55 protein-coding genes and 3 pseudogenes (1 of these 58 only partly in view) are annotated in these 55,866 nt (G+C 68.7%); 29 read left to right on the forward strand and 29 right to left on the reverse strand.

Annotated features, from left to right (window positions below):
* The 5 genes from AB0L45_RS29850 to ectA form a co-directional block, all read right to left on the reverse strand.
* Positions 1-208: aminotransferase class III-fold pyridoxal phosphate-dependent enzyme (locus AB0L45_RS29850; RefSeq protein ID WP_365845368.1), on the reverse strand; the 208-nt coding region annotated here is incomplete at its 3' end.
* Between the two features lie 19 nt (positions 209-227).
* Positions 228-1,181, reverse strand: a complete 954-nt coding sequence (locus tag AB0L45_RS29855) for a hypothetical protein (protein WP_365845370.1) — start codon at positions 1,179-1,181, stop codon at positions 228-230.
* Positions 1,178-1,612 carry an ectoine synthase gene (locus AB0L45_RS29860; protein WP_365845372.1) on the reverse strand — a complete coding sequence of 145 codons (435 nt, stop codon included), beginning with the start codon at positions 1,610-1,612 and terminating at the stop codon, positions 1,178-1,180. The genes AB0L45_RS29855 and AB0L45_RS29860 overlap by 4 nt, the downstream gene beginning before the upstream one ends.
* A gap of 137 nt (positions 1,613-1,749) precedes the next feature.
* A complete protein-coding gene (locus tag AB0L45_RS29865) occupies positions 1,750-1,992 on the reverse strand; it encodes an acyl carrier protein (protein WP_365845374.1) in 243 nt (80 codons plus the stop codon).
* Positions 1,993-2,060: 68 nt separating this feature from the next.
* Positions 2,061-2,588: a diaminobutyrate acetyltransferase gene (gene ectA / locus AB0L45_RS29870; RefSeq protein WP_365845376.1), complete on the reverse strand. Its 528-nt coding sequence runs from the start codon at positions 2,586-2,588 to the stop codon at positions 2,061-2,063.
* A 1,560-nt stretch (positions 2,589-4,148) separates the two neighbouring features.
* Here ectA and AB0L45_RS29875 point away from each other — a divergent pair.
* A complete protein-coding gene (locus AB0L45_RS29875) occupies positions 4,149-4,679 on the forward strand; it encodes a VOC family protein (protein ID WP_365845379.1) in 531 nt (176 codons plus the stop codon).
* Positions 4,680-4,719: 40 nt separating this feature from the next.
* Positions 4,720-5,652, forward strand: coding sequence for an NmrA family NAD(P)-binding protein (locus tag AB0L45_RS29880; protein ID WP_365845381.1), 933 nt, complete (start codon positions 4,720-4,722; stop codon positions 5,650-5,652).
* A gap of 307 nt (positions 5,653-5,959) precedes the next feature.
* On the opposite strand, the gene AB0L45_RS29885 is transcribed toward AB0L45_RS29880, so the two are convergent.
* On the reverse strand, positions 5,960-6,337 hold the full coding sequence (locus tag AB0L45_RS29885; RefSeq protein ID WP_365845383.1) for a hypothetical protein: 378 nt from the start codon (positions 6,335-6,337) through the stop codon (positions 5,960-5,962).
* Between the two features lie 590 nt (positions 6,338-6,927).
* Here AB0L45_RS29885 and AB0L45_RS29890 point away from each other — a divergent pair.
* Both AB0L45_RS29890 and AB0L45_RS29895 read left to right on the forward strand, forming a co-directional pair.
* A pseudogene (locus AB0L45_RS29890) lies at positions 6,928-7,173 on the forward strand (hypothetical protein); the annotation flags it as partial.
* Positions 7,174-7,521: 348 nt separating this feature from the next.
* Positions 7,522-8,343: a DUF1963 domain-containing protein gene (locus AB0L45_RS29895; RefSeq protein ID WP_365845385.1), complete on the forward strand. Its 822-nt coding sequence runs from the start codon at positions 7,522-7,524 to the stop codon at positions 8,341-8,343.
* Positions 8,344-8,658: 315 nt separating this feature from the next.
* On the opposite strand, the pseudogene AB0L45_RS29900 reads toward AB0L45_RS29895, so the two are convergent.
* The 4 genes and pseudogenes from AB0L45_RS29900 to AB0L45_RS29915 all read right to left on the reverse strand — a co-directional run.
* Positions 8,659-8,980, reverse strand: a pseudogene (locus AB0L45_RS29900) (alpha/beta hydrolase); the annotation flags it as partial.
* 342 nt (positions 8,981-9,322) lie between these two features.
* Positions 9,323-10,498 (reverse strand): cytochrome P450, encoded by a 1,176-nt coding sequence (locus AB0L45_RS29905; RefSeq protein WP_365845387.1) that lies wholly within the window; start codon positions 10,496-10,498, stop codon positions 9,323-9,325.
* A 29-nt stretch (positions 10,499-10,527) separates the two neighbouring features.
* Positions 10,528-11,094, reverse strand: coding sequence for a cupin domain-containing protein (locus tag AB0L45_RS29910; protein ID WP_365845389.1), 567 nt, complete (start codon positions 11,092-11,094; stop codon positions 10,528-10,530).
* Between the two features lie 20 nt (positions 11,095-11,114).
* A complete protein-coding gene (locus tag AB0L45_RS29915; protein ID WP_365845391.1) occupies positions 11,115-12,167 on the reverse strand; it encodes a type III polyketide synthase in 1,053 nt (350 codons plus the stop codon).
* A gap of 749 nt (positions 12,168-12,916) precedes the next feature.
* Here AB0L45_RS29915 and AB0L45_RS29920 point away from each other — a divergent pair.
* The 3 genes from AB0L45_RS29920 (at position 12,917) to AB0L45_RS29930 (ending at position 14,422) form a co-directional block, all read left to right on the forward strand.
* Entirely contained in the window at positions 12,917-13,273 is a 357-nt protein-coding gene (locus tag AB0L45_RS29920) for a hypothetical protein (protein WP_365845393.1), read from the forward strand.
* 331 nt (positions 13,274-13,604) lie between these two features.
* Positions 13,605-14,045, forward strand: coding sequence for a hypothetical protein (locus tag AB0L45_RS29925; protein ID WP_365845395.1), 441 nt, complete (start codon positions 13,605-13,607; stop codon positions 14,043-14,045).
* Positions 14,046-14,227: 182 nt separating this feature from the next.
* Positions 14,228-14,422, forward strand: coding sequence for a hypothetical protein (locus AB0L45_RS29930; protein ID WP_365845397.1), 195 nt, complete (start codon positions 14,228-14,230; stop codon positions 14,420-14,422).
* Here the strand turns inward: AB0L45_RS29930 and AB0L45_RS29935 are convergent.
* From AB0L45_RS29935 to AB0L45_RS29945, 3 genes are all read right to left on the reverse strand, one after another.
* Positions 14,415-14,615, reverse strand: a complete 201-nt coding sequence (locus AB0L45_RS29935; protein WP_365845399.1) for a hypothetical protein — start codon at positions 14,613-14,615, stop codon at positions 14,415-14,417. The genes AB0L45_RS29930 and AB0L45_RS29935 overlap by 8 nt on opposite strands.
* A 5-nt stretch (positions 14,616-14,620) precedes the next feature.
* The gene (locus AB0L45_RS29940; RefSeq protein ID WP_365845636.1) at positions 14,621-14,926 is read right to left on the reverse strand and encodes an NAD(P)H-binding protein; all 306 of its coding nucleotides are present in this window, start codon (positions 14,924-14,926) and stop codon (positions 14,621-14,623) included.
* A 440-nt stretch (positions 14,927-15,366) separates the two neighbouring features.
* Positions 15,367-16,269: a helix-turn-helix domain-containing protein gene (locus AB0L45_RS29945; RefSeq protein ID WP_365845401.1), complete on the reverse strand. Its 903-nt coding sequence runs from the start codon at positions 16,267-16,269 to the stop codon at positions 15,367-15,369.
* Between the two features lie 162 nt (positions 16,270-16,431).
* Between AB0L45_RS29945 and AB0L45_RS29950 the strand changes: the two genes are divergently transcribed.
* Positions 16,432-17,214: an alpha/beta hydrolase gene (locus tag AB0L45_RS29950; RefSeq protein WP_365845403.1), complete on the forward strand. Its 783-nt coding sequence runs from the start codon at positions 16,432-16,434 to the stop codon at positions 17,212-17,214.
* A 505-nt stretch (positions 17,215-17,719) separates the two neighbouring features.
* Here AB0L45_RS29950 and AB0L45_RS29955 read toward each other — a convergent pair.
* Positions 17,720-17,971 carry a hypothetical protein gene (locus tag AB0L45_RS29955; RefSeq protein WP_365845405.1) on the reverse strand — a complete coding sequence of 84 codons (252 nt, stop codon included), beginning with the start codon at positions 17,969-17,971 and terminating at the stop codon, positions 17,720-17,722.
* A 137-nt stretch (positions 17,972-18,108) separates the two neighbouring features.
* Positions 18,109-18,693, reverse strand: a complete 585-nt coding sequence (locus AB0L45_RS29960; protein ID WP_365845407.1) for a TetR/AcrR family transcriptional regulator — start codon at positions 18,691-18,693, stop codon at positions 18,109-18,111.
* Positions 18,694-18,944: 251 nt separating this feature from the next.
* Between AB0L45_RS29960 and AB0L45_RS29965 the strand changes: the two genes are divergently transcribed.
* A complete protein-coding gene (locus AB0L45_RS29965) occupies positions 18,945-19,883 on the forward strand; it encodes an alpha/beta hydrolase (protein WP_365845409.1) in 939 nt (312 codons plus the stop codon).
* Between the two features lie 832 nt (positions 19,884-20,715).
* Here AB0L45_RS29965 and AB0L45_RS29970 read toward each other — a convergent pair.
* On the reverse strand, positions 20,716-20,895 hold the full coding sequence (locus AB0L45_RS29970; protein ID WP_365845411.1) for a hypothetical protein: 180 nt from the start codon (positions 20,893-20,895) through the stop codon (positions 20,716-20,718).
* 31 nt (positions 20,896-20,926) lie between these two features.
* Here AB0L45_RS29970 and AB0L45_RS29975 point away from each other — a divergent pair, with 31 nt between their 5' ends.
* Positions 20,927-21,262, forward strand: coding sequence for a hypothetical protein (locus AB0L45_RS29975; RefSeq protein WP_365845413.1), 336 nt, complete (start codon positions 20,927-20,929; stop codon positions 21,260-21,262).
* Complete coding sequence (locus tag AB0L45_RS29980; RefSeq protein ID WP_365845415.1) at positions 21,259-21,840, forward strand: hypothetical protein; 582 nt, start codon at positions 21,259-21,261, stop codon at positions 21,838-21,840. The genes AB0L45_RS29975 and AB0L45_RS29980 overlap by 4 nt, the downstream gene beginning before the upstream one ends.
* Before the next feature lie 961 nt (positions 21,841-22,801).
* Here AB0L45_RS29980 and AB0L45_RS29985 read toward each other — a convergent pair.
* Complete coding sequence (locus AB0L45_RS29985; protein ID WP_365845417.1) at positions 22,802-22,975, reverse strand: CsbD family protein; 174 nt, start codon at positions 22,973-22,975, stop codon at positions 22,802-22,804.
* A gap of 146 nt (positions 22,976-23,121) precedes the next feature.
* On the opposite strand from AB0L45_RS29985, the gene AB0L45_RS29990 reads away from it, so the two are divergent.
* The 6 genes from AB0L45_RS29990 to AB0L45_RS30015 all read left to right on the forward strand — a co-directional run bounded on the left by AB0L45_RS29990 (position 23,122) and on the right by AB0L45_RS30015 (position 32,259).
* Positions 23,122-23,292 (forward strand): hydrophobic protein, encoded by a 171-nt coding sequence (locus AB0L45_RS29990; RefSeq protein ID WP_365845419.1) that lies wholly within the window; start codon positions 23,122-23,124, stop codon positions 23,290-23,292.
* Between the two features lie 1,043 nt (positions 23,293-24,335).
* Positions 24,336-25,046 carry an FCD domain-containing protein gene (locus AB0L45_RS29995; protein WP_365845421.1) on the forward strand — a complete coding sequence of 237 codons (711 nt, stop codon included), beginning with the start codon at positions 24,336-24,338 and terminating at the stop codon, positions 25,044-25,046.
* 1,187 nt (positions 25,047-26,233) lie between these two features.
* Complete coding sequence (car, locus tag AB0L45_RS30000; protein WP_365845423.1) at positions 26,234-29,917, forward strand: carboxylic acid reductase; 3,684 nt, start codon at positions 26,234-26,236, stop codon at positions 29,915-29,917.
* Between the two features lie 246 nt (positions 29,918-30,163).
* Entirely contained in the window at positions 30,164-30,334 is a 171-nt protein-coding gene (locus AB0L45_RS30005; RefSeq protein ID WP_365845425.1) for a hypothetical protein, read from the forward strand.
* Between the two features lie 344 nt (positions 30,335-30,678).
* On the forward strand, positions 30,679-31,404 hold the full coding sequence (locus AB0L45_RS30010; protein WP_365845427.1) for a DJ-1/PfpI family protein: 726 nt from the start codon (positions 30,679-30,681) through the stop codon (positions 31,402-31,404).
* A gap of 153 nt (positions 31,405-31,557) precedes the next feature.
* Positions 31,558-32,259 carry a DUF3159 domain-containing protein gene (locus AB0L45_RS30015; protein WP_365845429.1) on the forward strand — a complete coding sequence of 234 codons (702 nt, stop codon included), beginning with the start codon at positions 31,558-31,560 and terminating at the stop codon, positions 32,257-32,259.
* A gap of 123 nt (positions 32,260-32,382) precedes the next feature.
* Here AB0L45_RS30015 and AB0L45_RS30020 read toward each other — a convergent pair whose 3' ends face one another.
* On the reverse strand, positions 32,383-32,697 hold the full coding sequence (locus tag AB0L45_RS30020) for a DUF6355 family natural product biosynthesis protein (RefSeq protein WP_365845638.1): 315 nt from the start codon (positions 32,695-32,697) through the stop codon (positions 32,383-32,385).
* A 20-nt stretch (positions 32,698-32,717) separates the two neighbouring features.
* Here AB0L45_RS30020 and AB0L45_RS30025 point away from each other — a divergent pair, with 20 nt between their 5' ends.
* The 3 genes and pseudogenes from AB0L45_RS30025 to AB0L45_RS30035 form a co-directional block, all read left to right on the forward strand.
* A complete protein-coding gene (locus AB0L45_RS30025) occupies positions 32,718-32,855 on the forward strand; it encodes a hypothetical protein (RefSeq protein ID WP_365845648.1) in 138 nt (45 codons plus the stop codon).
* Between the two features lie 5 nt (positions 32,856-32,860).
* Positions 32,861-33,085 carry a hypothetical protein gene (locus AB0L45_RS30030; RefSeq protein WP_365845431.1) on the forward strand — a complete coding sequence of 75 codons (225 nt, stop codon included), beginning with the start codon at positions 32,861-32,863 and terminating at the stop codon, positions 33,083-33,085.
* Positions 33,086-33,693: 608 nt separating this feature from the next.
* Positions 33,694-34,133, forward strand: a pseudogene (locus AB0L45_RS30035) (transposase); the annotation flags it as partial.
* A gap of 27 nt (positions 34,134-34,160) precedes the next feature.
* On the opposite strand, the gene AB0L45_RS30040 reads toward AB0L45_RS30035, so the two are convergent.
* The 3 genes from AB0L45_RS30040 to AB0L45_RS30050 all read right to left on the reverse strand — a co-directional run bounded on the left by AB0L45_RS30040 (position 34,161) and on the right by AB0L45_RS30050 (position 36,798).
* The gene (locus tag AB0L45_RS30040) at positions 34,161-35,246 is read right to left on the reverse strand and encodes an NAD(P)/FAD-dependent oxidoreductase (protein WP_365845433.1); all 1,086 of its coding nucleotides are present in this window, start codon (positions 35,244-35,246) and stop codon (positions 34,161-34,163) included.
* 83 nt (positions 35,247-35,329) lie between these two features.
* Positions 35,330-35,770 (reverse strand): MarR family transcriptional regulator, encoded by a 441-nt coding sequence (locus tag AB0L45_RS30045; RefSeq protein ID WP_365845435.1) that lies wholly within the window; start codon positions 35,768-35,770, stop codon positions 35,330-35,332.
* 503 nt (positions 35,771-36,273) lie between these two features.
* Positions 36,274-36,798, reverse strand: coding sequence for a DUF6790 family protein (locus AB0L45_RS30050; protein WP_365845437.1), 525 nt, complete (start codon positions 36,796-36,798; stop codon positions 36,274-36,276).
* A gap of 56 nt (positions 36,799-36,854) precedes the next feature.
* On the opposite strand from AB0L45_RS30050, the gene AB0L45_RS30055 reads away from it, so the two are divergent.
* Together AB0L45_RS30055 and AB0L45_RS30060 are read left to right on the forward strand one after the other, a co-directional pair.
* A complete protein-coding gene (locus AB0L45_RS30055; RefSeq protein ID WP_365845439.1) occupies positions 36,855-37,274 on the forward strand; it encodes a MarR family transcriptional regulator in 420 nt (139 codons plus the stop codon).
* Between the two features lie 397 nt (positions 37,275-37,671).
* Positions 37,672-38,718 (forward strand): hypothetical protein, encoded by a 1,047-nt coding sequence (locus AB0L45_RS30060; protein WP_365845441.1) that lies wholly within the window; start codon positions 37,672-37,674, stop codon positions 38,716-38,718.
* 118 nt (positions 38,719-38,836) lie between these two features.
* On the opposite strand, the gene AB0L45_RS30065 is transcribed toward AB0L45_RS30060, so the two are convergent.
* Positions 38,837-39,034: a DUF1918 domain-containing protein gene (locus tag AB0L45_RS30065; RefSeq protein WP_365845444.1), complete on the reverse strand. Its 198-nt coding sequence runs from the start codon at positions 39,032-39,034 to the stop codon at positions 38,837-38,839.
* Positions 39,035-39,399: 365 nt separating this feature from the next.
* Here AB0L45_RS30065 and AB0L45_RS30070 point away from each other — a divergent pair, with 365 nt between their 5' ends.
* Entirely contained in the window at positions 39,400-39,840 is a 441-nt protein-coding gene (locus AB0L45_RS30070; RefSeq protein WP_365845446.1) for a VOC family protein, read from the forward strand.
* 139 nt (positions 39,841-39,979) lie between these two features.
* Here AB0L45_RS30070 and AB0L45_RS30075 read toward each other — a convergent pair whose 3' ends face one another.
* The gene (locus tag AB0L45_RS30075; protein WP_365845448.1) at positions 39,980-41,209 is read right to left on the reverse strand and encodes an MFS transporter; all 1,230 of its coding nucleotides are present in this window, start codon (positions 41,207-41,209) and stop codon (positions 39,980-39,982) included.
* Positions 41,210-41,245: 36 nt separating this feature from the next.
* Entirely contained in the window at positions 41,246-41,668 is a 423-nt protein-coding gene (locus AB0L45_RS30080; RefSeq protein ID WP_365845450.1) for a MerR family transcriptional regulator, read from the reverse strand.
* 175 nt (positions 41,669-41,843) lie between these two features.
* Between AB0L45_RS30080 and AB0L45_RS30085 the strand changes: the two genes are divergently transcribed.
* The 3 genes from AB0L45_RS30085 to AB0L45_RS30095 all read left to right on the forward strand — a co-directional run bounded on the left by AB0L45_RS30085 (position 41,844) and on the right by AB0L45_RS30095 (position 45,598).
* Complete coding sequence (locus AB0L45_RS30085) at positions 41,844-42,623, forward strand: methyltransferase domain-containing protein (protein WP_365845452.1); 780 nt, start codon at positions 41,844-41,846, stop codon at positions 42,621-42,623.
* A gap of 1,097 nt (positions 42,624-43,720) precedes the next feature.
* Positions 43,721-44,245, forward strand: coding sequence for a hypothetical protein (locus tag AB0L45_RS30090; protein ID WP_365845454.1), 525 nt, complete (start codon positions 43,721-43,723; stop codon positions 44,243-44,245).
* 786 nt (positions 44,246-45,031) lie between these two features.
* Complete coding sequence (locus tag AB0L45_RS30095; RefSeq protein ID WP_365845456.1) at positions 45,032-45,598, forward strand: SUKH-4 family immunity protein; 567 nt, start codon at positions 45,032-45,034, stop codon at positions 45,596-45,598.
* A 1,224-nt stretch (positions 45,599-46,822) separates the two neighbouring features.
* Here the strand turns inward: AB0L45_RS30095 and AB0L45_RS30100 are convergent.
* The 3 genes from AB0L45_RS30100 to AB0L45_RS30110 all read right to left on the reverse strand — a co-directional run bounded on the left by AB0L45_RS30100 (position 46,823) and on the right by AB0L45_RS30110 (position 48,711).
* Positions 46,823-47,584: a MerR family transcriptional regulator gene (locus AB0L45_RS30100; RefSeq protein WP_365845458.1), complete on the reverse strand. Its 762-nt coding sequence runs from the start codon at positions 47,582-47,584 to the stop codon at positions 46,823-46,825.
* A 294-nt stretch (positions 47,585-47,878) separates the two neighbouring features.
* Entirely contained in the window at positions 47,879-48,151 is a 273-nt protein-coding gene (locus tag AB0L45_RS30105; protein WP_365845460.1) for a hypothetical protein, read from the reverse strand.
* A 44-nt stretch (positions 48,152-48,195) separates the two neighbouring features.
* Positions 48,196-48,711, reverse strand: coding sequence for a hypothetical protein (locus AB0L45_RS30110; protein WP_365845462.1), 516 nt, complete (start codon positions 48,709-48,711; stop codon positions 48,196-48,198).
* Positions 48,712-49,838: 1,127 nt separating this feature from the next.
* Between AB0L45_RS30110 and AB0L45_RS30115 the strand changes: the two genes are divergently transcribed.
* Positions 49,839-51,569: a hypothetical protein gene (locus AB0L45_RS30115; protein ID WP_365845464.1), complete on the forward strand. Its 1,731-nt coding sequence runs from the start codon at positions 49,839-49,841 to the stop codon at positions 51,567-51,569.
* A 639-nt stretch (positions 51,570-52,208) separates the two neighbouring features.
* On the opposite strand, the gene AB0L45_RS30120 is transcribed toward AB0L45_RS30115, so the two are convergent.
* Positions 52,209-52,667 (reverse strand): hypothetical protein, encoded by a 459-nt coding sequence (locus AB0L45_RS30120; protein WP_365845466.1) that lies wholly within the window; start codon positions 52,665-52,667, stop codon positions 52,209-52,211.
* 469 nt (positions 52,668-53,136) lie between these two features.
* Here AB0L45_RS30120 and AB0L45_RS30125 point away from each other — a divergent pair, with 469 nt between their 5' ends.
* A complete protein-coding gene (locus AB0L45_RS30125; protein WP_365845468.1) occupies positions 53,137-54,228 on the forward strand; it encodes a hypothetical protein in 1,092 nt (363 codons plus the stop codon).
* Between the two features lie 175 nt (positions 54,229-54,403).
* Here AB0L45_RS30125 and AB0L45_RS30130 read toward each other — a convergent pair whose 3' ends face one another.
* Positions 54,404-55,129 (reverse strand): TetR/AcrR family transcriptional regulator, encoded by a 726-nt coding sequence (locus tag AB0L45_RS30130; protein ID WP_365845470.1) that lies wholly within the window; start codon positions 55,127-55,129, stop codon positions 54,404-54,406.
* A 152-nt stretch (positions 55,130-55,281) separates the two neighbouring features.
* Between AB0L45_RS30130 and AB0L45_RS30135 the strand changes: the two genes are divergently transcribed.
* On the forward strand, positions 55,282-55,866 hold the start of the coding sequence (locus tag AB0L45_RS30135; protein ID WP_365845472.1) for a serine hydrolase domain-containing protein. It continues 870 nt past the right edge of the window; 585 of the gene's 1,455 nt are visible here — the first part of the coding sequence; its start codon is at positions 55,282-55,284; its stop codon lies off the right edge, out of view.

A 55,866-nucleotide genomic window follows, 5' to 3' on the forward strand; every position in this document is an offset into this window, starting at 1 on the left:
CGATCAGGGCGCGTTTGAGTACGGGGTTGTTGTGCCCGTAGTTCAGCGACCCGGCACCGGCGAAGAAGTCGAGGTAGGTGTGCCCGTCCTCGTCGGTGAGGCGGGCCCCGTGCGCGCGGTCGAACACCGCCGGCCAGTCGCGGCAGTAGCTGCGTACCTCGGATTCCAGGGTCTCGAAGACGCTCAAGGCGGGTGGCATGGCAGTCATGCGTACTCCCGGAAAGTCGTCAAGCAGCGGTGGTTGACGCGGAAGGTGCCTCGGCCAGGCGTTCTGCCTGGCGGATGTCCTCGTGCAGGAGAGCCGACAACTGCTCGTGAACGCCGTCGGGGGGTGTGCTGCCGCGCCGCAGACGCCGTGCGGCCATATAGCAGTGGCCGGCAAAAGCGGACCAGGCGTCGGCGTGGCGGCTGAACGGTGCGCACACCTCGGCAGGCAGGGAGTGCGACAGCCATCGAGCGTGCATGCGGCGGGAGCGCGCCAGGAGCCAGCTTTCCAGCAGCAGCGCCTCGGCGGCAGTCGCTGGATCGGCGTGATCCCGATACGCCTGCGCGTAGGCACGGATGTCGTGTTCCGCTGTGCTCAGGGCGGAGGCATTGCGCTGGAGCGTGTGCGCGAGGCTGTGCCGTTGTGGGGTCGCCGTCCCGACCTCCGCGACACGAAGGGGCTGTTCCGCCAGTCGCTCCTGGAGTTCTTCCCGGCCGATCGCCCTGATGTCCGGTCTCGCGGGCCCGTAGGGGGTGTCGTTGTGGTACGCGTCGAGCACGTCCACATGCGCCTCGTCCCGGCGCAGGAGCAGGAAACTGTGGTCCATGTGGACGTGGCCGACGTACGGGCACCACGGCAAGGTGTAGGCGTCCGCCACGACGTACAGCACGTGCGGTAGCGAGGAATTCACCGAATCGAGCAGTCGGCAGGCGCGGTCGACGGAGATGGGCTCATTCATGCCTCGGAGCCGTATTCCCGTCAGTATTTCCGCGTCCGAGACATGGTGATCGAGTGAGGGCTCGACCGTGGGCAGCGATGTGGCTGTCGACGTGTTGGGGCGGAAGCGCAGGGGGGCGCCGAGCCGGAGGTGGGTTCCGCCGCCGTGCACGCGGTCGGCGAGCACGGCGATGTTCGCCTGCACGCAGTCCAGGGCAGTGGTGTCGACGTTTTCCGTGACCGACCACCACGACGTCATGAGGGCACGTTCTCCGCACCGGTGAGCGTGGCGCGCGGTTCGTCCTGTGTGACCGGCGGCGGGTAAGCGCCGTTTTCGTCGTGCACTTCCGCGCCGGTGACGGCCGGGGTGAACACGCACAGGAACCGCATTTCGGTGAACGCCCTCAGCGTGTGCCGGTCGTGCTCGTCGAGGACGTAGAGGGAGCCGTCGCGGAGCGGGTGGACCCGGCCGGTGGCATGGTCCTCGATCTCTCCGGTCCCGGCGATGCAGTACACGGATTCCAGATGGTGCAGGTACTGGAGGGTGTATTCGGCCCCGGCGTAGGCAATGGTGTCGTGCAGGGAGTAGTTCAGACCGTCGGCGGCCAGCAGCAGCCGTCGGCTGCGCCACTGCGTGGAACGAATGTCTTGTTCGCTCCCGATGATGTCGTCGAGGTTTTTCACTATCACGTACGTTCTCCTTACGACGTTGCAGCCTTCTCGCCCGAGATGTCGTCATGCCTGATCTCGTTGCGCGTGCTTCCAGCTCGCCTGTTTGCGTCACGCCTGATCTCGGCACACCTGGTCTCGATGCCCCTGGTCTCGCCTTACGCCTGTGCCGCTGCCGCGTTCTTCTCGATCGATGAATACAGGTCGCGCACCGTACGAAGATGCGCGAGTTCCTCGTCCGCGATCGAGAAACCGAAGTGTTCCTCGACTTCCTCAAGCAGCTCGATGATCTTCATCGAGTCCATACCGAGGTCCTGCTCCAGATGCGCCTGCAACAGCCGGTGCGACGACATGTCGGGCACCGGTCGCCGGCGGACGATCGTCAGGAGTTCGACTTCCAAGGGATTCGGACCACTCAGGGGGTTCTTGCCACTCAACCGAAGGACCTCTCTCACGGGACCGTCTACCGTCAGCCCGGAAAGCGGATCGGCCCGACACTGTAAAGAATCTCGTCGGGATGTCCGTCCGGAAAATGGGACGCCTCGAAGAGCGTGGAGCGTTTCACCGAGGCTCCCGCGTCACTCGCGAACTTCTCCAGCAGCATGATGACGGGGCGGTTGCCCGGATTCACCGTGGTCTCCAGACGGGTCACACCACGGGCTGCCACCCGCCGCAGCAGGTGTTCCAGCATCGCCCCCGGCAGGCCGGGCCGGCGGTCCCGCCGGTCGGTGGCCGTCTGCCAGGCGAAGAGCACGTCCGGCATTTCCGGCCTGCTGTAGCCCGTGATGAAGCCGATCACTTCACCGTCCTGGCGCTCCGCGACGACAGAGCTGCCGGAGAAGTCGCGGCACCACATCAAATAACTGTAGAGACTGTTCTTGTCGAGGTTTTCACTGCGATTGACAAGATGCCACATGCGCGGAGCGTCACCCACTACAGGCGGGCGAAGAGAATAAGAGCCACTCACCAGGAAGCATTCCTTCCTTGCCTCGGCCATCGAGCCGGCAAGCCGCTGCCGACCAACAACATGATGTGCGCACGCATTTGGCACTGTCAAGCATTCACCGGGGCCCCCGAAAAAGGCTGCACCGAGTCCCCCTATTTCTTCATCCCATGCTTTTGCATCCGGCAATCGGCTGGAAAACCCGCATCCGGGTTCCGATACCGGGCAGTGCGCGAGCAACCTTCCACTTGTCGGTTTTGCCACACCTTCGAGCCACGTAACGCCAGCATCACGGGGCACAGCAGCCACACATGTGACGTGCGTCACGCTAAAACACTGACCGGATTCGGCCACGCTACAGCGGTCAACCCTTCAGGAAAAACGCCATGATTAAAGATTCAACATGCTTACCGGCAGCCGGTTCCGGTAGTCGGATGCACGGATTTCCCACCGCGGGTTACGCAGAAGCAGGAGGGAGGAGATGACATTCGCGGGCAAGCGCAGCAGCGGAAAGGGCGGCGGCTCAAAGAGCGGCGCGGGCCGGCGCTTGAGCCCGGCCGCGGCCTCGCGGTTGCAGTCCGCCGGCGCAAAGACCCGGGCAGTCGTACGGCCGAGAGCGGCTTCGCGCCCCGTGCACAGTCGGCCGCAGCCAAGAACGGCGGAGCCCGTCAACAAGGTGGCCGTTGAGGCGCTGGACCACTTCGGCCGGGGGAACCTTCACCGCGGCCGCCCGGCCTGTCAGTGCTCACTCGCATCACGAAAGGCCTCCAGTGAGCAGATCGAGCCACCGGCAATGCGGGTCAGCCGGACCGTACCGTCGGCAACTGGGCCCGGGCACAGACGATCGGGCCGTCCATGGCAGCGTCACGCAGCAGTGCGAACAGACCGCGCGGCGCTGCGGGGTCATCCGGGTGCGCTGCGGGGGCGGAGATGCCTCCGAGGAACTGCCGGCTCCATCGTCGGTGCGAGAGCCGGTACGGTCCGACGCTGATCGTGCCGGTACGCGGCGCCGCGACCGTGGCCGCGGGGCCGTTGCCACCACGGAAGTCTTTCGCGGTCGGCCGACTCCGGCAGCAGGGCCGTGAGCTGATCGCCCATCACGGGCAAGGACTGCGCCGCAGCCTCGGGCGTCACGCAGGCGGTGGCGCGGCAGGTGCCCGTGTCGACGTCAATCTCCGACGGCACGAAGCGACTCGGCGAGCCGCGGATGAGGCCTTCCAGCCCGGAGCCCCGCCCCGAGTGGATTACCGTTCAACCTTTTCTCGCCACCGGACGCACGCCGGGCCGGCATCCGCCACATTGGCGGTGGGCCTACGCGAACGGGGCGGGCGGGTGCGACGTCGGGCCAGGCCGGAGCCCTCGTACCCGCCAGGCCCGGCCCGCACCGAGCAGCGGGCCCGTCCGGGCACGGATGCGGCACCACGCGCCACCCGGCGCAAGCCGACCACCCGACGCCGGCCCCCGCCGGCCGACCGACGGGCCACCCGCTCCCCGGCGCGCACACAACGGCTCGAATTGATTTAGCGTTCAACCTAATTGAGCGGCATGCTGACCACCAGGCCGGCGACACCCAGGTCACCAGCCCAACACCCCAACGCACCCCGGGAGATTGACATGAGCAAGGTCCTGCCGCTCCGCCTCCACCACCACGCCTGGATCACTGACGACCAGGAAGCCAACCGGCGCTTCTACGAGGATGTGATCGGCCTGCCCCTGGTCGCCACGTGGACCGAGCGCGAGGTGCTGCTCGGAACCGAGCGCGTCTACAGTCACACCCTCTACGGCCTGGCCGACGGCAGTGCGCTCGCCTTCTTCCAGTTCGCGAACCCCAAGGACCAGGAGGAGTTCAGGACCGGCATCAACTCCACCCCCGTGCGCCACATTGCCTTCAAGGTCGAGGCGGAGGCCCAGGAAGCCATACGTGAGCGCGTCACCGCGGCCGGCCATGCGGAGACGAACGCCCACGTGATCGACCACGGGTACTGCGTCTCGCTGTACATCACGGATCCCAACGGGCTGATACTGGAGTTCGCTGTCGACCACCCCGACGTGGAAAAGATCGACGCCGAGCGGCGAGCCACAGCACACGACGACCTCTCCCGCTGGCTCGCCGGCGACCACACCAGCAACAACCGCTGGCGCTGACCACTCGTCCTTGTTCTCCGGTCCGTGAGGAGCAGCGGCCATGGCCGTCGACAGCGATACCGTCCTGGTCACCGGAGCCACCGGCCGGCAAGGCGGGGCCGCAGCTCGCGCACTCCTGGCCGCCGGCGTACCCGTACGTGCGCTCGTACGCGATCCGTGGTCGAAGCCCGCGCGGGCGATCGAGGCGCTGGGCGCCGAGCTGGTGCGAGCGGACCTTTCCGACCGGGCCACCCTCGGCCCGGCGGTCGAGGGGGTCCGCGCCGTGTTCTCCGTGCAGATGCCGCCGATGACCGAGACCAGTGTGGACTTCGCGGGCGAACTCACCCAGGCCACCAACCTGGTGGATGCGGCGAAGGCCGAGGGAGTACGACAGTTCGTGCAGTCCTCGACCAGCGGAGTCGGCGAGCACACCCAGGCCCCCGGCTGGGCCGAAGGCCGCTGGGCGGCGATGGCCGGCTACTTCCACACCAAGCAGGCAATCATGGAGGCGGTACGCGATGCGGGCTTTGTCCGCTGGACGGTGATCAAGCCCGCCTTCTTCATGGAGAACCTGCCCCTGCTGGCGCCCAGGGGGCCCCGCGGTGGCCTGCTGACGGTACTGAAACCAGACACCGAACTGGCCCTGGTGGCCGTGCGGGACATCGGCACGGCCGCGGCGCACGCCCTCCGAGATCCCGACCGGTTCCACCAGGTGGAACTGGAACTGGCCGGTGACCTGCGCACGATGGAACAGATCGCGCAGACCATGTCCGCCGCCTGGGGCGTGCCGGTGACCGCGCCTTCCCTGAGCCTGGAAGAGGCCCTCGACGCGGGCATGCCGAAGTGGGGAGCCGGACACGAGTGGAACAACGTGGTCCTCCAGCCCGCCCGGCCCGCATTCGCCCAGGAGTTGGGCATCCCGCTCACCACCTTCGCCGAGTGGGCGGATGAGCAGCTGACCCCCGTGTCCAGCCATGGGGATCCGGCGCTGTGACCTTCGTCCACGCCTGCGGCGGCCTCGGCGCATTCCGGGAACGCCGGCAGCAGAAGCGCGCCGCGCCTGGACTGGAGCAGTACCGTCCCCGCGCGGACGAACGCGATGCACCGGTATCCGTCGCTCTCCAGACTGCGGGCTGTGCCTGATACGCCGCAGCCAGCGCACCGATCCCCCGCCGGCACCCAGCACACAGCTCTTTCCTCAGGTCAGGTCAGTCTCTGCGTCCGCGACACCGTCAGCGGGTGGCGTCGCCCCGTGCGCCGGCACCGCGCCGGTCCCGACCGCCAGCCCACCGAAGCGCGCGTCAGTGGCCGGGGCGGGTGCGTGCGAGGACGAGCAGAGCCTCGGCCAGCGGTGCGTCCTCGGGCCAGAAGCGGTGCACGGACAAGATGGTGTGCAGGGCCTGGTGCATGGCGGCCTGGTCCATGGCGGTCTGCTGGATGTCGCACAGCTCGGCGGACAGGTGGTGTACAGCCGCCGGGTCCTGCTGCCACCTCACGCGCAGCGCGCGACGGTCGCCCGACACCGGGGACAGGCCCACCCCGGTCCCCTCTCCGTCCACGGCCGCTTCGATGGGGTACGGCGCAAGGCCGACCAGCAGCACCACCTCCAGCACCTCTCGCGCCAGTTCCTCCTGCTGTCCGGTGAGCTTCGCCTTCCAGTACGGCCCGTTCCGCGTCATAGCGCGCGTACTGTTCGTAGTCCCCGGCCTGACGCGGACGCGGTACCTCCCCGCACGGCCATCCACCGCCCGACCCCATAGAGCTGTCGTGTGCGGCCGGCTCGCTCACCTGGCTGTCAGAACGTCGTCCGCCGGCGGCGGAGGCAGCACGCGCAGTACCTGCCTCCGGACGGCACATCGCGCATGTGGTGGCCACCTCCGAGCCCTGCGCCAGGAGCCGCCGGGCGTCCGCGTCGCTGGCCAGGCTGCCGCCTTCGGACCCGGCGGCGCGGTCCAGGCGGCGCAGTCCAGGCGGTGCACCAGGCACCGCCCGTGCCGCGTCATATCGACACGCCAGCGGGCGGGCTTCTCCGGCAGCGGAGGATCAAGGACGCTGTAGTCCTGGCCCTCGATGGGCTGCACGAACACGATCGGATGCGGAGCGCTGAGCTCGACGACGTGCGGCTGCTGGACCGGGCCGCGCGGTGTCCACCCGGCCGGGCAGCGTGAGCTGGTGGTCGTTCCACCAGGTGCCCAAGCGGTCACGGCGACGCCGGATGACCACGGCCCCCGGCGCCCTGGACGCCTCCACCGCCTGGATGTCCGACGACGTCGACGCCTCCACCACCTGGATGACCGACCTCGTCGACGCCTACCCCACCACCCTCCCCGGCCTGTCGGCCTCCCACCCCCTGGACGGCTGCGGCCACTGGATCCAGCAGGAGCGCCCCGACGAGGTCAACCGCCTGCTGACCGACTGGCTCGCCACCCTTCAGGCACGAACCAGGCAATCCAGGCGCAGCAGCCCACCCACGGGCGCGGTGCCCGAGACGGCAGCGACACCGCCGGAGCTGTGATGTACGGAGTGCGGGCCGGCTGGTCGGCGAGGGAGGACCGCACGACCTGTTCAGCCTCGTCAGGGGGCCCGGGCCGCAGCAGGACCAGGCGGGTGGTCAGCGTACGGGTTGGCGGCACGGGCAGCGAATCGCTCGGCGGCCTCCAGCCGGATCCGCTCGCAATACGCCTGCCGTTCGCGCGTCAGCCCGCCGCCTTGCGGCGATCTCACCCCACCGGCATGCCGTGCCGATCACACTTCGTCAGCCCTGCCGACATCGCGCTTCAAAGGTCCGTAGCGCCAAAGTGTCTTGCGTTCAGGTGAGTTCGGCCCTGCCGATGCCCGCACATGAGCCCGTTAGGGTGGCCCGGTGACCGACGCGAACATGGACAGAATGAACCGCTTCCGGGCCGAGGCGGCATCCCGGGGTCTGCCGTCGGAGGAGGTGGAGAAGTGGATACGTGTCGCCCGCCCGGCGGTGTACTTGGCCGAAGGCGGTGACGGCCCCCTCGTGGCCCGGGTCGGCGGCGACCCCCTGCTGCCGCACGGCGCGCCGAAGCCGTCCGACCCCTTCGTGGCCTTTGTCGACCTCGCGGCCCTCCCACCGGGTGCGACCGGCCTTCCGCTGCCCGCCGACGGCCACCTGCTCTTCTTCTCCGGCACCGATGTGTGCGGCATCGGAGGACAGGTGTCCGACGCGGTGCTGTACGTGCCCGCCGGGGCCCCGACAATCCCGAGCCCCCTGGAACACAGTTGGCGCGAGCCGTACCGGCCGCGTGAACTGCGCACGGTCTGGCACCAGCCGAGCGCGCAGATGCCGGAGAGCTTCGCCCTCGACAGGTGGGGCGACTCCCCCGAGGACGAGCAGTTCGAACTCGCCGACGAACTCAGCGACGCCTGGGCACACGTGGGCGGCTACCGCCCTTCCTGGGCCTTGCAGATCGGCGGCCATCCGGTCTCACCCCAGAACGACCCCGTCCACGACGCCCGTACGCCCGAGGAGGCCGGCCCCTGCGAGCACGACGCCACGGCCCACGAAGAGGGCGCCGATGACTGGGTTCTGCTGGCCACCTGGAGGTGCGGCGATGACGTCACGGAACTGGACTCCGGCGTGGCCCACTGGGTGATCCGCCGCCGGGACGTGACAGCCCGGCGCTTCGACCGGGTCCACCGCTACGTCGAAATGGCCTGACGGCGCGGGGCGGACGGCCGGCTCCCCGGCGCTCACCGGCCGCCCTCCCTGCCCACGCTCACCCGGTCCGTGCCGCCACCGTGCCGATCGCTCCGGCCGGAACGGGTGCCGCGCCCTTACTGTCCCGGCCTCCCCTGCCGCACGGAGCGGAAGGGATACGGGCGTACACCCGTGGGGCGCTGCCACGCCTGCTGAGCGTCGCTTGGTCTTCCCCGGGCCGCGGCAGCGGCCGAGCAGCGGCCGTAGGGGGCCGGGTTGGTCAGCAGCCGCCGGATCGTGGGCTCGTCCGCCGCCTCCTGTGGCCCGGGGGAAGGGTCAGCGAAGCAGCAGGCCGCGGATCGCCTCCGTGATTTCGTCGGGTGCTTCCTCGGCCATGAAGTGCCCCGCACCGGTCAGCCGGTGGTCCAGGCCCGGCGCCCACGCGTGCCGGACCGCGGCGGCGTCGTAACCCAGCCGCGACGGCGTTGTAACCCAGCAGCGCGCCCCAGTCCTGCTGGATGACCGTCACGGGCATGACCAGCTGGGAGCCGGCGTCCTGATCCGCCTGGTCGTGTGTGACGTCGAGGCCCGCCGAGGCCCGGTAGTCCGCGACGATCGACGGCACGGCCGCGGCGCTCGCCCGCAGGTACGCCGACCGCCCCTGCGTACGAAAGGACACCACTGACCGGCGACGGCCATCAGTCGCGAGGTCTCACCTGCCCACGCAGCACACCCACCGAAACCAGGCGGTACATGGCATGCCGCAGCGTCACCTTCAACGGGCGTAACCGTCCACCACTTCCCGTGCCCAATCCGCGACAGCCGGCCACCGCATCCACTGTCCCGCCGTGCGGTACCTGTCCGCGCCGCACCGCTCGGCGCCACGTCGCGTCGGACGGAGCCACGCCGCAGCCGAACGCAGGCGCCCGGACGGCAGCCCGGCTCTCAGGGGATGTCGCCGCCCCGGTCTCACCGTCCTGCGTGTCGCAGGATTCGGTGTCTACCAGGTGACCGGTAGTGCCACCGGCCCTCGGATCAGTACGTCTTTCTGCCAGGAAACGGCCGCGGCATCGATGGCCAGCCGAAGGCCGGGGAGGCGTGTGATGAGGGTGGTCAGCAGCAGTTCGGCTTCCATGCGAGCCAGCAACGGCGCCAGGCAGTGGTGGGGGCCGTGACCGAAGGCCAGATGGGGCGGGCCTTCGCGGTCGATGTCGATCCGGTGCGGTGCGGTGTAGCACCGCTCGTCCCAGTTCGCTGCCACATAGGAGACATAGACGGCCTCACCGCGGCGGATCAGCACGCCTTCCACCTCGACATCCTCGGTGGCGATGCGGGCCTGTCCCACGCCGTGCTTGTGGGGGATCCAGCGCAGCAGTTCCTCCACGGCCGCCGGCACGGCGCGGGGATCGGACCGCAGCCGGTTCCTCAGACTGTCGTCGGTGAGCAGGAGGTAGACCATGTTGGAGGTGTGGTTGCGTACCGCGTGCCAGCCGTTGATCCCCATCAGCATGGCCAAGGCCAGGACTTCTTCTTCCTCGATCCTGCCGCTCCGGGCTGCGGCTGCCAGTTCGCTGACGAGGTCGTCCTGCGGGCGAAGCCGGCGTGCACGGCCCAGTTCACGGAAGAAGGCGCGGCCTTCTTCCTTGGCTTGCCGGGCGCGCTCGACCTCGGCCTCGTCTTTCGCCCGGGTCAGGATGGCGTTCGCCCACGAGCGCAGGCGCGGGCGCTCCACCTCGGGCACGCCCAGCACAGCACCGATGACATGCAGGGGGAAGGGGGAGGTCACGTGTTCGACGAGGTCGGCGGGCGGTCCGGCTGCGACCATGGAGTCGATGTGTCCGTCGAGTACGGCCTGAACGTGCGGCCGTAGGGCTGCCATGCCGGAGCGGTTGAACGCCGAGGAGACCACGGAACGGACGCGGGTGTGGCCGGGCGGGTCGACGAAGCTGACCGCGCGGTCCAGCGGGACGAGGTACTTGTTCATGCTGGGCAGGGGCCGGCCGACGATGTCGCGGCTGAACCGGGGATCAGAGGTGACGAAGCAGACGGCGTCGTGCCCCGTCGCCAGCCAGCACTCGCCGGGTGCTCCGTGCGGTAGCCGTACCCGGATGACCGGTTCGCCCTGCAGCGCGGCGCGCAGGAAGGGGTCGAAGTCGAGGGCCGGCAAGTCTGACACCTCGTACAAGGGAGCGGGTCCGTCCTGCATCACTGGCTCCTCGCTGGCTGGTCGTGGCGCAGCGGTGTGAGCTGCTCGATGTCGTAGCGGCGGCGCAGTGCGGCGATGGCGCTGTGGTCCACGGGCCTGTCGGCGGACAGGATCGTCAGGAGTTCTTCGAAGTAGCGTTCGTGGTCCGGGGGCGGGGAGGACTGGAAGAACATGCGGGCCGCGACGTCGGTGGGATTGGCGAAGGCGTGCGGGCAGCCAGGCGGGACCAGGATGACGGTGCCGGGCGTGGCGCGGACCACACGCTCGCCTGTCGACGATTGCCACCCCTGCCAGCCGTCTGGGGTGCGTACCTGCGGCTCGAAGGCAAGAACATCGAGTTCGCCCTCAAGGACGTAGAACAGTTCCTCGCTGCGTGTGTGAATGTGCGCGCCGACGTCGAAGCCCGGTGGTACAAGCACTTCGAAGCTCGATGAGAAGCGCGACCGCGCGCCGGTCACTTTGAAGGTCACGTGCTGGGCAGCGGCACGAAGGGTGCGGCCTGCCCCGGGGGGCACGATCAGAGCGCTGTCCGCCGGCGGGGAGACGGTACGGGAGGGCTCGGTCATCGGGTTTTCCTTTGCGAGCGTCACGGCGTGCGGCTCCAGCGGCCCAGTGCCATCTCGGCCGTGATACCCGGGCCGAATCCGGCAAGGAGGCCGCGCGCCTGGTCGGCGGCGCCGCCTTCGTCGAACAGTCGGCGTAGCGCGTCCAGGACGACGGCGCTCGCAATGTTCCCGTATTCGGTGAGCGTGGCCCGGCTGTGCCGGAACGCCTCCGGTCTGACCTGGAGGAAGGTGCTCAGGTCGTCCAGGATCCGCGGCCCGCCGGCATGCACGATGTAGAAGTCGAGGTCTGAGGCATCCCAGCCGTGCTCGTCGGCGAGGCCGCGCAGCACGGGGGCGAGTGGTTCCATCGTGCCTGGCACCCGCTTGTCCAGCAGGAAGTGGAAGCCCGTAGCCCGTACGTCGTACGCGATCCAGTCCTCCGTTCCCGGGATGAGGTAGGAGCCGTTGCGCTCCAGGCAGATGCCGTGGCCGCCCGTCCCGCGGACGACCGCGGCGGCTATGCCGTCGCCGAACAGGCCGTTGGACAGCAGCGATCCGATGCCGGTGTCGGTGGGCTGGTAGCACAGGGAGCAGAACTCGCATGCCACGATCAGCGCGTTCGCCTGCGGATACGCCGTGCAGAAGTCGTGCGCCCGGTTGATGGCCGCGCCGCCCGCTGCGCAGCCCAGCTGAGCGATCGGTATCTGCCGGGTGTGGGAGGGGAAACCCATCGTGTTGATCAGCCAGGCGGTGAGCGAGGGCATCATGAATCCGGTGCAGGACACATAAATGATCATGTCGATCTGCGCGGCCTGCAGCTCGCTGCCCTCCAGCGCGCGCCGTACGACCAGCGGTACCCGCGCCTTGGCCTCGGCCGCGTACAGCCTGTTGCGTGCCTCGAAGCCCGGGTGCGCGAGTGTCTCAGCGAGCGGCTGCACGAGATGCCGGGTTTGCACTCCGGTGTTCTCCATCAGGCGCAACGCAAGACCCAGCTGGGGATGACCTGCATGGCGCGAGCGCGCAAGGTCGAGCGTCTCCTCCATGGTGATGACGTGCTCCGGAACCGAGACTGCCGGCCGGCACAAGGTCGCCATGCGGCCCCCTTACCCCATCGGCACGAGAGTGTCTCCGTTGCCCCCGACGCACACTCAGCGAGCATCACACGTCCGGATCGCCCTTTCCCGTTGGCGGGGCCATACGGGTGATCCGAAGAAGACCGCCCCGGATTCGCCCGGCGCGGGGTCCAGGCGGGCCATGACCGGCCCGGTGGCCTGCCGCACTGCGCACTGCCGTCTCCTCGATCGGCTGCCCGAGCACGGTGGCCGTGGTTGACCTCCACCTGCCAGCCGGTCAGGTGGAGGCGGCCGCCGTACGAGGATCGTCTCGGTCACCGCGATGCCGTGCGACCTGGCCCTGACGCCCCCTGGCCCCGGGACCGGCCCTCGAACGTGGCGGCAGTTCGTTGCCTACACCCAGAGCCTTCAATCCTGCCGGGGTCTGGTTCCAGATCGAATCTCGGCCGTGCTTACCGTTCGTCTCCGCCAAGCAGTAGGAGCAGACCTCGTCCCGGCCGCTGACGCTTCAGGGACAAGAGGATGGCGCCGGTTTTATCTGGGAGCGGGTCTCGGCACTGCTGAGGACACTCAGAGTCGGCATGCGCCGCGCGTACGCACCCCCGACCTGAACGGCGGAGCGTTGGAGGCTTCGGCTGGTCCGTGGTCAACCGCCTCACCCGCGCCACCGCGGTCTCCCGCCGAGCCTCCAGCAGCAAGACAGTAAGCGCCCGTTTTGCCGGGTAGTGCCACTGCTCAAGCATGGATGGCTGGTAAATATAATCTGTCTCATGTCGAAGCCTGACGAGCTGCTGGTTAATGTCGCCGCCCTGGTTGAGTCAGGGCAGAGCAATCAAATGTCCCTGACCGTGGTCACCGGTGGTGCTGTCATCACCGGTCGACTGGCTCCCGAAGCAGTGTGGCGGCAGAGGGTGTCGGAGGTACTGACGGGTTCGGACCGCGTGGGCGAGTTCTCCGCCGTCTTCGACTCCCCCGTGACGAGCGGGCCGCCTACGCATCTGCACTTCCACGTCGCCCGGATCCTGCAGGGCACGGTCGGGATCCCGGAGACGGGCGGAATGTACCGCGTGGCGATCGAGGACGTCAGTTCCTGGACCGTAGGCGATTTCAGCTATTCCGACCACTGAGCGACCACTGCGACGGTAAACCGCTGCACGCGGTGTGGGCCGGCTGGCGCTCGCCGGCCGGGCCCACACCGCGTGCCAGTGTCGGCTCGTGCCTGTTTCCTCGGGCATCTGTCTCACTGGTCGCCGCGCCACCGCAGGAAACCCGAACATGACCCCGCCTTACCGCAGGGTCGCCCGCGTGCTGGGCCTGGCCCTGCCCGCCGACGACAACGGTCTTCAGGGCGTGCTCGAAGCGGACATAGTGCCTCCTGGACCCAAATGATTGGCCCCCAGAAGCTGCCTCCGCAGAGCTGAGGAAGGAAGTGAACTGGGAACAAGACATGATGATCAAATGAAGAAGACAGCTCAGGTAGCGATCGCGGCCTCTGTGCTGGCGTTGATCGCCGGCGGGTTCCTGCTGTTCCATCTCATACGTGAGTCGGAGCCGTTCAAGGCGGAACGCAGCGACTTCATCGGCGCCTGGGCCGGCCCGGGCGGCGCGCGACTGACCTTGCATGAGGACGGGACGGCGATCGGGGACAGGGTGCCCTCGCGCTTCTCGGGGTCCGCCAGCGCTGTATCCGCCACCCTCAGCGGCAGCGGAACGTGGTCCATGGGCACCAGGTACACATCGCTCGCGAACCAAAAAATCTTTGTCACGCTCCGCACGGGGCCCGAGCAGGAGGCCACTGTCGAAGTGGGAGCCTACGGCCAGGGAGCCAAGAACGGCCTGTATATCTCGGTGTCTGCGGACACCGAGGAGATGTTCGTCTTCAAGAAGGTGCCCCAGTAAGGCTTAAGCATCTGAGCAGCAGCGAAAGAGACAGCGCCCGTGATCGTGCCGCGCCAGGACTACGAGAACGAAGAGATGGCAGCGGTGGTTTCCATCATGGAAAGGTCGCTGTCCTCTTCGTTGGAGGAGATCGATATCTTGCACAACTCCAGGTCGGGCACAACTCCAGGTCGGGCGCAGTCATGAGGTCGCTGAACGTCGCCCTCGTGCGCTGTGTCGGGGATCCGCCTGCCGTCATGCTGGAGACCTGGGAGTCCTGGCTGCTGGCCATGCAAGTGCACCCGGCCCGCTCCCGGCCGGGCTTGCGGGCGCTGGCCGGGGCCCAGCGGTCCTTCGCGCCCGACGCGAAGGACCGCTGCCGATACCGGGTCAGCTGACGAGTTCGGTCAGGAATGTCGCCGGGGTCAGAACGGCTTCCTGCCTGCGGATGGCGGTCTCGGTGACGCAGTCGCCGGGTCGTGTCTCATGTTCCTCGGCGTGGGTGTCGGGTCCTCGCAGGTTGCTCTCGTCGTCCTGTTCGCGCAGGCAGGATCCCGCGTCGTAGTGGCGGACGCAGTTACACGGCCTCACCGAGGTCACCGCGTACGAGGCCTTCCAGGAAGAGGCGGGAGGAGGCGGTGGCGCGTTCGGCGAGGGCGTACGTCCCTCGGGTACACCAGGTGCCGCACCCCGTCCGAGCGCGCGGCGGACACCAGATTCCTGGTCGCCTCGTCGTCGCCCTTGGGGCCGCCCGCCAGGTGCAGGACCGTCTCGACGCCTTTCAGCGCCTCGTAGAGGCCGGCACCGCCCAGCAGGTCGCAGCTGCGGTACTCGATGCCGGGCGCCGGTTCGCGACGGTTGCGGGTCAGGATACGGACGTGGTGGCCCGCCCCACGCAGCAGCGGTACGACGTGACTGCCGAGCGTGCCCGTGCGTGCCTCCGGTGACGAGGATGGGGGCGGATGTGTTCATCGTTGTCTCCCGGACGATCGACCATGTGCCTTACTGCCATGACGCGCGGCGCGGCAGAAATGTGTCAGCCCAGTAGGCCGCCGTCGGCGAGCGGCGGAAGGGTAAGAAGTCGAAGACGCCGTTGTCGCGGTTCTCGCTGCCGAAGAACCCCGACGTGATCGCTAATTTCCTGCGTACCTGTGTGCTGCAGCCGAATGCGGCGGCGTGGCTGACCGGACTGAAGGCCCTGCGCACCTGGGTGGAGAAGAGCGGTGACGCCAGGTACCGGTGGACGGCACCGTCACCCTCGGCGAAGTCGGTGACCGCACCTACGCCCCGGGGTGCTGGATCAGTGAGCAGCGCAGGGGTTCCGGGCGGGGACGCTCAAGGCTCAGCGCACCGAGCTGCTGCTGGACGAGCTCGGGCAGGCGTGGAGGTTGGCGGTCCATGTGGTGGGGGCGAGGCCGGTCTGCCGTCGGAAGAAGGTGGTGAAGTTGCCCGTGTCGCGGAATCCGAGGCGGTGTGCGCAGCTGCCGACCGGCAGGTCGGAGTGGGCGAGCAGCCGTTTCGCTTCGAGCAGGATGCGCTGGTCGAGGAAGGCCTTGGCGCCGGCCCCGGTGGCGGCGCGGGTAGCGCGGGTGAGTGTGCGCGTGTCGTAGCCGATCTCCTGTGCGTAGTCGGCGACTTGGTGCCACTCGGTGAAGTGTTCCTCGACCGCGGTGCGGTAGGCACGGAAGATTTCGAGCGGCCGGCTCCCGGTCGCGTTGTGGGGCAGTGGTGCGGACGCCTCGGGAAGGACGCGCAGGACCAGTGCCGCCAGTAGGTGGGAAAGCAGTGCGGAAGAGGCCAGACGTGGCGATCGCACTGCCGTGCGGTGCTCGCGTTCAAGGTGCTCGGCGGCCAGCACGGCCAGGGCGAAGGCCTGGGACGACAGACGCCAGCAAACAGTCGAGGCGCCAGCGGATTCCAGGCCGGGGTCGGGCAGAAAGCCCGGCTGAAAAAGGATCAGAGGCCCGTCGAGACGATCGATGTCGCTCCACCGGTGCACCACCCCGGGCCTGATCCACACGACGCTGCCTTCGTGCAGTTGGTGGTGCTGGAAGTCCGCTTCATGAGTGCCCCTGCCTTCGGTGACCAGAGCGAGGACGTGGAAGTCGGGGCGCTGCAGCTGGGCGCGGCGTCTTTCGGTGTCCGTCTTGCGCAGCCCGGCGAAGCTGAGGACCTCCACCCCGTAGGCGGCCCCGACGGCAGGGAGGTAACGCAGCTGCCGGACGGCAGAGTGTCCGTTTTTCACAACAGGTCAGTCCCTTGTCGGCAAGGTGAACGCTTCCGTCTGCGTAGCGTTGTTCCCGTACGAAAGGCAGGCCAGCACAGCGTCGGGGTGAGTGTCTCACGGGGCTGACTGCCGGCCGCTGCGATGAGGAGAAGCGCGAAGATGTCGAATGTTACAAAAACTGTGGCCGTAGCGGGAGGCTGCCTGGAGGCGTACGTCGGGGGCCGGGGCGGCGGGCCCGCGCTGGTGTTCACGCACTACTGGGGTGGCTCAGCGGGCACGTGGAATCAGGTTGTCCGCCTCCTCCCGCCGGAGCAGGCGACGGTCCGCTTCGACCAGCGCGGCTGGGGCACGTCGCGTGAGCTGCCGGGGCCGTATCACCTCGACCAACTCGCCGACGACCTCCTCCGGGTGGTCGAGGAGTGCGTCACAGGGCCTTTTGTTCTCGTCGGTCACTCGATGGGCGGCAAGGTCAGCCTGCTGGCCGCGGCCCGCCGCCCTGCCGGGCTGGCCGGGACGGTGCTGGTCGGGCCCGCTCCCGCGCTGCCGGCCGCGGTCGTCACACCGGAGTACCGGCAAGGCTTGTCGCACGCCTACGACTCGCCCGTGACCGTGGAAGAGGCCCTCGATCACGTCCTGACCGCTGTCGCCCTGTCGAAACCGGTACGTGACACGGTCGTACGGGACAGTCTCGCCGCCTCGCCCGACGCGCGCACGGAGTGGCCGTTGCACGGAATCGCACAGGACATCACCGGGCAAGCCCGGCGCATCGACACCCCTGTGACGATACTGGCGGGAGAACACGACAAGGTCGAACCGCCCAGCCTGCTGCGCGAATGCCTGCTGCCCTACGTTCCGCACGCAACCATGACCCACATCCCCGGTACCGGGCACTTGCTGCCTCTGGAGGCTCCCGAAGCGATCGCCGACGCCATCGGCGGCTTCCTGACAACCATCGGCGACTGAAGGACACAGACGAGGCGCGGGAAGTCGTCGCACGAGGTCACAGCCCGTACGGGCAGTGGCAGTACGCGGTTGAGCACCACCGCGGTGCATGGGAGCGCCGCCCAGCCCCTCCGATGAGACGCAAGCTAGTGGTCCGGAAAACCGTCCAGCTCGGCTTCGAGACTCCGCCCCCGCCCACTGCGGATTTCATCGACGGGGCGCGCCAGTGCGAGTTCTGCGGGCAGCGGGAACGGCGGCACACTTCATCCGTACCCGTCACGGAACCGACCCGGTCACGGTGTCGGCGCAGCCCACTTCCCTACGTAATCAGCGACCGGATCGTGGCCCGGTCGCCGCTGCTTGTCGGTTGGTGTCCTCGGCGGCTCACGGGCGGCGGAGCTTCGTACGGCCTGCCGTCCCGCGCTGCAGACCACTGCGTGCGGTGCACCGGGGAAAGGACCGGCGCGTCCCGGCTGCCGGTGTCCGAGCAACGTCCCGAGGTTCGGGCTCCGGCGGCGCGCCGGCGTCAGTAGTCCCGGTCGTCGAACGCATCGGCGATGTCGCGGTGCTGGAGCATCCGCTGGTACACGGCCCGGAGGTCCGCCAGGGTTGTCTCGCTCTTCCAGTAGCGCTCCCCCGCAATGTCCCGCGCCACCGTGGCGGCCGGCTCACAGGTAACACGCGATACCCGTTCCCACAGGTCCCGGCCGATCGGACGGCCCGCGCGCTCAGCCAGCACGATCCGCTCGATCAGCAGGGGTGAACTGGCCCGCCGCATCGTCTACGTCTCCGACCACTGCGTTCGCTGATGAAGCCGCTCGGTCCGAGCTCCTCGGCGCCACTACCGCGCACACCTCGAACTCATGAAAGGTCTGCGCGGACCAGGCTGCGAGTCCGACGGCCGTATCGGATGCGTTACGCGCGCAACGCCTGCGACAGCGCGTCAACGGTCACGCCCACGACAGCCAGGAGCTGCGCCGGGCTCGTCCCGGCCCTGCTCATGACGGCGAGTGACTGGTTCACGGCCGCCACGTGTACAGCGAAGGCCTCGGCGTCCGGGTCGGCCAGTCGGCCGGCCTTCAGCGCGGCGCGCAGGCGCAGGCGCTGGGAGCCGAGCGTCTGCTTGGTGTGCGCTGCGACGCTCGGACTCAGCCCTGGAATGGCCATGGCGGACTGGGCAATCAAGCACCCGTCAGGTAGTTCGGGGTCGGCGATGCGTTCCAAGGTGACGTTGAAGAAGGCACGGACAGCAGCGACAGGTTCCGAGGCGGCACACGACAGGGCGGCGTCGTACTTCTCGCCATAGCGCGCGGCGTAGAGGTCCAGGCAGCGCAGGAAGAGCGTGTCCTTGTCGCCCAGGGAGGAGTAGATGGAACTGCGGTTCAGGCCGGTCGCCCGAGACAAATCGTCCAATGACGTGTCGGCGTAACCGTCGCGCCAGAACTGGATCATCGCGGCGTCGAGTGCCGCGTCCATGTCGAACTGCTTCTTGCCTGCCACGCGGGCACTTCCTTGCCGATGCGTCGATGGTTCGGAATGTGTTGCGCCCCATTCTATCTTGAACCGGTCAGTTCAAGACGTGTTAGCCTGCGAGCGTGGTCATGGCCGGGCATGCCCCGCACCTTGCGACCGCGCGAGAAACACACCACGTGGTCCCAGCCACCGCCGTCGCCTACACCGTCCGACCGCCCGACCGCACACCTGGCGCCTGACACCTGACACCTGACACCTGACACCGACGGAGGACCCCCGTGACCGGCCCAGCAACCAGCACTTCGCATGTCTGCGAAAGCAACCCCATCCGCGATCTGCCCCTGCAGCATCTGGCCGGATTCACTCACCGCTGGGTCGACGCGGACGGTGTCCGCCTTCATGTCGTTGAAGGCGGACGGCCGAGCGGCCCGGCCATCGTCCTGCTCGCCGGCTTCCCGCAAACCTGGTGGGCCTGGCGAAAGGTGATGCCCGGCCTCACCCACCGGTTCCGCGTCATCGCGATCGACCTGCCGGGTCAGGGCCACTCCGAGCGTCCGGAGGGCAGTTACGACACGCACACGGTCGCCGCGCACGTCCACACCGCCGTAAAGGCTCTCGGAGTGTCGACTTACGGTCTGGTCGCCCACGACATCGGCGCCTGGGTCGCCTTCTCCCTCGCCCTCAACTTCGAGAGCCACCTGCGCGGGGCCGCTCTGCTCGACGCCGGTATTCCCGGTATCACTCTCCCGGAGGCGATTCCCACCGACCCGGACCGAGCGTGGAAAACCTGGCATTTCGCGTTCCACATCGTGCCCGACCTGCCCGAGACACTGCTTACCGGCCGCGAACGCGAATACGTCGGCTGGTTCCTGAAGGTGAAAGCCCTGTCTCCCGATACATTCGACGCCGCCGAACTCGACCACTACGCGGCGGCCGTCGCCGCCGACGGCGGCCTGCGTGCTTCCCTCGCGTACTACCGGGACGCCGCGAAGTCAGCGCGCAAGAACCGCGAGGCACTCAAGCGGCGGCACCTGACCGTGCCCATCCTCGGAATCTCCAGCAGCCACGGTTCCGTTCCGGACATGGCCGCCTCCATCAGCCCCTGGGCCGACAACACCACCCGAATCGTCGTGCCCGACGCTGGACACTTCATCCCCGACGAGCAGCCCGAAGCTGTCGCTGCCGCGATAACAGACTTCATCGCCGCCGACGACTGACACCCGTCGAAAGTACCCGACCGCGCCGCCCAAGGCCGCGCGGAACTCGGACCACGCAGCGGCGCCAACGAGTGGCAGCCGGGTGGCTTACACCGCGCCAGGCAACCGCCCGGCGGGGCCTCCCGATCCGCCCGGCGCCGGTTGTTCAGCGTCGGCGGGGCCGGTGACGGATTCCGGATACCAATCAGTTGGCGCGACGCTGGCCACTTCAGACTGCTGAGGCATCTCGCCGGAGCTTGCAATCACTCCCGCACCCATACGGATATTGCTGGCTGGCTTTCCGTCACCAGGTGGCCAGCTCTTCACGCTCGGTGATCGCCCTCGACAGACAATGGCAGTAGCGCCGCGCTCCCGGGAGCACATCCGAGCCCGCCGACCACGAACCCACCCCGACGACCGCGGCCAGCTGATCCCACGAGCAACCGGATACCGGATCACCTGGCGTGCATGGCGCTCGGAGGGCAGTACAGCTTCGGGCCGCCTCCGTCTCAGGGGAGAACAACGAGTACACGGAGCGCCGGACCGAAGGCAGCCCGACACCGGTGACGAACCGGCCCGGCCCGCCCGCGGCTCCCCCATCGCTTCCTCACGCTCAGCGGCCCCGCCCTCGCCACGGTCACCGAACACCATCACGGGCGCGGTTCTGTGGGACTGGGTCAGACAACGATACCGCTCCTCCACCTGTCACAGCCTCCACGGGCCACCTGAACGATCGCCGGCTTCTGACGACGGCTTCCGATGACGGCTTCCGACGACGACATCTGACGGACGAGCGCCCAGACTGGAGGGAGTGCTGGAGGCGAGGTACAGAGGCCGGTTCACGAAGGGACCGTCAGGTCGCTCCAAGAACCTGATCTTCGCTGCCGACGATGCCAAGCCAGACATCGTGCTGGGAAGACGCGGTCAACAACGGTATGGAAACCGTCTGCAACGCATTCACGTGCCTGGCGTTTCCCTGTTCGCCGCGCTCCTGAAACAGCACCAGGCCCGCGCCCCGTAGACCGGCAGTCACCCCGTCTCGGGGCTCCTCGCACAATGGACACGTGAGCGAGCAGATCAAGAAACGCGAGCAGGTCCCACCCCGGCGGCCCGAAGACGGGCCCGAGCCGCGGGAGTGGTGCCGGCTGCCGGGCGACCAGTCGGCCCGGTACGTCTACGACGACGGCTCTCGGGCGTACGCGCCGGTGATGGCGCACCCGGACCACGCCGACGGCCAAGCCGAGTACCAGGTTGCCGTCCAGACCGGCCGTGGCCCGGGCCCGGTGCACCGAGGGCACTGGTCGTACCGGTGGCCCCGGCCTGGCCTGCATGTCGTCAAGGCGTGCAGGCAGACCAAGGCGATGCAGGACCTGCTCGGCACCACGGAGACAGCCAGATGACGACCACCTCCACCACGACGGCCGCGCGCGCCGTGACCGACGTACTCCAGCCCCGCAACGTCCTGGTGGTGGGCATGTCGGGCATCGGCCTGGCGGCCGCGGGCGACTGGACCGGTCTGCCGTGGGGCCTGCTCGGCGCACTGTGCGCCGGACTCGTCCCGGCCGGGTACATCGAGTGGCAGCGCAAGCGCGGCACCTGGGGTGACCGGCACGTCGTCGACCGTACGAAGCGCGGCCCCATCTTCCTGGTGATCCTGGCGTCCGTCGGGCTCGGGGCACTCGTCATGGTCCTCGGCCACGCCCCGTCCGGCATCCTCGTCGCCATGCTCGCCCTGTGGGCCATGACCGTCGTCCTCCTGGCCGTCAACACGGTCTGGAAGATTTCCGTGGACTCCGCCGTCGCCTCCGCGGTCCCCGCCCTGCTCGCCGTCGTGCACTCGCCCTGGTGGCTGCTGGCCTACCTGCTCACCATCGCGGTGTGCTGGTCCCGGGTCACGTTGACGTACCACACCGTCGCGCAGACCGTGGCCGGCGCGTCCTGCGGCGCGGTGACCGCCGCGGCGTTCCTCCTGGCCTGACCGCGACCGGCCACGGCGCCGCGGACCTTCCGGTCCGGGGCGCCGTGGCGTTCAGGCCGCGCTCGCATCCGCGTCGGTGGCCAGGCTGCCGCCTTCGGGCCCGGCGTGAAGAACGTTCTCTTCGATGCGCCATGGCGGAAATAGACAGGTCGGTCTCGAAGGGCCGGATCGACCGACCGCGGCTTCTCTTCCAACGAGAGCGGCGTGGTACTTCGTCTCGTCAGAGTCTTGGTCTTGTGCATCACCGACGCCAAGACGGGCCTGAGTCTGGGCATGGGGATAGGGGTAGGGGTAGGGGTGAGCATGCCAGAGGACAGGCGCCGGGGTATCGGCGCCGTATGCGGCAACACTCTCGCGGGCCGCGGCCCAGACGGAGCGTCACCGGTCGCAGTGTCACCTTCGACGGCGCGTATTCGACCACGATCTTGCGTGCCTGGTCCACAACCGTCGGTCACCGCACCCGCTGTCCCGCATGCGGTACATGTACATGTACCGCGCCACACCGTCCAGCGCCACGGCGCACCAGGCGCAGCCGCCTCGCAGCCGATGCGTTCCGTCCGCGGCAACATCCCGGTTTTCAGGGGGCGTCTGCGTCCCGGTCCCACCGGCCCGTATCTCCCGGCCGAGGCTCGTACAGTACCCGGCCGACGGCGCCGAACTTCCCGAGCTCCGTGATCACCACGGTGCTTGTGGCGGCCTCCTCCGCTGTCCAGCCAGTGATCTCGAACAGCTGGCCGTCCGGCGGCCGCCCACCAGATCTGCGTTCGTACATCTCGGCCGCGGGGCCCGCCATTGCGTTGGTGAAGAACGGTGGCGCGGGGTCTGTCCTGTGTGGCGTGGAGGACGAATATCTACGGAATATCTACGAATGCCGAGGCCGAATCATTCCGGCGCACGGCATGGCAGGTCGGGGCCGTAACCTGCGGTTGCGACCCCGACCACGCGTCGTTTCAGACGGAATTCAGTGCCGGAAAGCGTCCTTAACCTTTTCCTTGGCGTCCCGAAGGCTGCCCTTCGTCTTGTCGTTCTGGCCTTCGGCAGTCGCCTGTTCGTTGCCCGCGGCGCGGCCGGCTTCCTTCTTCACGGCGCCCTTGGCCTGCTCGACCTTGGCCTTGGCCTTCTCACTCGCGCTCATGACATCCTCCCATCAGCACTGTTGCCTGTCGGCGCGAGTGCCCGGCTCCCGGGCGCGCAAACAAACCGCCGCATCGTCTTCGGCAGAAAAGTTGCGAGTGTGACAGGGAAAGCGCGGGGCACACGTCGCTGCGGAGGTTGATAATCATGGTTCCGCTGCTACTCGTACTGCTTCTCGCACTGATCCTTTTCGGTGCAGGGTTCGCTCTGAAGGCTCTGTGGTGGGTGGCCGTCGCCGTACTGGTGATCTGGCTACTCGGCTTCGTCCTGCGGTCCGCCGGGTCGGGCGGTCGCCGCGGCCGCTGGTACCGATGGTGAGCTGAACCCGCCACCCAACACCCCGTGGGCCCGCCCCGGATCACCGTGATCCGGAGCGGGCCCATGTCGCGCCCTCACTTCGCTTGAGGGAAGTCCGGAAACGGATGCGCACGCATCTTCGCCCGAGTCGGCCACGCCGGAACGGGTAGTCGGTGCCGTAACCGGGGCGGGACCGGGCCCGCGCTGGGAACCAGGCGCAACCTCCGGCCCAGCCCGTCCCGGCCCCATATCACCCGCCAAGCGGCGAGATGATCGAGATGGTGATGGTTGGGCTGCGCATGGTGCCCCAGCGCTCACTCGTTGCCTTCCGGCCGATGGAGACCTGGCCCGCCCTCGGGCCCCGTTCGCCTCGCGTCCCCGCGGTCCCCGCCTATCACTCGGCGGCCCTGCGGCTGACGTGACGGACGCCCCGGGACCATGACCCGCTGTCCGCTGTGCGCCTGGGCCGCCTCGCCCCCCGACCAGGCGGTGTGTTCCCCGAGTGCGCAGCCAGGAGCGGCAGGACGTGCGGCACGTGCGGCGCGTGCGGCACAATGCCGGGCGTCGCGCGGCGTAGAGCCTCGGTGTACTTGCTCCCGCTCAGGCTCGCCCCAGTTGGCGGTCTGCGCGGCGGTGGGCTGGTTCTTCGGCTTGACGTACTCCTCTGCCAGGCCGGTTGCGCCGCCGACACCAGCCGCACCAGCCCAAGTCACGAGCAGCCGACTTCCTACCAGAGCTCGCCGCACTGAGGGCGGGGGGAAGCGGTTGTCGAGCAGGCGCTCCTCCCTGCGCTCCACGACGCCGTGCAGCCACAGAAAAGCCTGCAGATTTGCAGCCCGCGTCCGCCTGTGTCACCGGCACCTCGCGCTCGCTGTGCCCGCCGCGCCAGACGGCCGTCAGCTGCACGCACCAGAGAGGCCAAGCCCCCAGGGCTCCGGGGGCTCCGGAGCCCCCGGAGTGAGAGGTCCACAGGTACCGGTCCGCCCGGGAGTCGGCGGCGCGATTCGGCCTACGCAGCCTCATCTGTTATTCAAATGTCTGACGTTTGTCTGTATGCTGTCTTCATGAAACGCATCAGTACACCGCGGCGTACGGCCAGCCTGTCCGCGCAGCTCGTGGACAGCCTCCGCTCGTACATCGAGGCAGGTGGATGGCCCGTGGGGACGCGCATCCCGCCGGAGCAGGCCCTCATCGAGGAGTTGGGGGTCGGGCGCAGCACGCTGCGGGAGGCGCTCGGCGCGCTCGTGCACCTCGGTCTGCTGGAGGCCCGGGTGGGGGACGGCACCTACGTCCGTGCGTCGAGTGAGCTCCAGTCGGTCATGGTGCGGCGAGCAAGTTCCGCGCAACGGAACAACGTTCTTGAGCTGCGTACCGTTCTCGAAGAGTACGCCTCGGGGGCCGCCGCCCTGCGCCGCAGCGAGGAACAGCTGCAGCAGCTGAGAGAGCTGTTGGCCGATGCCGACGCGGCCTGCGCCGGCGCGGACAGGTCCGCGGCCGAGAGTGTCGATGCGCTGTTCCACCGAGCCGTCGTCCGGGCGAGCGGCAACGACCTCCTGGTCGAGATGTACGACCACCTCGGTACGGCTCTCACCTCCTCCCTGGGAGGCCTCCCCTGGGACGCCGCCGGCGCCGAGGAGCATGCCGCCCTGCACCGGCGCCTCGTCAACGCGATCGAGGATCAGGACGAGAGCGGCGCCCGCGCCGCGGCAGCCGCGATCGTCCAGCTCACCCGCGATCACGAGGCCGGGGCGCCGCGCGTGGCGGAGGGAGAGTGAGTCCGCGGTTAGCTGCAATGAGACCGCGGCCAGATTCGATGAGACCGCGGTCAGATTTGATGAGTCCGCGGCTAGGTTCGATGAGTCCGCGGATCGTTTCGATGTCCCGGCGGCACTCCGCCTCTGAGGCACCGGCCGCCGACGACACCCGTCCTGCCGTGTCTATCAGGGTCGTCTTCGCCATCTGCCTCGTGACGGTGCACCTGCGTGCCGGTCCCGCCCGTATCGGGGCGCTGCTGCCCGCGATCGAGCACGGCAGCGACCTGACGTCGAGTCGGGGCGGCCTGCTGAGCACCCTCTCCCCTGCTGACGTTCGCCAGGACATCTCCTCTGGTGGTTCGGGCCTCACACCGCTTCGGCACCGCGCGCCTACTGGTGGCAGGTCTCGACGCGCCGACCGTCGCAATCGTGGTCCAGTCGGTTCCCTCAGTGAGCGGGCAGCACGGCCACGGTCTCCTCCGCGATCTCCGCACCGCTTTTCCCACCTTGCCGGGTTCCTGGCACACCGCTCTCCTCTGGCTTCCTCTGGCTTCCCCTAACTTCCCCTGACTCTGCCCTGGCTCTCCCCTGGGGTGACGCCTTCGCCAACATGGCCTTCCTTGCCTGGGCCTGGCTGCCCAGGATACGAGACGACAGGTTCCGTAGGCCCCACGCCGCCACCAGCGTGACCCGCAACCCGGCCCCCTGGCGCTCGCGACCGGCATGATAGGTCCCGTCTTCGTGGGGCTGCAGCCGCTGTCTTTCTACGCCGCCCTCGCGTGGCTGCCAGCAGCTCGATCCCCCGCTGCACGGCCAGCACCACACCGGACGGATGCTGTCCTCACACCGGCTGATCGCGCTGCTCTTCTCTCACAGCCAGCAGTCTCCTGCCCCTGCTCACCCGGGGCCGTCACGGCCAACGATGGACCGTCGCCGGGGCCTCAGTCACCGCGATCGCCGCGATCACCGCGATCGCCGTGACCGCCGTGACCGCCCTGACCGCCGGCCCGGCCGTACTGCTGTCCACCCCGCGCCGTCCATTCCGGCGTACCCCTGCTCGGACGGGGCAGCCGCGCGTACCTGCTCCTCTCCCCCGCCTTCCAGAGCGAACGCACCAGCAGCTCCAGCGAAGCTGCCGCGCCGGGATGCATGGCGCAGTCCACAGGAACCACTGCCTCGCCCGCTCCCAACCCACAAAGGAGAGCTCCATGCCCAACCCACAGCCCCCGACCAACGCCTTCACCGCACACACCACCCACACCGAACACACCACCCGCACCACACACGCCTCACCCACCACCCGCACCGCACAACGCTCCGCTCACCTCTACGCAACAGACCCGCAGTTCCGCGACGCCGCGCCCTTGGACGCCGTCACCGAAGCGATCCGGCGGCCGGGCCTCCCGCTCGGCGACCTCGTGGCCACGGTGATGGAGGGGTACGCGGACCGCCCCGCCCTGGGCGAGCGTGCCGCGGAGCCCGTCACCGACCCGGACACGGGCCGTACCACGCTGCGCCTCCTGGAGCGCTTCGAGACGATCAGCTACGGCGAACTGTGGGAACGTGTCGGCGCGGTGGCCTCCGAGTGGCGGCACCACCCCGACCACGCCGTGAGCCGAGGTGACTTCGTCGCGGTGCTCGGTGCCCCGAGCACCGCGTACACCGTGGTGGATCTGGCGTGCGTCCGTTCTGGTGCGGTGAGCGTTCCCCTCCAGGCCGGCGCCTCGGTGGAGCAGCTGGCGCCCATCGTCGCGCAGACCGGGCCGCGTCTGCTCTCGGTGGACATGGCGCACCTCGACGTCGCGCTCCAGCTCGCGGCGGATGCCCCGTCGCTGGGCAGGATCGTCGTTCTCGGCCACCGTCCGGAGATCACCGCCCACCAGGAGCAGTTGGGGCTCGCGCGCGGTCGGCTCGCTGCGCAGGGTCGAGGTGTCACTCTGGACACGCTGGAGTCGGTGATCGTACGAGGACGAGCCCTGCCCCCGTTCCCCCGGAGCCCCGAGGGGACGACGGCCGACGCGCTCAGCTTGCTGATCTACACCTCGGGGAGTACGGGCACCCCCAAGGGCGCCATGTACACCGAGCGCCTTGTCCGGCAGTTCTGGGTCGACTTCGTGCCTGGCCAGGGGATACAGCCGTCCATCGTGCTCAACTACATGCCGCTGAGCCACATGATGGGACGGGGGGTGCTGTTCGGCACGCTCGCCAAGGGGGGCCTCGCCTCCTTCGTGGCGTCGAGCGACCTGTCGACGCTCTTCGAGGACCTGTCCCTGGTCCGCCCCACCGAGTTCTTCATGGTGCCCCGTATCAGCGACATGCTCTTCCAGCGCTACCGGAATGAGTTGGCCCGGAACGAGGCGGAGGCGGAGGCTGAGGCGGAGGCGGCAGGAGATGCGGCCGAGCACGCGGAGCGCGTACAGGAGGAACTCCGGGAGAAGGTGCTGGGCGGCCGGCTCCTGTGGGCCGTCAGCGCCTCGGCCCCGCTGAGCGCGGAGTTGACGGCGTTCGTCGAGAAGTGCTTGCACGTCAAGCTGCTCAACGGTTACGGGTCGACGGAAGCCGGAATCGTCTCGCTCGACGGCCGGGTGCTGAGCCCTCCGGTGACCGATCACAAACTGGCGGACGTGCCCGAGCTGGGATACTTCCGGACCGACTCGCCGCACCCCAGGGGTGAACTGCTGATCAAGTCAGACCGGCTTTTTTCCGGCTACTTCCAGCGGCCGGATGCCACCGCCCAGGTCTTCGACGAGGACGGCTTCTACCGCACGGGCGACATCATGGCTCGCACCGGTCCCGACGCGTTGGAGTACGTCGACCGCCGTTCCAACGTCCTCAAGCTCTCACAGGGCGAGTTCGTGGCCACTTCCCGTCTGGAAAGCCTCTTCGCCGGCAGCCCGGCCGTCCAGCAGGTCTTCGTGTACGGCAACAGCTCCCGTGCCTATCTGCTCGCCGTCATCGTGCCCACCCAGGACGCGATCGAGCGCGCCGGCCAGGACACCCAGCGCCTCAGGTCGATCCTGCGCGAGGCCCTGCAACGCCTCGCCACCGAGGCAGGCCTCAACGCGTACGAAGTGCCACGGGACTTCCTGATCGAGACCGAGCCGTTCAGCCAGCAGAACGGATTGCTCTCCGGAGTGCGCAAGCTGCTGCGCCCCGCGTTGACGAAGCGCTACGGCGAGCGCCTCGAAGCGCTGTACACCGAACTGACCGAGCGCGGGCCCGACGAACTCCAGGCGCTGCGCCAGGCCGGCCTGTCCCAGTCGGTACCGCAAACCGTGCTCCGGGCCGCCCGAGCGCTCCTCGGCCACCGACAGGGCGACGTCACGCCCGGCACCCACTTCCTCGAACTCGGTGGTGACAGCCTCTCCGCCCTGTCCTTCTCCCAGCTGCTCAAAGAGATCTTCCACGTCGATGTGCCCGTCGACGTCGTCATCAACCCGGTCAACACGCTCCGGCAGGTGGCTGATCACATCGAGAAGGCCCTCGCGGGGCACCGGCGGCCGACCGCCGACAGCGTCCACGGACCGAACGCGACGCGGCTCGTGGCGGGCGACCTGACGCTGGACGCGTTTTTCGACACGGAAGCCTTCGCGCAGACCGGCAGGCCGGCCGGCCCGCTGCCCGAGGCACGGACCGTCCTGCTGACCGGCGCCAACGGCTACCTGGGCCGTTTCCTGTGCCTCGAATGGCTGGATCGGGTCGCTGAGCGCGGCGGCACGCTGGTGTGTGTGGTCCGTGGCAGCACCGACGCGACGGCCCGGGCACGGCTCGACGCGGCCTTCGACAGCGGCGACCCGGAACTCCTCCAGCGATACCACGACCTGGCCGCCGAGCACCTGGAGGTGGTCGCCGGCGACATCGGGGAGGTCCGCCTCGGGCTCGACGAGGAGAACTGGCAGCGGCTGGCCGACATCGTGGACCTGATCGTGCACCCGGCGGCACTCGTCAACCACGTCCTGCCGTACGACCAGCAGTTCGCCCCCAACGTCCTGGGTACGGCCGAACTGATCAGGCTCGCGCTCACCTCCCGGATCAAGCAGTTCACCTACCTGTCGACGGTCGCCGTCGTCTTCGGCTCCGAGGCCGCGGCCGACGAGACGGCGGACATCCGCACGGTCTGCGGGACGCGCGACCTCGACGGCGGATACGCGAACGGTTACGCGGCCGGCAAATGGGCGGGCGAGGTACTGCTGCGCGAGGCGCACGACGCGTACGGCCTGCCGGTCGCCGTGTTCCGCTCGAACATGATCCTCGCGCACCGACGCTACCGGGGCCAGCTGAACCTCCCGGACGTCTTCACACGCCTCTTGCTGAGCCTGCTGGCCACAGGCATCGCTCCCGGCAGCTTCTACGACCGGGGCGTCGGCGACGGCACCGGTTCCGACACCAGTACCGACAACAGCGGTACCGACGCCGGCACCGGCACCGGCACCGGCGCCGCCACGGGTGCTGTCAGCGGGCACTACGACGGGCTCCCCGTGGACTTCACAGCGCAGGCCATCGCCTCACTGGGCGACGGCACACGGGAGGGGTTCCGGACCTTCAACGTCGTGAACCCGCACGAGGACGGCATCTCACTCGACACGTTCGTCGACTGGCTGGCGGCAGCAGGCCACCCCCTGACACGCATCCACGATTACGACGAGTGGCTCGACCGCTTCGAAACCGCCATACGCGGCCTGCCCGACCGCCAGCGGCAGCATTCGCTGCTCCCCCTGCTGCACGCCTTCGCGAAGCCGGAGCAGCCCCTGCCTGGTTCCGCCCTGCCGGCGGACCGATTCCGCGCGGCCGTGCGAGCTGCCGCGCTCGACGAGGAGAACGACATTCCCCACCTGTCGAAGGACCTGATCACCAAGTACGTGACGGGCCTTCGGGCGCAGCACCTGCTGTGACCCAGCCGCGCGGACGATCGGTCCCGTAGGGCTGTGTACGTTCTCCGCTCCGGCCGGTGACGGGTGTCCTGCGACAGGGAAGTGCGAGTGAGTGCCGCCGAAGTTTGAATGTGGGCCACCGAAGCTTGAGTGGCCAGATCACTTCATTCCGTCCCGGCGCACCCCGTTGCCGGGCCCGGCCGCTTCGGTCCCCGGCGCACCCGTACGCCACCGAACAGGGCACCCTTCGCACGCGCCTGGTGGCAGATGTCCAAGCCCGAGTCGGCCGTCGAGGCGCTGCTGCACGCCGTACGGGCCTCGCGCGGCGAAGTCCGCGACCGGCCTGCTACCAGCCGGATCGTCACGGACCTGGCCCAGCGCCACCCACGCTCGACTGGAATGCGCGAGCTGGCGGCTGCCGTCACCACTTCGCGATAAGACTCTGGGCAGCCGTACGGGTGGGCTCCAGCTTGGTGTCCGCCGAGTCACGCCCACGAGACTACGGAGCGTCCTGGAGGTACTCGCCGCCCCGCACCGGCTGACGCACGACGCCCAGCCGAAGCCACGACAAGGCCGCTGCTGTGCTCTCTCCCCCCCCCCCGCTTCCCGCCAACGGCCGGCCCCATGTGCAACGTCGGTCAGCAGAAAGAACCCACAGCTCATAGCGTTGGCGAGAACCCGTTGGAGACTGTCGATCCAGCCCATGGCTTGCTCCTGCCGCGCTGCTTAGCGTGAGGGGCGCGGTCAAGAGACCGGCAGCCCCGGAAGAAATGAGAAGCGCCATGCTCGCCCAGTTCGTCCTCTTCGACGGCTTCGACCCGCTGGATGTCATCGCCCCGTACGAGGTGTTCAGCGCCGCCGGGAACTTCACCGACCAGGTGCGGGCCGAACTGGTCAGCGCCGAGGGGACCAGGGAGGTTCCCAGTGGGATTCCCGGCATTTCCCTGACGGCCGCTGCCCCGCTGGACCCGGGCCGCGCGGACCTGATCGTCGTACCCGGCGCGGCGGGCACGCTGCCCGCGGGGACGGACGCCCCCACCGGGGAACCGGCCGGCGCGACCATCCCCGTCCTCATCGGCAACTCCCTCACCACCGAGCTTCCGGGGCTGCTGGCCAAGGCCCTCGCCACGCCCGGCACCACGGTGGCCACGGTCTGCGGGGGTTCGCTGGTTCTGGCGATGGCCGGGCTCATCAAAGGCCGTAACGCGATGACCCACCATCAGGGCGTGGACGTGCTCGCCCAGAACGGCGTCACCGTCGTCCACGCCCGCGTCGTGGACGACGGTGACCTGGTGACTGCCGGAGGCGTCACTTCCGGTCTCGACCTGGCCCTGCACCTGCTGGACCGGGAGATCGGTCCGAAGATCGCCTTGGCCGTCGAGCACCTCTTCGCGCACGAACGCCGGGGCGTGGTGTGGCGTGACCGGGGGGCGGTCCCGCAGCCCAGCCCCTTCGACATGGCGCAGGGCACCGCCGGCATGCCGTCGTCCGCGTCCGTTTCGGCCTGACACCTCGCACGCCTACGCGTCCCGCCGTACGTTGCCTGCCACGGCGGGTACGGCGGGGCGCGCCATCCTCCGGCGCGGACCGGGAACCGAGCACGTGCCGCCCCCCCGGCGGCCCGGGCTGCCCGCCGCAACTGTGGCGAACGGAAGGAAGCCATGGACACACCACACAGCGAGGTCTCGACGGGTGGCGCCCCCCACAGCCCCCTCCCGGGCTCCGGCCTCAGCCCTGGGAAGGCGGTGATCAAACGGTTCGGCGGCGCCTCGGGACTGGTGGCCACCGCGGCTCCCACCCTCGTGTTCGTCGTCGCCGACCGTCTCGGCGGCCTGCGGCTCGCCCTGGTGTCCACCACGGTGACGGTGATCGTCGTCCTCGCCTGGCGTCTGCGTGCCAAGGAGCAGGTACGGCACGCCGTCATCGGCGCGCTGGTGGCGGTGGCCTGTGCGGCCGTGGCGGCCGGCACCGGGGAGGCAAAAGGATTCTTCCTGCTGCCCATCCTGGTACCGGCCGTGGCGACGCTGGTCTGTGTCCTGTCGGTGGCTGCCGGCCGCCCGCTGGCCGGTCTGATCGCGAACCGGCTGGTCGGCGGCCCGCCGCAGTGGCGCTCGTACCGGCCCCTCCGGCGCTTCTACGGGGCGACAACACTGCTCATCTCGCTGGTGAGCCTCGCAAGCCTGGTGGCACAGGTGATTCTCTACCGCCAGGCCGAGATCGCCTGGCTCGGAGCCCTGCACATCCTCATGGGACCGCTGTGGCTCGCCGTCACGGCCGCCTCCATCCTCCTGTCCCGCATGGCCGTGACCCGGTATCGCAAGGCGGCCACGCAGGAGTCGGAGTACGCGGGGACCGAGGCGTGACGACGCGGAAGAGGAAGAAGCGTTACGGAGCGAGACCCACGGTGCCGCCCGCCGGCCGCTGAGCCGCGCCCTCTCCCCGCCGCGGCCCCGGGCACAGCCGCCCGGGGCCGCAGTCTCGGGGCGTCAGCAGGTACGTCCGGCGTACCGCGTACCGTCGGTCTTCCCGGCGGGCCCCAGCCATGTCACTCCAGGGCCCACACAGCGCTTGCAGTTGGGCCCGAGCACCTCCACTTCGATGATGACGCGGGTGCCGTCGTTCGTGCAGTGGTGGTGGAATGCGTCCCTCGAAGTCTCGTAGAACCCGCATGGGGTGGCGGCCGCTGGGGGCCGCGATGGACATGCCGAGGGTGAGGGCCGCGGCGCCGAGGGTTGCCGAGAGAGTTGGCCCTCGTGAAACGTACCTTCCTCTCCGCGCGGCCACGCCCGGCGGCCGCGCAGTCGAACGAGGGGAAGTGCGCGTGGCCTTCTCGTCCGACACCGGGTACCAGCCGACCGATGAGGACCGGACGAGCCTGGACGCCTGTTTCGCGGAGTACGACGCGCAAAGCGCGCAGCGGAACGTCGAGCGGATGGCGGACATGGTGGTCTTCCGCTGAGCCTGGTGAGCGACATTTCGGTCGGCAACGGCCGCTCGGCGCAGTGGGGCCGGGAGCAGTTCACCCCGACGATGGCGCACGTGATGGGCGAGGAGGAGCAGGACATCGCCTTCGAGTTCACCCGGACGCCGGTGTTCCTCTCGCCCTCAATGGCCGTGGGTGTTCACGGACTCAGCCACGAGACGGGAGGCCCGGACCCGCCCGGCAACTGCGGTACGCCGACATCCTGATCCGCCGTGGCGGCACGTGGGCGTTCCAGACCACGGTTCAGAGCGGGTGGGGCGACAACCTGTAGGCCCGGCCGCCGCTACCGGTGCCGGTGGCTGCGTGGGGTGGCCCGCCAAAGGCTTCGTCACCGCTGTCGGGGCGGCTCCTGCGAGTGGTCCACGGCTCGGTCAGTGCCATCTGCCCGAAAGCGGGTGGGGATTGCTGAGCCTTAACGACGTGGGAGCGGGCCCGGCCTGGCGGCCCTGATCCGGATGGAACGTGCCTGCGGCTTCCTGGACGGCGTCCGCGAGCAGGCCAACCGGCTCATCGAGCAGTCCCTGCAGGAGTGGGATCGCCCAGTGGAGAAGGCGCTCCCACGGGGTGAAGCGGGGTTGGGTGCGGCTCCTTTGAAGCGAAGGTTATGGATCAGGAGGTCAGCCTATATATGGCCCGGTCAGGGTCGGGGTACAGACGTCCGTGCCCGCGGGGGTCGTGGGGAAGGTCCAGTAGGTGTTGCCGGGCCCGGAGGCCAGCGACCCTCTTGCAGGAGTACGGACAACATGACGAGGGGGGATCGACTTCTCGCATTGTGCGGGCCGCTCGGCGCGGGCGGAAAAAGCGGGCCCAGCCCGGTCGACCGTGTACGGCCGGCAGCAAGCACCACGTCATCATCCACGCTCAGGGCGTCCCGCTCGCGGTGTCGCTGACCGGCGGAAACCGCAGCGACGACACACAGTTGCTGCCACTACTGGAGAAGATCCCGGCCGTGGCCGCGTCATCGGCCGTCCCAGAGGTCGGCCAGACACACTCCTGGCCGACCGCGGCTACGACCACGACCAGTACCGCCGCCTGGTGCGACAGCGCGGGATCCGGCCAGTCATCGCCGCCTAAGGTCAGAAACACGGCAGCGGCCTGGGCAGCTTCCGCTACGTGGTCGAGCGCACAATCGCCTGGCTGCATGGCGTCCGTCGACTGCGGATCCGCTGGGATCGACGCGACGACATTCACGAAGCCTTCCTCGGCTTCGCCAGCTGCCTGATCACCCACCGCCGCGCCCAATACCTGCGGTGAAACCCCGGACTTATCTGGTTGTTGTGATCAGTAGGGTGCGAATTCGGGGTAGTAGGCTGCGGCGGCGGTTGCGGTGTCAATGTTCCGTGGGAAAAGCGCGGCTTCGTAGGCTCGGATGGCCGCGTCGATGTCCGTGGGCTGTTCGGCGATGGCGTTGCCGAGCTGACCTGCGTCGAAGAGCGCCCAGTTCGCTCCTTCACCGTCTGGCGGTGCCAGGTGCGCGGCATCTCCGATGAGTGTGACCCCGGGTATATGTTCCCAGCGGTGCCCTATCGGCAGTCCGTACAAGGGGCGGAAAATCGGCGGGATGTCGCTGTCCGCGACCAGGGCGACGAGCTCCGGCGCCCACCCCTCGAACATCGCCGCGACGGTGCGGGCGGCCGCAGGGCCGTCTGTGAAGTCGATGCCGTCGAACCAGTCGAGCGGCTGGTCGAACATGGCGTAGGAGTGCAGGGTGTCCGCGCGTTCACGCTGCACGCCGAGACCGATGCGGGTGGTTTCGTCATAGGCGGTCATCGACCCGCCGCCGACCAGCGCCAGGGTGGCAGGGTGCCGGGTGTCGCTTTCATACAGGTACGTCTCGACCATCGAGCGTCCGGCGTAGGCGGGCGTGGCATCGGAGAGCAGCGGTCGGACCTTCGACCAGGCGCCGTCGGCACCGACGAGGATGTCGGTGACTATCGTCGATCCGTTGGCGAAGGTCACTTCGTGACGGCCGTCAGTGAGGGTCCGCACGCTCCGAGTCTTGTGGCCCCACACGACACTGCCGGCGGGCAGGGATTCCAGCAGCAACTGTCGCAGCTCGCCACGCTGCACCTCGGGGCGGCCTCCGGCGGGGTCATCGGGCTGGTCCGCCAGGATGGTGCCGTCGGGCGCCACGTCGCGGGAGGCCTGGCGGCCTTCGAGGACAAGGGATCGGAAGCCGTCCATCAGGCCGGTGGCGCGGATCCCGTGCTGTCCGTTGTAGTCGTGGATGTCGAGCATGCCGCCTTGGCCTCGGGCCTGAGCAGATGCCTCCGCCTCGTACACCGTGGACGCGATTCCGTGAACCGCCAGGCTTCGTGCCAGTGTCAGTCCCGCAAGACCGGCACCGATGATCGTGATCTGAGTCATACAGGCATTCCTCACTGTTGGTGAATGAACCGACGGCCCTGCCCGCGAGACTCTCGGCCGCCGCACGGAGCAGCAGAGCCGGGTCAGGGAGAGTGGGGCGGTTCGATCCGGGAGGCGAGTTGTTCCAGGAATTCATGGAGCCGCGCCTGCTCTGCGGCACCCAGCGGCGCGAGGATCGACTCCTCGACACGGTCCATGGCCTCTTCGAAACCCTGGATCAGCTCGGAGCCCGCTGGAGTGACATGCACCCGACGGCTGCGCGTGTCACCCTCCTGCGTCTGGCGCTCTACGAGTCCGCGCCGCTCAAGTCCGGCCAGGAGCCGCGAGACGCTCGGCGCACTGGTGCGCATGGTCCGCGCGACGTCACGCTGAATGGCATCCGGGTTCTTCGACAGGTACGCCAACACGGCACTCTGCTCGTGCGTGAGGCCGCGTTCCCGTATCCAGTCATCGGCGATGCGTCGCTGCCCCCACACAACCCACCGCATCAGCTCCAGCGTGCTCTCACGCTTCAATCCCTCCATGGTTAACACGCTAACTGTTGCAGCGCTAACAAACAAGTCCTCTTGAGCTCGGTGCGGTTCGTTTCGAGGTAGGGGATGCCTGGGGATACGTTGACAGGCGTCTGGGTAGGCAGGTCTTCTTCCTGATGAGGCGTGGAGATCGAGTCCACCCCGAGCCCGCATAGGCACAGCAGCTCGCCCCGCCGCGAGCCCGCTGAAGCGCGCCGACCGGGGAGTGCGTACCGTGCCGGGCCTCAGCGCGGCGGCCGGCGGTCGGCGGCCGGGGCCAGGCAGTGGGCTCGATGTCCCACCGCCCAACGTCGCCGGCCCGACTCCCATCTCCACGCCCCGCCACGCCACGCCACGTCCCGCCACGTCCCGCCACGGCGCACCACGCCGCCGAGCCCCCGCCCGCCAGGCACTCGCCACAGCGGGCCGACACCGGACCCGCAGGACCTCGGCGCCGTCGACGTGCTGTCGACGGTGGGGCGCGTGCCGCCATGGCGAGGACAGCCCGCACGGTGTCAGGCGGTGACCGAGCCGGCCGGCCGGGGTGTGACAGCCAGGCGCCGGGACCGCACGGCCAGGATGATCATGACCGCCGGGATCAGGAGGTCGTTGACGAGGACGCCGCCGGTGTTCCCGGGAGCGTGGTCGCCGTTGGCGAACCACTGGTAGAGGTGGCCGACGACGGCTCCCCACAGGAACATGCCGCCGCCGAGTCCGATGGTGATGCGCTCACGCGGCGAGGCCGAGGCGGCGCGGAAGCCCATGACGGCCAGCCCGAGGTTGGCGAAGGCGATCTCGAACATGAAGGGCGTCCGGTCGAAGCCGATCGCGGTGGCCATGACGTCCGGGAAGACGAGGAACGCGACCGTCATCCACAGGCTGCCGATGCCGAAGGCGCCGATGGCCCACCAGCGCTGCCAGATCTCCAGCCGTTCTCGGGGTGACGCGACGCGGCGGGCCCGCACGAAGGCCCCGACCGCCGGAACCAGGATCCAGACCACGGGGAAGGCTGACTGGGTGAGGTAACTGACGTTGTCCATGACACCAGTCTTAACCCGTTAACATTAACCAGTCAATACTTTGCTATGCTGATGCCGTGGACGAAGGACTCGCAGACCTGCTGCACCGTGTGGTCATGCTGCTGGGCGAGGCGGCCCGGCAGCGCACCGACGACCGGGACGGCCTGACCTACAGCCAGATACGGCTACTGGGAACGCTGGAGGACATCGAGCCGGCGACACAGCACCAGCTGGCGCAGGCACTGTCGGTGTCCGACCCGGCGATCAGCCGGGCGCTGCGACCGCTCGAAGCGGATGGCCTGGTGCAGGTCACGATCGACCCCGCACACGCGCGCCGGCGCCTGGTCAGGCTTACCGACGCCGGCCGGAAGGCTTTCCACACCGCCGGAAAGCCTCTCTACGACGAGTTCCGCGCCAAGCTCATCGAAGCCGGCTTCCCCTACGAGCGCTACCTCGACGACACTCTTCGACTGGCCGAACTCCTCAAATCCTCCTGAGAACACCTCCCTCCCCGTCCTGCCACCCGCCGACCTCACCCCGTATGTAGACACCAGCACACCGCGATGCCAGGACGGCGGCGCAACTGCCCGGCGCAGCGCCGGTAACGGTCCGCCTGCTGCGGACGGGCGTGCTGGCCGTGGTTACGGGCCAGGACCTCTCGGTGGTTACGGACCAGAGACTCTCGTAGTTACGGGCCAGAGCCTCTTGCTCGGTGGGCCGCGCACTGACCACACAGTCGCCTGCCCACACAACACATACAGGCCGGTCACTGCAGCCTCGCCCGGACCGTATACGCGCAGGACATCAGGAGCCCCTGGCGTTTTGGGCGAGAGTCCTGCGGAGACAATTGCAACGCGGGGGCAACACGCCTGCTCGCGGAGGACCATCGTCGCCATGGGGGTCGAACGCGCAGGTTCCAAGGACTATCTCTACTACGCGCCCGACTGGATCTGGCCGGCCAATCACGAGGGCTGTATCAAGTCGCTCCTGCTGTTCTTCGACGGGGTGGCTCTCTCCCTGCCGGCGGATCTCGCCGCCGAGACGCTCGACCGGAGCCCGGACCTGGCCCAGCCGCTGCACGACCAGGGCCTCCTGATCAATCTCGACCCCCACACCTGTCTGAGTCCCGAGGCGGCCTCCACGCTGGCGCGCGGGCTGACCGACTGGCTGGAGAGCCGGCCACGCCGACGGCCCCCTGATCCCCATGCCGCAGCGGCGATCGCTTCACTGCATTGGGCCCGACACTGGTCGACGAACCCGGAAGCGGAGAGATTCATACAGGTGATGAGGCGTCAGGGTTTGACATTCCGGTCTGCCAACGGTCTTTGGCACATTGACCAGGACGTCCGCCTGATGATCCTGATGGCTTATTGCCGGGCACTTCACCGCGAGATGCAGGCGTCAGACATCACGCTGCAGCCCGTGATGAGAGATATGCAGAGCTTTCCGGGATCCGTGGGGCCGGCATTTCGGGACCTTGAGCGTCCCGCTCAGAAAGGATGGCGCCGTAATCAGGTGATGCACCGTGTGATCCGCGCCGACTGGCGTGAGGTCGGCGTCGATCTGTCAAGGGTTCCTCTTGGCGAGATCCTGGACTTCCGCAACCGCCATGGGGCCGACTATCGCGCCTATGCGGAGGGCCTGCGACAACTCGTGAGGGCGTCGGAAGAGATGTCCGACACTCAGTTCGCGGCAGCTCTGCGTGATCGCAGTGAGCAGATCGAGCACGCGGCCGCCGAGCTGCGAAGGTCGCTCAGAATGGCCTTCGGCCACACCAGTGCAGCGCTCATCTTCTCGATCGCAGGGGCCACTTGGACTGCTGCGCAGGGAGACGTCTCGGCAGCGCTGCTGGCTGTGGCCAGTGCCATCGCCGCCACCACGCGCCCACCACGCCCGGTAACGGCATACTCCTACCTCTACCACATGAAGAAGAGATACTGACCGAGTTCCCCGTCGCAACGCGCAACCTTGCAGCGATGCCAAGGTACTTACGTGCAAGTCGGCCCACGCAAAAGGCCCGCCCGATGGATGGGCCCTGCTGAGGCGGAAGAGTGGCGCGCTAGTTGGATGCGGTTCCGCTGCGGCGAATCACAGAGCCGGGCCCAGGACTCAGAACGGCTTCGCGCCCGTCCTCGAAACGCACGCGATACGGCGGCTCCCCCTGGTTGCCGAGTACTTCAATGATCTGCACTTCTCGACCAGACCCTGAACCGGTTTGATCTCCTACGACAAGCCGGTCACCGATTTTAGCGTGCACTGGGTGCCCCTCTCCGCCGTACGGGTGAACCTGCTGAGTCCTACTGTGGCACGCTCACAGAACGCCAGGTGACGCATTGCGCGAACCGTACGAGTGAATTCTCCTTGCCTCGCAGAGAAAGGTTCCAGGGCCGTCCCTGACGGGTCTCGGAGGAGGAGCCGGGGAAGGGAAGCGGTTGGCCACCCTGCGGCCGAACTGCTGGGTGAGGTCACAGGGGCAGGTGACATCGTTGCTGCCGACTCGGGCGGCATCGAGTGCGGCTTTTCTGAGTTCGGCGGCCTACGGATGTCGAGAACGTGTCACCGGCTCCGTCCCAGGGACATCAACGGCCGCCGCGGCCGCTCGAGGAAGAAGGAGAAACCCGCATGGCGATTCAGCGGATGGACAATGTCGGCATCGTCGTAGAGGACATGGATGCCGCCATCGCGTTCTTCGTGGAGCTCGGTATGGAGCTGGAGGGCAGGGCGGAGGTCGAGGGCCTTTTCGCCGATCGGTGCACCGGGCTCGACGGCGTCCGCTGTGAGATCGCGATGGTCCGGACCCCGGACGGTCACAGCCGGCTCGAGCTGGCGAAGTACCACAGCCCCGCGGTGATCAGCGCCGGGCCACGCGACCGGCCGCACAACATCCTGGGCACGCACCGCGTCATGTTCGCCGTCGACGACATCGAGGACACCGTTGCCCGCCTGCGCCCTCACGGCGCCGAACTCGTCGGCCAGATCGCCCGGTTCGAGGACAGCTGTCTGCTCTGCTACGTCCGCGGCCCGGAGGGCATCATCGTCGGACTGGCCGAGCAACTGCGCTGAGAAGGAGGAACCGAACCATGCGGCCGGACGAGATCGGCGAGGCTCTGAACCGCCCGGTCAGCCAGGAGCTGCCGGCCCGTGACATGACCCATCTGCCCTATGTCGCCGAAGCTGGCCGTCCCGGGGGCATCCGCCGCGGTCAGGCATCCGCGCGCTCCGGTGCGGGAGCGACACGGGCGGTGTGCCGGTGGGTGGGGGCCGAGGGAAGCAGCGTCAGCGCGAAGGACAGCGCCATCGAGACGGTGGCCGCCAAGGGCACGTACCGGATGCCGACCGTATCGATCACGGTACCGCCGAGGGCTCCGGCCACTCCGGTGCCCAGGTAGAGGCCGGAGATGTTCAAGGCGAGCGCGGTCATGCCGGAGGCCGGTCCGGCCGCCGTGAGGATACTGCCCTGGATGGGCGGGTTGAGGCCCCAGGCGAAGACGGCCCAGCAGCCGATCACCCCGGCCAGCACGTACGGACTGCCTACCCCGCTGAAGCCGAGGGCAGCCGCCAGGCCCAGCGTGACGGCATGGCCACCGATCACCAGCCGCAGGCTGCGCCGTGGCCCCCAGGCGTCGGTGATCCGTCCCGCCAGCAGTGCTCCGGCCAGGCCCGCCGCCCCGACGAGGAAGAGCAGGAAAGTCAGCAGGCCGTAGGAGTTGGAGGCGGCCTCGGCCGTGTAGGCGCCGAGGTAGGTGTAGAACATCAGGCCGCCGCCGGCTGCCAGGAAGGTGACCGTGACCAGCCGCAGCACGGCAGGACTGCCCAACGGTGAAAGCCGCCGGCGCAGCGGGGCCGGTTCACCGCCCGGTACGTACGGGGCGGTCACCAGCAGCCCCAGGGCTGCGACGCCCCCTACGGCCGCGATCAGCCAGAAGGTGGCCCGCCAGCCCAGCACACCTCCCAGCCAGGACCCGGCCGGGACGCCGGTGAACAGCGCACTGGTCATCCCCGCCGTCACCACCGCCAGGTAGCGGCCCTGTGCCCCGGCCGGCGCCCCGGCCGCCGCGGTGGCGAACGCCGCGGAGGTGACCACCGCCGCGCACAGAGCGGCCACGATACGGGCTGCCATCAGCCACCAGTAGCCGGGCGCCAGAGCGGCTGCCACGTTCGCCAGGACGAAGACGGCCAGCGTGCTGACCATGACCGTCCGGCGGGGCAGCCGCTCGCACACCATCGCCAACGTCGGCGCGCCCAGGGCATACGCCACGGCGAAGGCGGTCACCAGCTGCCCGGCCGCCGCGACACTCACCCCCAGGTCCGCGGCGACGGCCGGCAGGACTCCGGCGATGATGAATTCGTCCGTGGCCGTGGCCAGCAAGGTCAGGAACAGGACGGACAGCCAGACTGGCAGCCCGGGCTTGTTTTCAGCGACAGCTTCCATGGGGCTGCACGTTAAGTACTGACACCGGTGTCACCTTCAAGCCGCGGAGCCTGCCTCGGCCTGGCGCAGGAGTTCACCGAGGTCCACGTCCGGCCGGCCGGCGCGCAATTGCGCGATGCGCTCGATCAGCTCGGCCCGGTAGCGGGCCAGCTCTGCGGCCTTCGCCTCCACCACGGCCAGGCGCTCCTCGTACATCGCCAGGACCTCGGCGGGACTGTCCTGGCACGCCAGGAAGTCCGCTGTCTTCATGTCCAGGCAGGGCGCCACCTGGCGGATGTCCTCCACCCGCAGCCCGGCCGCGAGCAGTTCTCGTACGTTCAGCACCCGGTGCACCGCGCGCTCGTCGTAACTGCGCCATCCCCTGCCCGTCCGCTGCGCCTCCAGCAGCCCCTGCTGCTCGTAGTAGCGGATCGAGCGTCGGCTCGCCCCCGTACGCTGCGCCAGCTCCCCGATCTGCATAGCCCCTCCCCGTTTCACTGGTGCGGCCACTCTACGAACTCCCGAACCGCCTACGCGGACGCGTCACTGGCAGCCACTGCCGGCCCCCGCGTTCTGCACGAGCGGGTGCTCGTGAGCACGGCCGGAAACGATCACCGAAATCCGGTTCCGGGGCCCCAGGCACGATGATGGGCAGATGGCTGTCAGCTCACGTGCTCATGCGTTCAACGCCGCTGCCGCCCAGTACGAGGCGAGCCGCCCTTCGTATCCGCCGGCGCTCCTCGACACCGTCGAGGCGTTCCTGCGGCGTCCTTGGGCGGAGGTCCGGGCCGCCGATGTCGGCGCGGGTACGGGCATGGCGACCGCGCTCCTGCGCGAACGGGGCGCCGAAGTGATCGGCGTGGAACCGGGGGAAGCAATGGCTGCCGAGTTCCGCCGGGTCCTGCCGGACGTACCGATCGTCCGCGGCGACGGCAACCGTCTGCCCCTCGCCGCTGCCTCCCACGACCTCATCACGTACGCGCAGTCCTGGCAGTGGACCGACACCAGCCGTTCCGTCCCGGAGGCACTACGGGTCCTGCGACCGGGCGGTACGCTCGCCATCTGGTGGAACACCACAACCTTCGACGTCCCATGGATCCGTGCCCAGCACCAGCGCATCGCGCAGCACTGCGGGGTACCCGCGCGCTCCGCAGTGCGTCCCGACGACGACGAAGCCGTCCGGCTCGCCGGCCTGACCGGGCTGCAGGTCACGCGCCGACACATCCGCTGGCAGCGCACCGTCTCTCTCGACACCCACCTCGCCAACATCAGCAGCCGCTCCGCCTTCCTCGTCCTCGGCCAGAGCGCGAACCGCGCCTTTCTGACCGAGGAGCGTGAACGGCTGCGTGAGGCATTTCCTGAAGAAGTGGTGGAAGAGGCCTACGTCGTTGATCTCTTGCTAGCTGCTCGCCCGCTGGTCCCTGACGTGGGCTGATCTTGGCGCTCCTTCGCCTCAAGGGTCCGCCTCGGGGAGGTACGACCTGGTCGATGGGGCTGGCCTCGCGAAGGCGGCGGGCAGCAGACGGGTACGGTCTCTGGGCGAACATCGGCTGGAGGGGGGACGGCATCAGCGCCCGCCCCATTCCCGTCGTAGCGTCTCCGCGACGACTTCCGAGCGTGGCGCTCCCACCGGCCCTGGTCATCCGGCCGGCTCGTGTGTTCGGCTCGTGCGTGCGGCTCGTGCGTGCGGCTCGTGCGTGCGGCTCGTGCGTTCGACTCGTGTTCGGCCAGCCCGATCCGCACGGTACGGCGTTACCTCACCCCTGATCAGGAGTTGCGCGCCAAGGACCGGTTGCTGAGCCCAAGTCCGTGCAGGCCAACTTCGGGGTGACGCTCGCCGATGACCCGATCGCGGATGCCAACTCCGAGACGGCCGAGCTCTGTGGCGGGCCGTGCGAAGCGTGCGTTCCACCGGGGCAGACGTCCGGGTGAAGGCCCTTGACTCCGCGCTGGCCCGATGACTGGCTCCCGGCTCCCGGCTCAGCAGGGTGGAGCGGTACGCGGTCGAAAGTGGCGGGAAGGCGGCCTTTCCGCAGCAGGCTCTGGCCGCGATGCGCGTTCCCAGGCTTCTCGGCCTGCTGGTCCCGGCCGGCTACGGCGGCCTGCACGGCGCCGTCCCCCTTCTTGGCCGTCTCCGAGCTGATCGCCCGCCGTGACGTGTCGGCCGGCATGGTGTGCGTCGTGGTGTTCGCCATGCACGGTGACCAGCTGGACGTACAGGTTCTGGGTTCTGCGAGGCTGGATGTTCGTGAGGAACATCAGCAGCATTGGGGCAGGCCAGAGGCAGCAAGCCAGTGAAATCCGTCGCCGGATGCTGAATGGTCGGCTGCCGACGTTCTCCTTCGGGGTTGAAGCGGCAGCTGTTGTTGTCCTCGCTCTCTCGTCAGGTTCAGGGGACGGCGAGGTGGGGCAGAACGAGTACCCCTCCCCCATACGGGTGAGTGGGAGATGCAGATCTCCATCCTGGGCCGCTCCGAAAGCTCATTCCCGGCACCGACGTTCTGACGGGGACACGCCGACAGGATGGTGCACATGACCACCGCTGCGCTCGATCCCGCCGTTCCGCCCCCGCCCCGCTGGGCAATCCGGGCCGCCCATGTCGCCGCGCTCGTCACCCTGCCGACCGGGATCTGGCGCCTCCTGCTGGCGGCCGGCCACCCGGCGGGGTACACCGACGTCGGCTATGCGGCGATGGGCGTCACCGGCTGGAGCACGGTGTACGTGATCGGCCTCAGTGTGGCCGGCGAGGCACTCGCACTGCTCACACTCGGCCTTGTCCGACCCTGGGGCGTGATACTCCCGCAGTGGATCCCTCTGCTCGGCGGCCGCAGGGTCCACCCCATGGCGGCCGTCGTCCCGGCCGGCTTCGGCGCGCTGGCGTTGACCGTCCTGTGGCTGCCGTTCGTCGCCTGGTGGGCGATTCCTCACCCTGACATGACCACACTCGGCAACATCATCGTCGGATTCCTCTACCTGCCCCTGGTCGCCTGGGGGCCGCTGCTCGGCGCCGTCACCCTCTCGTACCACCGGCGGCGTCGCGCGGAGCGGCCGGAGTAGCTGTCGCCCGAGGACTGCGGAGCGGACACGGCAGGCTACGGGCCTGTCGCGTTCCGCTTCCTTCTACCGGCCTTCGTCCGTGCCAGTTGCTGTAGTCCGTCGGGAGTTCCGCCAGCCACCGCCGAACGCGAGCGGCTGAGGAAGATTGCCTACGGCCACAAGACCGAGCAAGCGCTGCCGGCGCCTGGGTGCACAGATCGTCCGGAACGCGGCGCGTTCAGCCGCGTCCTCGACAGGCTGGAGCCCAGCGAGCGGCCAGTGGTCCTAGTCCTCGAGCTACCGGGCATCGGGCCTGAACTGCGGCGACCCAACCCGTCGGCGTTGGGACGCCGTTGACGTCCCGTGAGCGCGCGTGAGGTGCAAGGTTCGCCGTCTGGTGACCGAGCAAAGGCGTCGTGCCACCCAACGCCACAACGCCCGAGGCCGGGTTGCGGCTCCCCGAGGAAGGCGCCGCATGATGAGCCTTCGTCCTGCTTCTCCTGTTGCTCCTGCTGCTCGCCGTCGTCACGCTGCTCGTCGGCTTTCCCCAGCTCAGGCCTTGCTCGGCTCCAGCCGGATGTGGCCCTCGCCTCCCCCTCGTCGAGGGCGGGAGTGTCACCGCTCACCGGCGCCGTCTCACTGTCGGTGGCGACCTGGCGCAGCGTGGCATCGGCCGCGTGCCCGGGGGCTCCCAGCCTCGATGGCCGAGGTATGTGAATGATGATGTGATTCACGGGCGGTTCAGACGGGCCGAGGCCAGTGTTGACCGCCCGCGCAACTCAGCAAGCACAAAGGACCGGGCATCGCATGACGACCATCGACAGGACAACGCTGGAAACTCGGTTCAGTGAGGAGGAGCTGGTTACCTGGCCAGAGGAGGAGCTGGGAGGAATCGAGTGTGAAGCCAGCCGCCGTTTCCTGCGGGAGGTGGGGCTCCCGATTCGCGCCAACCCATGGTTCGACTTGATCGACCGGTCCGACCCGGAACTCAAGGCGGTCGGCGCGTGCTACGAGGACCTGAATGTCCGTTGGGGAAACCTTCCCGCCAATGCGGCGGACTGGGTTCTGCTCGGCATGATCCCGTACGACGACATCGCCCTCGACGTTGCCACCGGTGCCGTCCTGTGCCTCCCCCAGGACGAGGAGAATGTCTACCCGCTCAACAAGGACCTGTACTCTTTCGTCCATTCCCTGTACCTGCTTGAGGTCGAGCGTCCGCACTACGACGAGGAACTTGCTGAAGACCTCGATCCCGAGGGAGCCTGCGAGCGTTTGACCGAGCAGATGCGAGAAATCGATCCGGCGGCTCTGGACGTCCCTCACTCTCGTTGGCATGACATCCTGGAATGGGTATCTGACCCGGACGCCAGGTAACCCACAGCGAGTATCGAGTCCATGCCCGGGTTCAACGACGTCTTCTACGGTCGCCGACGCCGCGGCCTGTATCCGTTCCGGGAGTTCTGCCTCGCGTCTGCGCACGAACGCCTGAGGGCCGGAGGCGAGGCAAGGCCTCGGCCAGAACTTCCGCTGCCTCCGATCGCGGCACCACCAAAAGCTGTCGCTCTGTCTGGTTCTCGCCCACCCCGTGTCCGGGCCGGGCGAGAACTGGACAGGCCGCCCGGCCGCACCGTCTCCCACGCCTTAGCGACGGATCTGCCAGCCCCGGCCACAATCAGGTGGTCCGGCCAGGTGCACCGGGGCGAATGGTTTTCACAGCGAGCACCGGATCGAGTGGCTCCACCAGGTGAGTGGTGGCTATGGCCACCAGACTCTCTGGCGCATCACCTGTCAGTATCGCGTTCACGTACTCTATGGCCTGCGCGGGCGACAGTCCCGGCAGCCTCTGACGCAGGGTCCGTACCGCGGGCATGCGTCCGTACGTCGCGGCGGTTCCGCGTACCACGTCGTGCAGATCGTCCACTGCGGTACGTACTGGCAGGCCCCGTATTCGGGCCCGGTAGTCGGTCTCCCACTCCCCGGTGACCGCGGAAACCACACCGATCTGGTGCAACCCTCCGTCGACACGGTCGACCAGATACGGTCCGTTGCCGGCCAGCGCGAACGGCCCCCGGCGACAACCCATCGGCGCTCATCCCCCGCGTCCCGCGCGCCGTTCACATGCACGGCGTCTTCTTGCGCGACGCACAGTCGGATTACGACGGCAGGTACGAGAGGGACGGCGGGCGCCTGGCGTCTGGCGCCTGGTCTGGGCCGTAGCCCAAGCCCTCAGGCTCGATCTCGTCCGCACAGTGGTCGTTTGTCTACGGTTACGTGTCCCCATCGAGGGTGAACTGGCCGGTCTGGCAGTCGTGGTGCACGGTGCAGCGGCAGGGCGGCAGAAAGAATTCTTCTGTGGCCCATCCGGCGATTGTGGGAGCGAGGGTCACTGACAGCGGTGCCGACGGTTGGTGGAGCAGTCAGGCGAACGGCTTCGGCCGGCAGCCCGAGCCATGTCGTCGCATAGAGAAGGCCGGTTGGCTGCGTCAGTGGAATCCGGTTCTGGCTCACTGAGAGCTTGCTGGCCCTGCGTCGGCGGAACGGGTGAGGGCCCGGCCCGGCAGGGCCGCCGCACCCCCGTCGCGGCGGCCCGGTCCCGGCTCAGTGCAACCGAGTTGCGGCGTACGCCTCGATGGCAGCCCGCTGGTATGCGGCCAGGCCCGGCGCGATCGACTCGTACGCCGCGTGCCAGTGCTCGTTCTCCACGCAGCAACGCCCGATCGCGCAGTACTCTTCGGCGGTGGCTGCCCGGCTCTGGGCCAGCGTCCGGTACTGGGTGTCGATCTCGGCCTGCACCGCATCGGCGTCAGCGGGCAGGCCGGTGGCCAACAGCTCGGCCAGCCGGATCATCTGCGCCGTGCGCTCGCGCTCGTCGGCATCGATCGCGGCCTTGCTCAGCGTTGCGGTACGCCGCTCGACGGCCCCGGTCAGTTCCGGGAAGCCGTGCAGGGCCTTCATGCACTGGGCAGGCCGGATGCCCTCGAACAGGTTCTCCGGCCGGCTGATGCTGATCATGTCTGTGCCGTCCTTCCTGGACTGTTCCAGTTCGGTGATCGTGCGGGCGACGGTGCCGGCCAGGGCGTCCAGCCGGTCGCGCTCGGTGAGCAGCCGACGGTGGTGGCCCCGCAGGGCCTCCAGCTCGTCGACTTGCGCGGCCAGGATGCGGCCGATCTCGGGCAGTCCGAGGCCCAGTTCCCGCAGCACGAGGACCTGCTGCAGCCGCAGCAGTTGGCGCTCCTCGTAGTAGCGGTGGCCGTTGGCCCCGATCCAGGCCGGCGGCAACAGGTCGATATCGTCGTAGTGCCGTAGTGTCCGGGCCGTCACACCCGACATCCGAGCGATCTCCGCGATCGGCCAGGCCATCGCCGCCTCCCTCACACGTGCTTCACCGGGCCGGAATCGCCGGCCCTGCCCAGGACGGTAGAGGCTTCCGTTACGGCAGCTTCAAGCCCAGCTCTCAGGCTCCCAGCTCGTGCGCCTATCGGCGGCCGCCTGGATGGTGATCACCGTCGGCCTGCTCGCGAGAGCCGGTGCTGTCGCGACTCGTGAGTACCGTCGGGGTATCCGAGGCGATCTTGACGGTGTTCTCGGCGCCGTACGCGAGGACGGACGGGGCGGGTACGCGCAGCGCCTGGAGGTGTTTGCCGAAGGGCACCGCTAGTCCCTGGAGGAGTTGCTGCGTACGTACCGGGCGCACAGATCGGGCAGAAGGGGCAGGTCGGGCAGCGCATCCTCGTCGTAGGCCGGTGCGTGCTCGTCGGCCAGTGCGGGAGGCTGATCATTGGCGAAGGGACGAACGGCGAGCAGCGAACGGATGGAGGCAGCCCGTCCCTCTGCGCAGCCGGTGGGGAGGTTCAGGGTGGGAACGAAGACCTTCGCGTGGTGAGACGTGCGCGTAGGCACCTTCACCACACCGGAGGTCTTCGTCATAATCAAGCCCTGTCAGTGTGCAGCAACTCCCGTGATCATTGCACCTAACCAGTGACCTTTACGGTCCATTCGCATTCGCTGATGATTTGAAGCTGGCGAGTACCCGGCGTGTGCTGCTGGATACTGCCCTTGCCGGTCTTGCCCATCTCATTGACCAGCTTGTCGTTCTTGTCGAATACGATGAAATTGCCCTTACCGTCGACAGCCTTCATGGCTTCGGTGCAGTCGAAGGTGTAGGACAGCGTCCACTCGTTGCCGACCTTGAACGTGCTGGTGTTCTTGATGCCAGAACCCGTGAGGGAAAGCACTGTGGTCGGCTTGGCCTTGGGCGTGGGAGCGGGGGCCGCTTTGTGAGACGCCTCCGCCTTCGCCGAAGCCGGTGCGCTTGCGGCCGGCTTGTTGCTGTCGCTCTTGTCGTCACTCCCGCAGCCGGAGGCGGCGGCAACGATCATTATGGCGGCGAGCGAGCCGCCGATCCCCCTCTTGAAACGACCGTTCTTCTTCTCGGCCGGCTGCTGCCGGACCGCCTCCGGGCCATCCTTCGGATGGAAGTTGGACACCCTCGTCCCCTATTCATCTGCGAATGCGAAACCCCTTGGTTTCGCATGGTGCCCACCGTGACCTTGAAGTCCATCCCGCAGCTTCCGGGCGATGGGCCAGTGCCTTTGTCTGGCGTCTGGCGTCTGGCGAATCAAGCCAGAAGGGCGTTTTCACTAACCGCTCCGTCTTGATCCGCAGCTCCCGGTAAGGGAAGCAGGCCGTGCTTGCGACGACCGCACTGCGGATTGCAAGCGCGGGCAACCGTTGGAGGTCCATGCACGTGGCGCCAGCTGACCAGGTGCATCGTACCGAAGGTCAGCACCTAAGTCGGCGGCGGCCCTGCGAGTGCGCCGACGGCGAGCCATATCCGGCCCTTCCTCGACGGGATTCGTCAGGCAGTCGGCATTGGGATTTCGCATTGGTGCGGCTCGGTTGGAGTGATGGTTCGGACAGGTCTCTTCAGGTTGTGGGCGGTTGCCACAGCCAGCGGAGGACATCGGGGAGCAGGACTCCGCCGTGGTTGGGGCTGTGGCCGACCTGCTTGCAGGAAAATGCGCAGCGGTTTCCGGGGGTGTCGGGGATCAGGGCCGGGTTATGGGTTTCCGTTCAGCATCTGCGTGAAGTGGAGAGGCAGCAGATCATCACTCGCCGGAATGTGTCCGGGCGCATCCACGCAGCGGTGAAGGCGCAGTTGTCGCCGCTACTGCCGCCGTAGATGCCCCACCTACCGCTTCGTGGTGCCGGGATAGGAGGCGGTTGTCGATCAGATGGTGGTAGGTACCTACGGCGGCTCTGGGGGTTCGCTGCCAGTTGTTGCCCGAGTGCGGTGTTGTGATGGTGGTGGTGGGTGGGGTGGCGGTGTGGAAGCCGGGTGGGGGTCGGCGGGCATGGGCACTCGGCAGCCGGTTTGGCGTGGTACGGCGGGTACGAGGCCTCCAGCAGCCGGTCGGCGGCGGGGCGACGGCTCATGGGGGCGGTGGGGGGCGGTGCGGGGCGGGGTGGTACGGCCTTGGCGGTTCCCTTGTCCGGCTTGCGTGGGGGTGGGTGTGCGGGGCCCGAGGTGCACCGTGCGAATGTTTGTTACCGGTACAACTCTTCGGGCTGCTGTGGTGTCTGAACTCGTATGAGCGTTAGAGAAACAGGAGTTGTGCCCGGGAAGTGGCAGCGCGGGGTCCGCGCGGGGCTGGTCGTCGTGCCGACGCTGGCCGGCCTGGTGCTGACGATCGGTGTGAACGGCGCGGCGGCGCAGTCGCAATCGCCGTCGCGGTCTCAATCACAGGCGCAGTCACAGTCGCAGACGCAGGCGCAGGCGCAGTCGCAGTCGCAGTCGCAGATCCGGGTGATGCACGCTTCTCAGGCCTATTACCTTCCCCTGGACAGCTCCGTGCGTCCCCCGGACTTCTCCTATTCCTTCGCGGCCGGTGGCAGTGGCAGTGATGAGGAGCGCACGCTCAAGGACGTCAAGGCGGTGATCGACGCCTCGGACCTCAAGGGCAAGGCGGAGTTGCAGACGCACAACAGCAGTTGCACACTCGCCGATTACGTCGCCACCTGCTCGCTCGGTGACTTCTACCAGCGGACCGACCTCGCGCCGTTCACGCTGAAGCCCGCGGCCGGGGCGAAGAAGGGCGAGACCGGTGCCGTCCGGCTCACCGTCACCAGTTCCAACGCCCCCGCGGTCCACCACACCACTCGGTTCGTCGTGGGGGCGCCCAAGCTGACGGCGCGCCAGTTCAAGCCGCTCGACCAGGTCGCTCCGGGGGCCGAGATCTCGTTCCGGCCGGCGTTCGGCAACAGCGGGGAAGTGCCGCTCGACGAGGGCGTGTCGCTCCAGGTGACCGCATCCGGCGCGACGCTTGAGGCGCGGTACGGCAACTGTCGGTACGACCGGCTCGACGCGCCGACCATCGCCCAGTGCGACTTTCCCAAGGGGCTGCCGGTCGGGGCCGCACGCGAGGTCGCCGACGCGTTCAAGGCCAAGGTCGGCAAGACGGCGATGGGCGGCAGCATCGGCGTGTACCTGTGGGGCGTCGGCAGCCCGCCCGAGTACCTCGGCCTGGACGCGAAGGCCCCGCACGGCACCGGCGCCCCGCTGACACTGCGGTCGGCCGACGGCAGCGGTTTCGGCGCCGACAGCGCCCATCTGGAGTTCCGGACGACGCAGACCTCCGACCGTAAGGCCGTCGGCTTCACGATCAAGGGCAAGGTCGGTCACGTGGTGACCACCCAGGTGCCGTTCCCCGTGACCGCCGGACCGGGTACGGCGGGCGGTGCCGCCCCACGCGCCGCGAGCGCGTCCGCGGGCGACCAGATGCGGCTGACGCTGCCCGAGGGCACCACGCTGGTCCCGCTCGGCCCCGACGAGCAGGACGAAGCCCTGTACTGCGCGTACGACAAGGGCGGCGAGAGGGACCGCAAGGCGGTGTGCCCGTTCGGGCCCGACGGTTTCGGCACCAAGCTCCGGGTCCGTATCGACAAGCGGGTCGAGGGCGCGCGGGGCAGCATCACGGTCCCGTACGACCCGGCGACGGACCCGGACGAGAAGAACAACACCGCCCCGATCCTGATGGCGTACACGGATGCGGCCGGGCCGGACGGGGACAGCGGCGCCACGGCCGGTTCCGGAACCGGGGCCGCTGACTCCGGAGCCGAGTCCGCCGATTCCGGCGAGGACGCACAGGACGCTGGGAACGGTGGCCAGGGCGGCGCTGTCGCACAGTCGTCGGGCGGTACGGGGGCCGGCGGCGCGCTGGCGACCACTGGCGCGGATGCCGACCCGGTGCGGCTCGGCCTGGCCTCCGGAGGCGCGGTGGCTCTCGGCGCGGTCCTCACGCTGGCCGCACGCCGCCTCCGAGCCGTACGCGCCACGGAGGCCTGACCGGCCGCCGGCCGTTCGCCGCGGGGTCGTCCCGGCACCGCGGCGAACGCCGGACGCGACGCGCCAGTCCCTACGCTGTCGTTTTCGGCGCCGCCTCTGTACGGGGCGTGCAGGCTGTCGGCGGCCGGCGTCTGCTGTGACCGGATGCCTACGCTTTTGCAGCCAATCGGTCATTTACAGGGCACCGTACGCGCACATTCCCGCTCTGAACTTGCCTCATGGCTTTGAATCCCACCTCTCCCACCTCTCCCCCAAGCGCCGGCCCCGCCGATGCCTCCGCCCCCGTATCCGCGCCCGCCCGGTTCGGTTCCCCACTCCTCAGGGGACTGCCCCGTGCCGTCACCACCATCGCCATCGGAACCGTCGCCGGCGCCCTCTCCGCCTACATCGCCATCGCCGGTGACGGGGACGGGAAGACCGTCGATGCCGCTTCCCGCCTGGCCTCCGGTTACCTCCCGTACGTGGTGATCGTCTTCGTGCTCGGCAGCACCGCCCCCAGCGCCGTGCACGCCGTGACCCGGGCGACGCTCTCCCAAGTGATCATGGTCCTGGCGTACTACACGTGGAAGCCGATGATCTCCTTCAGCCGGACCCCCACCATGGCCACGCATTACGCCCAGCAATGGCTCCTCGTGGCACTCACTGCCGTCCCGCTGGCCGCGCTCGCGTCCTACGGGATCCGGCGAGCGCTGAAAGCTCTTGGTAGACACGCACGGCGTAATTGCCAGGGGTGAGGAGGGTGCGGGGCGGGTCGCTTTCGAGGCCCAGGGTGGAGACCAGCAGGCGTCCGGAGGGGAGCGCGAGGCCGGCTTGGGTGACGTGATCTGCCTGCCGCATTTCCGCGTCGTCATCGGCCGGCGGGGTGCGGCGCACGTCGACGGTGACGGGGACAGTGAAGGGGCGGGCGACTCCGATGCCGATGACGCCGGGAGCGGTGTTGATCCAGTCCTTCGCCAAGGGGCCGAACCATGCGGGATCGGGTTCGCCCAGGTCTGCGTTGTCGTCCTGGACCAGCAGAGTGGAGTAATGGGCGAGGACGTCGAACATGTGGTGGGAGAGCAGGTCGGGGTTGTCCGGGGGCGGTGGGGTGGAGTTCATGTGGACGTCGGCTCCGTCGGGCAGGGGGTACGAGGTCTGGGGGCGGGGGCCGCGGAGGCGGATGGCATGGGCCTGTGCAGGGGCAGCGCGGCCTCCTTGACGGTGAGGTTGTCATTTTTGGAGGTGTCGCCGAGCGTGGACAAGCGCCAGGGGTCAGGCGGTGCGCAGGATGGTCGTGGTCTCCGGCATCTCCTGCCACACCTGGAGTCGGCGTTCCGGCGTGAGCTCATCTGATGCGCCCACTTGACGGCCAGGTAGGCCTTGGCGCACTCCTCAACGGGCGCTCCCGTGGCCGCGGCGTCTGCTCTGGGCCGTACGAGCGCCACCTGCTGCCGCGCCCCCTGACGGTCCGGTGCACAATCAACTGATCAGCAGACGGTCGAACGGTCGAGTCATCGGGCGATCGAGCGAGAGCGAGCGTGAACGGGAGTGCGGCGTGGGCGGGGCTGGGGGGCAGGATGGGGCGTCCGTGTCCGATGAGGAGTGGGAGCGGTTCCTGCGGGAATCGGTGAAGGGCGTGGACGGGGCTCCCGTGGAACCGTCGGCGCGCGCCCGTGAGGTGGAGCGGCGGCTGCGGGAGTCCTCCGGGCAGCCGGCGGGTTGGCGTACATACTCACCGGCCCGGCCCCGGCGCAGAAAGGGCTGGTACGCGGCCGGGCTGGTGGCGGGCGTGGTCCTGCTGGCCGTGGGGCTCTTCCCGCAGCAGGTCGTCGGCTGGTTCGGTGGCGACGACGGCGGGCGGGACGGGGCGTCGTCGGCCGCCGAGTCCCGTGGCCCGCGCGAGGCACCCGGTGCCGAACCGGCTCTGCGCCCTACCCTCGCCGAACCCTTCCGGGGTTCGCCGGCCGCCGGCTGGGCCGACGGAGCGGCCGGGATCACGGTGCCGCCGGCCAGGGCGACCGGCTGGATGGGGACCGCCCAGGTCGAGCGGGCGCTGCGGCAGAGCCGGGACTTCCTGGTGGCCGCGGGGCTCGACCCCCGCGTGCTGCGCGGCGAGCGGCCCACGACGGCGATCGCGCTGCTGAATCCGCATCAGAACGACGTCCAGGAGTATCTCCACAGCGCCCTGTCGGCGGCGGCGCCCGCTCCCGCGACCGACCCGCTGCTGTTGTTCAGCCGCTTTCGGCCCGAGCAGGCCCGGTTGGTCGGTGACGTGGTCAAGACGCGCGGCCGGCTCACGTACCAGGAAGGGAAACGGGGGGCGGTCGAGGTGACGGCCGACGTGACCTTCGTGTATCCGGTCACCGCACCGGGTGACAGCGGGCAGGACGCCGAGGTCGTCCGTACGATCGTGCGGCGCAAGGTGGTGATGAGCTGGGACGACCCGGCCAAGGTCAGCACCGAACCGGGCACGATGTCCCTCGTCTCGTACGCGCTCGACATGACCAACGGCGGCTGCTCCGCCCCGACCGGCTACTTCGTGCCGCCCTTCGGCGCGGCCGGCAAGCAGCCCACCGACCGGGCCCACCGGGTCGATCCGTACGACCGCAGCAAACCGATCGATACGGACAACGGCACGGCGGCCCGGAGCGCCGACTGCGCGACCGCCATCCGCTCCTAGAGCTTGCCGACACGCGCCCAAAGGGGTGTGAGGGCTCGGCTGTTCCGTGGGACTCGTCGCGAGGGCGCTTTCCGCGCGAGCGGAGGTGACCTCGACTTGGAGGTCTCGGTGCGGATTGTGGCTGGAGGTCTCGGTGCGGACCGAGGCTGGAGGTCTCGGTGGTTGGTGCGGTGGTTCAGGGGTTGAGGCGGGCTGTGAGGCCGTCGAGGACGCGGGCGAGGCCGTAGGAGAAGGCGTCGTCGCGGATCTGTTGCGGGTGTGTGTCTTGCTGGGCGGAGGCCCCCGCCCGCAGACGCGGGTGTTGCTGGGAGGCCTCGTCGAAGGCGGGGCGCAGGTCGGCCACCCATTCCTGTTCGGTCTTGCCGCTGCGGGCGATCATGGAGAGGTAGGCGGCCTCGGAGGTGGCGGTTCCGATGACGTACGCCATGAGCGTTCCCATGGCCTGGTCCATCTCGTCCGCGGCGAAGCCCGCCGCCTCGAACTGCGCGAGGAGCCGCGAGGACATCCGCATGGCGTTCGGGCCGATGTGGACGAGGCCGACCTGGCCCAGCTCGGGGGCGATCCAAGGGTGCCGCAGCGTCATCGCGCGCAGGTCGGCGGCGATGCGGGTGACGGCCGCGCGCCACTGGGACCGTTCGGCGGTGGCCGGTGGTTCCAGCTCGCCGTAGACGTCGTCCACGACCAGCTGGATGAGTTCGTCGCGGTTGGCCACGTGCCGGTAGAGGGATGTGGCCGCGGTGTTCAGGCGGCTGCCGAGCTTGCGCATGCTGAGGGCTTCGGTGCCCTCCTGGTCCAGCAGTTCGACGGCTGCGGTCACGATCTGGTCGCGGGTCAGCTGCTCGCGCTGTGGGCGGCGCGGCCGGGTCCATACCGATGTGGCCGGCTTTTCGGGGGCTGGCATGCGGCTCTCTCATCCCTGTTCGTCGTGCGGCTGGCTCGCTCAGCGTAGCGGACACCGTACGCGTCTTGCGTACGGCGTTCCGCTGTGCGTACGGTGTTCGCATCGAGAGAACACCGTACGCGTCAACGTCGTACGCAGCGAAGGGGACGGGCATGCCGAAGAACGTGAGCTGGGACGAGCAGGGCAACTGGGGCGCCACGGGGGCATGGGGAGCCCGGGATTCCGCAGGACGGAAGCTGGACCTCGCCCACTGGCAGGCCCGACTGGACGCCCTGCGCGTGCAGCACCACGTCCCGGGCGCCTCCCTCGCACTCCTCGTCGACGGAACCGTTCACGAGCTGGCCAGCGGGGTGCTGCACCGGGGAACGGGGGTGGAGGTGACGACCGACTCGGTCTTCCAGATGGGCTCGATAGCCAAGATCTACACCGCCACCCTGATCATGCAGCTCGCCGCATCGGGCGAGCTGGACCTCGACGCGCCGGTCACGGACGTACTGCCGGACTTCTCGGTCGCCGACCCCGAGGCGTCCGGAGCGATCACCGTCCGTCGGCTGCTCAGCCACACCGGCGGTCTGACCTGCGACTTCACCTATGACAGCGGACGCGGTGACGACTGCCTGGCGAAGTACGTCGAAGCCGCGAGGGGCGTGGCGCTCGACTGCCCGCCCGGCACCGCGATCTCCTACAGCAGCGTCGGCTACAACGTGCTCGGCCGGATCATCGAGGTGGTGACCGGC

It is taken from the genome of Streptomyces sp. NPDC052496 (assembly GCF_040679095.1).
Lineage (GTDB): Bacteria > Actinomycetota > Actinomycetes > Streptomycetales > Streptomycetaceae > Streptomyces.

Excerpts from the sequence above, each read along its gene's own strand:
- AB0L45_RS30100 (WP_365845458.1), bottom strand. The coding sequence starts at position 47,584 with ATGGCCTGGCCGATCGCGGAGATCGCTCGGATGTCGGGTGTGACGGCC.
- AB0L45_RS30090 (WP_365845454.1), top strand. The coding sequence starts at position 43,721 with ATGACCACCGCTGCGCTCGATCCCGCCGTTCCGCCCCCGCCCCGCTGG.
- AB0L45_RS29995 (WP_365845421.1), top strand. The coding sequence starts at position 24,336 with ATGAAACGCATCAGTACACCGCGGCGTACGGCCAGCCTGTCCGCGCAG.
- AB0L45_RS30050 (WP_365845437.1), bottom strand. The coding sequence starts at position 36,798 with ATGGACAACGTCAGTTACCTCACCCAGTCAGCCTTCCCCGTGGTCTGG.
- AB0L45_RS29990 (WP_365845419.1), top strand. The coding sequence starts at position 23,122 with ATGGTTCCGCTGCTACTCGTACTGCTTCTCGCACTGATCCTTTTCGGT.
- AB0L45_RS29915 (WP_365845391.1), bottom strand. The coding sequence starts at position 12,167 with ATGGCGACCTTGTGCCGGCCGGCAGTCTCGGTTCCGGAGCACGTCATC.
- car (WP_365845423.1), top strand. The coding sequence starts at position 26,234 with ATGCCCAACCCACAGCCCCCGACCAACGCCTTCACCGCACACACCACC.
- AB0L45_RS29925 (WP_365845395.1), top strand. The coding sequence starts at position 13,605 with ATGAAGAAGACAGCTCAGGTAGCGATCGCGGCCTCTGTGCTGGCGTTG.
- AB0L45_RS30045 (WP_365845435.1), bottom strand. The coding sequence starts at position 35,770 with ATGGAGGGATTGAAGCGTGAGAGCACGCTGGAGCTGATGCGGTGGGTT.
- AB0L45_RS29880 (WP_365845381.1), top strand. The coding sequence starts at position 4,720 with ATGGCCGTCGACAGCGATACCGTCCTGGTCACCGGAGCCACCGGCCGG.
- AB0L45_RS29955 (WP_365845405.1), bottom strand. The coding sequence starts at position 17,971 with ATGCGGCGGGCCAGTTCACCCCTGCTGATCGAGCGGATCGTGCTGGCT.
- AB0L45_RS30040 (WP_365845433.1), bottom strand. The coding sequence starts at position 35,246 with ATGACTCAGATCACGATCATCGGTGCCGGTCTTGCGGGACTGACACTG.
- AB0L45_RS29855 (WP_365845370.1), bottom strand. The coding sequence starts at position 1,181 with ATGACGTCGTGGTGGTCGGTCACGGAAAACGTCGACACCACTGCCCTG.
- AB0L45_RS29885 (WP_365845383.1), bottom strand. The coding sequence starts at position 6,337 with ATGACGCGGAACGGGCCGTACTGGAAGGCGAAGCTCACCGGACAGCAG.
- AB0L45_RS30015 (WP_365845429.1), top strand. The coding sequence starts at position 31,558 with ATGGACACACCACACAGCGAGGTCTCGACGGGTGGCGCCCCCCACAGC.
- AB0L45_RS30080 (WP_365845450.1), bottom strand. The coding sequence starts at position 41,668 with ATGCAGATCGGGGAGCTGGCGCAGCGTACGGGGGCGAGCCGACGCTCG.
- AB0L45_RS29920 (WP_365845393.1), top strand. The coding sequence starts at position 12,917 with ATGTCGAAGCCTGACGAGCTGCTGGTTAATGTCGCCGCCCTGGTTGAG.
- AB0L45_RS29980 (WP_365845415.1), top strand. The coding sequence starts at position 21,259 with ATGACGACCACCTCCACCACGACGGCCGCGCGCGCCGTGACCGACGTA.
- AB0L45_RS30010 (WP_365845427.1), top strand. The coding sequence starts at position 30,679 with ATGCTCGCCCAGTTCGTCCTCTTCGACGGCTTCGACCCGCTGGATGTC.
- AB0L45_RS30060 (WP_365845441.1), top strand. The coding sequence starts at position 37,672 with ATGGGGGTCGAACGCGCAGGTTCCAAGGACTATCTCTACTACGCGCCC.
- AB0L45_RS29930 (WP_365845397.1), top strand. The coding sequence starts at position 14,228 with ATGAGGTCGCTGAACGTCGCCCTCGTGCGCTGTGTCGGGGATCCGCCT.
- AB0L45_RS29910 (WP_365845389.1), bottom strand. The coding sequence starts at position 11,094 with ATGACCGAGCCCTCCCGTACCGTCTCCCCGCCGGCGGACAGCGCTCTG.
- AB0L45_RS29985 (WP_365845417.1), bottom strand. The coding sequence starts at position 22,975 with ATGAGCGCGAGTGAGAAGGCCAAGGCCAAGGTCGAGCAGGCCAAGGGC.
- AB0L45_RS30120 (WP_365845466.1), bottom strand. The coding sequence starts at position 52,667 with ATGAACTCCACCCCACCGCCCCCGGACAACCCCGACCTGCTCTCCCAC.
- AB0L45_RS29875 (WP_365845379.1), top strand. The coding sequence starts at position 4,149 with ATGAGCAAGGTCCTGCCGCTCCGCCTCCACCACCACGCCTGGATCACT.
- AB0L45_RS30105 (WP_365845460.1), bottom strand. The coding sequence starts at position 48,151 with ATGACGAAGACCTCCGGTGTGGTGAAGGTGCCTACGCGCACGTCTCAC.
- AB0L45_RS30085 (WP_365845452.1), top strand. The coding sequence starts at position 41,844 with ATGGCTGTCAGCTCACGTGCTCATGCGTTCAACGCCGCTGCCGCCCAG.
- AB0L45_RS30075 (WP_365845448.1), bottom strand. The coding sequence starts at position 41,209 with ATGGAAGCTGTCGCTGAAAACAAGCCCGGGCTGCCAGTCTGGCTGTCC.
- AB0L45_RS30130 (WP_365845470.1), bottom strand. The coding sequence starts at position 55,129 with ATGCCAGCCCCCGAAAAGCCGGCCACATCGGTATGGACCCGGCCGCGC.
- AB0L45_RS30005 (WP_365845425.1), top strand. The coding sequence starts at position 30,164 with ATGTCCAAGCCCGAGTCGGCCGTCGAGGCGCTGCTGCACGCCGTACGG.
- AB0L45_RS30095 (WP_365845456.1), top strand. The coding sequence starts at position 45,032 with ATGACGACCATCGACAGGACAACGCTGGAAACTCGGTTCAGTGAGGAG.
- AB0L45_RS30070 (WP_365845446.1), top strand. The coding sequence starts at position 39,400 with ATGGCGATTCAGCGGATGGACAATGTCGGCATCGTCGTAGAGGACATG.
- ectA (WP_365845376.1), bottom strand. The coding sequence starts at position 2,588 with ATGGCCGAGGCAAGGAAGGAATGCTTCCTGGTGAGTGGCTCTTATTCT.